Consider the following 53,737-nt stretch of genomic DNA (forward strand, 5'->3'; position numbering starts at 1 on the left):
TTTGTCCGTACATGTTGTATCAAAAATACAAAGCCAAAATCCTTGTAAATAAAGGGTTTAGCTTTGCATTTTTTAATATTTGCTCACATTTTGACCACATTGAGTCTAATTTGTTTTTCGAAATGCTTTTTCGAATCGATCAGATGATTCCTTTTGCATGTCTAAAGTAACGTGCGAGTATGTATTCATTGTCATCTCAATCGAAGAATGCCCCAATCGTTCAGAAACAATCTTTGGATGTTCTCCAAGATGTAACATAAGTGTTGCATGAGTATGTCGTAGATCATGGAAGCGAATCTTTTTCAAGCCAACCTTTTTAATTGCTTTTGTAAAATGATCATATATACCATTTGGATTTAAAGGTTGGCCAGTTTCTTTTGTTACAACATAACTATCATCCGAAAAAATTATGCCAAGTTGTAGTCCAAATTCTTTTTGAGAAATGCGATATTTTTTAAGTTCTTCAATTACAAAATTTGAAATAGAAATAGCTCGGGAAGATTGCTCATTTTTTGTTGATTGCACATAGATACCTTCATTTGGAGTGTAATACAATGTTCGTTTAATATTAATCTTTTCTGTCTCGAAGTTAATATCTCCCCAACGAAGACCTAAAATTTCACCACGGCGCATACCAGTATATATAGCTAGCATGTACAAAATATAATAATATTGTTTATCTTTCTTCATGTAATCAAGAAACTTTCGTGCTTCCTCAAATGACCATGTTTGCATTTCCTTCTTTTGTTTTCTAGGCTTGGTGACTTTTGTAAGTATATTAGAGTGCACATATTCCCATTTAACCGCAGTATTTAGAGATGTTTTCAAAATTGAATGAAGAAGTCCTACATAGTCTTCTGTCACACCTTCATTAAGGAACTTATTATACATCGCTGTTATCATTGGAGCCTTTAGCTCATGTATATTTCTATGTCCTATTACTGTGACAATTTTTTTAACAGCTGTTTTGTATGCAGCGAAAGTAGAGGATTTTACATTATGCTTTGCCACAGTTTCAAGCCAAAGTGTCATAAATTCTTGTACGGTAACTTTTTTCTCTTCAAAATAGTCACCATGCTCTACTTGTGTAATAAGTACCGCGGCAGCTTTTTGTGCTTCTTTTTTTGTTTTGAAACCAGATTTACTTTTTTGTTTTCGTTTCCCTGTTTCTGGATCGATACCAATATCAACTGTAAAAGACCATTTGTCACCGCGTTTTCTAAAATATCCTTTCATTGGACTAAGACCTCCTAATAATTATTTAAACAGCGTAATATACCCGTAAAACGTCTTGTATGCGACTTGCAAACATTTGCTCTTCATAATGTATTAAACGCCTGTTAGCAAGCTCTACGGTGACGTTAAATGTATTAGAAAGTAAGTAAATTGCTTCTGAACGTATAGATGGGAGAGGTAACTTTTGCAACATAAAAGTAGGAATACAAAAGTGCATAGCAAAATTCTGTGCCTTTGCTTCTTGATAGTCTAAGAACATCTTTGGCATACTCAATTGATTCCCAGTATGAAAGAGTAGGTGTGCCATTTCATGACCAAAATCTTCGAATTGTTCCTGTGGAGACTTTCGGTCATCTAATACGATGCTTGCTAGACCGTTACGCTCCATTGCACAACTTCCTATCGGAACGAAATAAAGCCAAATGTTTAGCTTTTTTGCAATCTTCATCATATCCATTTGTTCTGGAACAAAGATAGACAGCGATTGGTACAAGTTTTGGATGTAGTCTTCGAGTTGTGTAGTGTAGTAGGGCTGTGATTTGTACATGTCATTTCACTCCATATTTGTATAATAAGAACATACGTTCTTATTATAGAGCAAAAAGAAAAGCCCGTATAGGGGCTTTTTGGAAGTTAAATCGTATTTTCTATTTTTTAGGCTCTGTTAAACCTTAATGTTGATATTTGCATAATAATCAAGGGAAACCTTATTTATCAGGATTTCCCACTTTCTTGTTAAATGATAAATCTTGAAATCTATACCATAATGATCTTGTAGAATTAACTAAGTATTAGGTTTAAATCCCATAATGTATCATATATTTCTTTTCTTCTGTTGCCTTTATAATTTTTGAAGCCAGTTCATTTAGTTCAGCAGATTTTTTAAAATAACTTGAAGATGTGACTATATCATAAAATAATGATAATGATTCAGGTGGAATAATTGTTATTCCCCAATAGGCTAAACCATATTCTGGGCGATTAAATGAATGAAAGTAGGTTTTCATTATAGATAAAAGTTTATTTAAACTATTGATAATATCATCATCAACAGAAATGCAATTGTATTTTTGAGGGTTATAATCATTGTAATTTCTCTGACTTTCGAAATTATCAATTATTCCAAATTCATGTACGCAAGGCATTGTCATCAACCTCTCAATAAAAAATAACTAATTGGGAAAGTATTAAATATAAACACTCTACTTTAACAGAGCCACTTTTTAAGAAATCTGATATTTTTGTTTTTTATAACCAATCTAATTTTTCGTGATCTGAAAAAATATGTAAATGTGTAATTTTTATACAGTTACAGAATAAATAAAAACACGCAATAAGAGCGTGTATTATTTTTGTTCATCCCCAGGCTTACGGTTCTTTTCTTTCATCTTGATAAACTCCCAAAACTGACGCAGTTCTTCTTGCTTCTCTGGAGAAGCATCTTTAATGTCTTTGAACCATAAACCGAGTTCTGGATCGTTAAGGGCTTTGTCAATTTCTGTATCATTTTCATGTGTATATGTTTCAATTATCCCTAGAAGGTAATCAGTAGAAACTTCATAAAAATCAGCAGCATTTTTAATAAAATCTGGATCAGGTTTTCGTTCACCTGCTTCATAACGGGATAATTGCACATTTGAAACATTTAAAGCTTGTGCAGCTCTAGTTTGAGAATATCCTCTTATTTCGCGCACGTGACGCATTCGCTTAGCTAATGTGCTCATATTTCTCCCCTTTATTCTTTTTTATATTAAATATTTTACCATATCGGTAAATAAGCTAAAATAAACTTACCGAAAAGGATATAAATCGATTGACTTTGCCGAAATGGTAATATAATATAAAGGCATAAGTTACCAATTCGGCAAAATGAGGAGGTGCAAAATGTTACAAACAGTTAAAAAGGTTGATTTAGAAAAAATTAAATACCTTAGAAAAGAGTTAGATTTTTCAGTTGAAGAGATGTCTAAGAGGCTTGGTTATAAAACAATTAATGGTTATTACTACTTAGAAACAGGTCGTAATAAATTTTCTGCTGAAACTTTAGCGATGGTTGCTGATATATTTGATGTACCCATAGCTGACCTTTTTTTTGAAGAGAATATTGCCAAAATGGCAAGAGGTATTAAAAAACTAGCCTAAGGTGGTGATCCACATGTTCAGCTTCGATGTAGATAGTTTTCGCCAAATCATTCGTGAAGAAGTGGAGAGGGCAACGGTACATTTACAAAAACAAAATGAATTGCCGCCATTTCTTACTGTAACGGAATTAATGGAGCTCCTTCACATCAAACGTACAAAAGCTTCTGAGTTGTTAAATCGCTCTGATTTTCCCGTATTCCGTGAAGCAGGAGTATTGATCCCGACACATCTTCTCTTCCAATGGATTGAAAAGCATACTTTTTGGATAGAAGAGAATACCGAGTTTTATAGCAAACAAGTTATCTAAAGAAAAAATTATCATATTTACTTGTCACAAATAAATAATCGTTTAGGTACGAATGGGGGATATAGAAATGGCCATAGGAAAAGAAATTGCCATGGCTCGTAAACGACAAGGTCACACTCAAGAAAAACTCTCCTTAGATATTCCTGCAAGTCGTGAGTCATTGGCAAAGTACGAAACAAATAGTCGTCATTTGCCAAAGGATTTACACAAACATATTTCAGAAGCACTGGATGATCCACAATTTTTCTTTCACATTTGGCAAGAAGCAGCTGGAGCGGTTAGTATTCCCTTTTTCAACGGGGAATTTGTTGATCATCATCCTACAAGCATGAAATATATGGTCCAAAAAGAAACAGCGGAAGCACTTGAACAACTAGAAACAGTTTGTTGGTTTAAGCCACCGCAAGCATTATCAGAAAATGAAAAACAAGAAATGAAAAAGGTTATGCATGAAATTTTAGATGCGGCAGCATCAATGACAAACTTGGTAGCTGTTTTATGTGACCAATATGATTTTTCAATGAAGGATGTCTTTAAATACTGGAAGATGTCCTTAAGGGCGAGACGGTATACAGACAGTTGATTAAGTAATCTGTATAGAAAAATCAAATGTAAAGGAGAAATAGTAAATGACAGTAAATTATGAAAACCCTAGATTAGATGATTACAAGAAGTTAATTCGTTTTGAAGCAGAATTAAGCGGAGACATAAAGCTAGCTACAATTTTTGGAGAGTCAAGTAAAGTTAGAGAGTTAAAGCTTAATAAGAAGTTAATAGCAATTCGAATCAGAATTATTGAGGCTTCGTTTATCTTGAAGCATAAAAATACAAAATCTACCGCTTTGCAGAGCGATAGATCAATGATTTTCAAATATTAAGTTAAGCCAATTATATCAAATTAAAAGCTATATAACAATGGGGGTGCTGCATGATTTTAGACAAAACATTACATAGAGTATTACTGAATCCTAAGATATTTCAGCAATCGACATCAAAGCAGCATCTTATTCACTTAGTGCAGCAGTATCTTGCAAAAGGATATAAGAATTATCGCTTATTACGTATAGAAGGCGGATTTGCGATATGTAAACGGGAGGATGAATAACATGGCAGTTTATAGACAAGTACAAGTTTCATTTTGGCAGGATGCAAAAGTTATTGAGGAAATGACTCCAGAAGATAAGTTGTTTAATCTGTATCTTCTTACAAATCCACGTACTACACAAATTGGCGTATACCAAATTACGAAAAAGCAAATGGCTTTTGATTTAGGATACTCCATGGAAAGTATTAATTCACTCTTAGATCGTTTTGAAAAGCACCATAAATTAGTTAAGTATAATCCAGAAACACGAGAATTAGCGATTACCAACTGGGGAAAATACAACCTTAATAGAGGTGGTAAACCGATTGAGGATTGTATCCGTAAAGAATTAGATGGAGTATCAGATGTTAGTCTGGTCGGTTTAGTTGCACAAAAAGTTAAAAACGATAAAATTCGTTCCATTTTCGAAGAATTTCTTGTTGCTAACGATACCTTCGACGATACGTCAACGACAGGTGGGCAAGAAGAAAAAGAAGAAGAAAAAGAAGAACAACAACAAGAAGAACGCGCGAGCGCGGAAGAAGTTGTTGAAGTTAATCCGATTTCTTTTTACGAACAAAATTTTGGATTCATTACACCTTTTATCGCAGAAGGTATTCATGCTTGGGTAGATGACCTAAATGCAGAGCTTGTTGTTAAAGCCATGGAAATTGCTTTAGAGAAAAATACTAGAAATATGTCTTACGTAAATACAATTTTACGAGATTGGCACCTTAAAGGTCTTAAAACAGTAGCGGATGTCGAGGTGGCTGATAAAGCATTTCGCGCTAAGAAAATAGCACAGGTGAAGCAACAACCAACTTACCCACAAAAAGGTTTATCTGAATCAACAAAGCAAGTATTGCAGCAACAAGAGTCCTGGAAACAAAATGTGCCTACTGATGAAGAACTTGCAGCACTTAACCAGCAGAACGGATGGATGATGCAATGAATAACGAAATCATTCGCAATATAGAAGCTGAACAAAGTGTTTTAGGTAGTATCCTTCTTGAAGGTGATTTAATTAAAGATTGTCAGTTAAGAGAAAAACAATTTTCACATCCAGCACATCAAATTGTTTTTAAGGCTATGAAGGAATTAGATGATGCTGAGAGCCCAGTAGATCTTGTATCAGTAATTGCTAAATTTGATGAAAACTTTATCCAGCAAATTGGCGGTGTAGAGTTTTTTGTTAATTTAACCGAGGTAGTTTCAACAACAAAGAATTTTTCTTATCACGAAGGTCTAGTTATCGAATCTTGGAAGATGAGGCACGCTCAAGAAGTAGTTGTCAATTTATATAACAGTCTTAAAAATGACAAGGATATTAGTGCGATTAGCAACACAATTGATGAGCTGAATGCCATTGAAGAGACAGGATATGCAGGTGAATTTGATTTAAGAGGAACTCTTGTAGAGCTATATCAAAAAATACAGGTTGATGTTGGTGATTTAACAGGTATAAATACTGGATATAACGATTTAAATCGAATGACTTCTGGATTACAGGCAGGAGATTTAATCATTGTTGGTGCACGTCCAGCAATGGGGAAAACGGCGTTTGTACTAAACGTTGCTTACCATGCAGCAGATTCGAATACAGCAGTTGGAATCTTTTCACTAGAGATGGGAGAAGAACAATTGCTCAAGCGAATGATTTCTAGCGCTGGTAATGTTGATGCAACCAAAATGAAAAATCCTAAGAAACTTTGCAATATCAAAGACTGGGAAAACATCAGCCAAGCAATGGGATTGATTAACAATCTCTCACTGGAAATATACGATAAGGTAAATGTAACAATGCAAGAAATTTATGCGAAAACCAGAAAACTGAAACGTAAACATCCAGATAAAAAGGTATTAATAGCGATTGATTATTTACAGCTTATTGTTGGTGATCCAAAGCATAGAGGGAATCGTATGCAAGAGATTGGCGAGATTAGCCGGAAACTGAAACTGATGGCTAGGGAATTGGATGTATGTGTAATTGCTTTATCACAGTTAAGTCGTGCTGTTGAGAACAGACAAGATAAACGTCCTTTATTATCTGATTTACGTGAGACAGGGCAAATTGAGCAAGATGCAGATTTGATTGCATTTTTATATCGTGAAGATTATTACGATCCAGAAACAGCGAATAAAAACATAACTGAAATTATTCTAGCCAAGCAGAGAAATGGCCCTGTAGGTACAGTTGAACTTGCATTTATTAAAGAGTTTAGCAAATTCATTAATTTAGAGAGAAGATACGATAACCAACAGGAGGCATGATGATGTTATTAAGGCAGGAGGTTGAAAGACGGAAATTGCTCACTATTCGTAAATTACTTAGTTTAGGGCTATCTGAGGTAAATGGGAAAACATTAGATCAATTAACATTAACGCAACTTGAAGGGATTTTAAAAACGGGTTTGCGGGTATTGGAGGGAAAGAGCAATGCCAAAGCAGTTAACAATATTTGATGTTGAACCAGTAGTAGCATTTGATCCTAAGAAAGCACATATTCATCTGGTGAATTCACAATTGCGATTTACTGATGTAGTTGTTCAAATTCCACGACAGGTAAGAGCAATTGAAGAATTAAAACCAACAACAGCGCCTGATGATCGGTATGAACTATTTGAAGATTATACGATGGGTATTTGGAGGTACAAACGTGTAACAGATAAACAGTTTGATTGGGAAGAAGCTGAGGAACTTTGTAAACAAGCAAGGGAAAATAAAGAACCCATTCCGATAAGACTCTATCTATCCCTTGAGCAAGCATTTGTTCCAGATAACGTTGTGCAATATCTGTAGACAAATAAAAAAGTTGAGATTACTCCCAACTTAAACCTTTATAAATTATAACATATTGGAGTGATCTATGTGAGAATCAAAGATATAGATGTGAATCTGAACGGCTTAAAAATCGAGCACAATATAGAGCCAGGTAAAGTACTAGTATTAATTTTAGATGGGAATCAAGGAAAAGCAAAAATTTGTGAAGCGGTAGAACATGGGTTTACCATAGTTGAAACTGTGAAGGGACAAGCGAAAAGGGTTAAATTTGAAGAAAGCGAATTATTATTATAGTAGCGTTATTCTTGAAAATATTATTTGAATCTTTATTATATAAATAGGTGATGATAATGAAATTAAGAGATATACATTTAAGGGAAATGTTATTAGCAGAGCTTTATGATGAGCACAAGAATGACTCAAACACAAGAATAATTAATGAATTAGGAATAGATTTTGGAGCTTCAAGAATAGACGTTGCCGTAGTCAATGGTATAATACATGGATTTGAAATTAAAAGTGAATGTGACACACTTATACGCTTACCTCGACAAATGGAGTATTATAATCAATTATTTGAAAGAATGACTATCGTTGTAGCGCCAAAATATTACAATGAAGTGAAAGAGATTATTCCAAATTGGTGGGGAATAAAGGTGGTAAGTAGTAAAGGGGATAGGTTAATTACAAAAAGGAAGGGACGAAAAAAATCGTCCCAAGAATTAGAACTTCTTTTAAAGCTGCTATGGAAAAAAGAATTAGAAGCTTTAGTAGATGTTCTTGGATATTCTAAAAAGCTAAAGAAGTTAAAAAAGCACGAACTATTAGATTTGTTTAAGAATGAGCAGGATATTACTTCTATTAAAGAATTTGTATACTATTCTTTAAAGACTCGTCAAAATTGGCGTGATTGAGTTGAAACTGCAACTTGCTGTTGAAGTTGATCTGCTACTAATTCAATATGGTGATTGATGCCAAACTCTATTGGTTTTTGGTGGTTTGTAATTTTTAAAACTTCGTCTGCACATTGTTTGATAGCATGGTCACCATTTGAAAACTCTTGGCTTTTATACACATCACTATCCACAATTTCTTGACAAATAGAGATGAAGGTTTCTATTCCATCATTTTTTAGAAGTGCAGATTTTCCTATCATATAGTTATCTTCAGTTGTGTAGAATATTTTTAAATAAGTATTATAGTAATCTATATTGGCGTTTTGATCGGGTTCACCTTTTATTCTGACGGTATAATCCCCAAAGTGGAGTGTCGGAAAAGTTTCTTTTAAATGCATATAAGTTTGGAAATCAATGCGGGCATCTGCTATATCGAAAGTTGAAGGAGATATCTTTGCAGCATCTCCCGGACAATTTGTTAGTGCAAGAATTATATGTGAATGCTGTAATCGAGAAAAATTTGTAATAGAATTTGAGATTCTACTTTGATTTATAGCAACATTGGAGAAATCTAAAATTATATAAAAATCTTTAGAGGGAGCTGCTCCAATAATCTTTTCGTTAACTCGTTCAATAATGAAGTCTTCCATAGGGCTATTGAAGTCATGACAGCGAATTCTAATAGCTATTTCGTTACTATTTGTGTTCTGTATCACGGAGTTTATAATCCAATCTGGAGAGTCAAAATGGACACAAGGAATATAATTTAAAGTTGATTCTTCCATTTTATCGATACAATAGGTAATAAGGTTTTTGGTATTAGGACAAACCATTGATTCAGACGCTTCACCAATTTCATTAAAAGCAGGCATAAAGTCATATATGAATTTTATACCGTTTACTTTTCGAGAAAGATAGGAGCCTAATGTTCCAAAAGTTTGCCACCATTCTGCCTGGTTAGCAGGTTTTATTACTTTCGATTCAATTATTGGAACGATAGATTCTTTAGTCACTGATTTAAGCTGTTGCAGTGCATTCATTTCAGCTGTAGAGTTCTTAAGTATAGGGAAATAAGTTGACATTAAAAAAACACCCTTTCTTTATTTCTAAAATTTCATAATGCAATTATATAATTCTATAAAACCCATAAAATTCCTTTGAAGAATTGTCCAAGAACGAAAGCGTGAGGACACTAAATTGAATCCAATTTAGTGTCCTTTTTATTTTTAAAAAGTAATGTTATAAGGATTTTTATAAACTTTTCTAATTTAAAAATAGAATTTTAATTGTCTGTTTAATCATTGTTTGCAAAGTATCATAGGTATCTAGTCGTATTATCAAGGCGTAAAGAGTGTTAGTGATGTTTGATTTGATGAATGTTTTTTATTAATAAAAAAGATAAGGAGTGTATTATAGATGGGGCAATTAACTTTTTTACCTAAAATTGATCGTAAAGCAACACAAGCGCGTTTAGAAGAGGTTCTTGAGAATATTCGTATTTATAGACAATTTGGGATGATTAGAAATGAAATGAAGGTCACAACTTCTTGTGAGCCAAGATATCACGGTCCGACAAATTTAGTAGGTAAACCTGCTGAAGAAGTTGCTTTGGCAAATGTTGAATTGAGTGAACGAGAATTGAAGTTAAATCGCTTATCTTTTCAAGTTGATAAAGTTTTAAGTCGTTTTAGTAAGAGCCAAAGGGACATAATTGTAAAGCGATATCTAGAGGATGAGGATGTATTTGATTATATGGTTTATAACGAAATTGGTATGAGTGAGCGGACGTATAGACGTAATAAAGCCAATGCTTTTTATAAACTTGCATTTGCTCTTAGATTAGAAGTTTACGAACAACAGGGCGGTGAACAAGAATGAATTTTGTTCAACCTATTCGCGATCTAGAGCAGATACAGCAAATTAAAGAGTATTTAAAAGAAAAGAGCGAACGTAATTATATCTTGTTTGTAATGGGAATTAATACAGGCTTACGTATTAGTGATATCTTGAAGCTAAAGGTCGGTGACTTAAAAGGGAGCCATATTTCAATGCGTGAAATGAAAACAGGTAAGCAGAAGCGTATTCAAATTACTGCAGCATTAAGAAGAGAGTTGAAATGGTTCATTGATGAAAAGGAAGACCATGAATATCTAATTAAAAGCAGACAAGACAGTAACAGGCCAATAGGTAGGAGCATGGCATATAAGATACTTCGAGCAGCGGCAGCAGAGTTTGGTTTAGATGAGATTGGTACACATACATTACGTAAGACATTCGGATACCATATGTACATGCAGACAAAGAATATAGCATTGCTAATGGAGATATTCAATCACTCATCAGAACGGGTAACGCTTAGATATATAGGAGTAAACCAAGACGCAATGGATAAGGCTATGAAGAAGTTCAAAATATAGCAAACATTCTTTTTTCTTTTTTGTTTTTTACAGTTAACCATTTTTTATGTGTTGTGTAACTCAAAATAAAAGGATTGATAAAGTTAAGTGTGACAAGCGATTCAGCGTTTGAGGCAGTTACACAAAATATAAGATATGAGTAACTTGTAATGTTATAATAATTCGTATAGGAATAATTGGAGGATTGTTAATGTGGATAAATTTATAAATTTCTTTTCGAATATTAATTGGCAGACATACTTTAGTTCTATCTTAACAACAGGAGTACTTTATTTCCTTTTTCAAACATGGGCAAAAGAGGGGTTATCTTTTGTTTACAAGAAGAAATTTGAAGAATTTAAAAAAGAGTTAGAACAACATGCTGAAAAACAAAAGTTAGATTTTCAAAGGAAGATACATGATTTTGGTCTGTATTCTTCAAAAAGGCATGAGATATATCCAGAATTATATAAACAAATATTAATAGCACAGTCTTATATATTGTCATTAAGAGGTCTAAAATCTGTTCCTACGTTTGTGGAATATGATTCAGATGATATAAAAGAATATTTGGGACAAAGAAAAGTTTTAAATGGCAAAATAAACGAAATAGTTGAAATGTGGGAGAGGGATAAGGAAAGAGCTATTAAAGAAGTGAATGATTATATGAAGATTATAGAAATACAAGAAGCTAAATATGAATTAAGTAAAGCACGTGAACAATTATGGAAAAATGAACTATATTTGTCGCAGTCTGTTTGTGATGCAGCACAGCAGTTGGTAAAGAATTTAAGTAGTTTATTGATAAACTACGAGTTTTATGAACCTTCATTAAGGCAAGAGAATCAAAGATTAACAGAGGCTATTCAACAGAATATTGTCGACTTGAAAGATAAAATGCAAGAAGAACTAGCGATTGGACATTATGAATAATTAAATACGAGGGAATAACTATGAATTTTTTTGGATTAATTGGCAGAGTCGTGACCGTTTTTTGACCGCAAATGTGCCGGTTGATTTGGAATTACTGTGATATATTTGTATTGTGATGAGTGACGGGAATAACACGACTCGCAAGGATAATTTTATAATTAAACGGCCCTTTTGATTTAGACCTTGATTTCCGACAGCTTCGATGTTGCAGATTGAATGAACATTGAAGTAATGAAGAGCTTTTGCTCTTCTTTGAGCTAGCAACATCCTAGGTAGATAGAAATGAGGGTGGACTGATAATCCAGCCAAGACGTTCATCGTGGTTGTTAGCTGAAAGAGGCGCAAGAGTACCTTAACCAAAATTAAAAGAAATATGAAGTACACAGCACGACTTGTCTATTTTGAAGACCGTTATCCGATTGGATAGCGGTTTTTACTTTCTTTGATTGAAAGTAAAACTTCATTTACCGTATTTAAAGTAATAGCATAAAGATTTGACGAAAGGGCAACTGGTGCACGGTTGCTCTTTTATTATGCAAAAAGTGTATAAGTCGTGTGAGAGTTGAAAAAATAGTATATTATCTTTCTCAATGTACATATTAAGTAAAGTGTTTAATATCATACATAAAAGGCGGGGTAATATGAGTGAAAATAAGAAAAATGAAGAATTGAATAAGGTGAAGAAGTATTATTTTAATGAGGATAATCAACCAGTAGCTGGTATAGAGTTAACTTTGCCGCCTGATATAGGAAGCTTGTTAGACCCGAAATCAGATAATGATGAAAGTAGAGAGGGTAATAATGAATAAGTTTAATCTAAGCATCCATTCGGGTGCTTTTTATTGTACAAAGAAAAAAGCCCTGAATAGGACTATATGCTTTTCTTCATACCGCATTGACGACATTCTCTTATGAAGATGAAATCTTTAACGGAACTCTTGAATAAAGTGTTGCCGCAATTATCACAGCGACCGCTAATTTTATCAGGGTATTCTTTGTAGTCGTATATTTTACTTAGATCGTATTCTTGTTTAGGTTCTTTATTTTCCATTTGTTTCACCTACATATCAATCTGAATTAATATAACTTAATCATAATAAAACGAAGTATTCACATAGTGGATGCTTTTTATTTTGGAAGGAATGATACAAATGACATGGTTAAGTTTCTTCATTGGTTACAGTACAGGCATGATAATAACTGTATTAATTATGAAAAGCATCATTGAAGCGAAAGAAGTAGACAGACGGGATGTAAGCTTTTAAATAGTTGATTTAAATTAAAGTATCCATTCGGGTGCTTTTTCACATTTCGGGAAGGATGAGCATATACTGCTTGTACACCATTTAACTTTTGTTAAAAGGACTCTCGTAATCCAAATCCCAAAGAGGAGCGCTTGCGGAAACAGGTGCTCTTCTTTTTATTATGTAAAATTACATAGGTGGTGTTTTGAGAGGTTTTATAAATATATATAAAAATATATTTATAAAATTTCCATATTATTGCATAATGTGTTTTGGAGGCGATAGTTTATGGAAAATAAGAAGTGGGAAAATAGAGATTGGGTTTGGCTAGTAGGAATATTAATTACGATAATAATTTTACTAATAGCTGGATTTTATAACAATGATAAAATAGAGTTGAATTTCACTATCATATCTAGTGCAGTATCTATAGCTTTAGCACTTGTGGCGATTTTCATTGCACTTAAACAAGATAGTGATAATCAACGAGTAAATGATCGAATATCTTATTTGTTAAATGAAATATCAGTTAATGTAAGGAATGTAGATGCTAAGGTTGATAAAATAGATCCAAGGTTGTTGCATAGTGTTACTGAAGAAGTTGTAGACGAATACACTCAAGAAAGTAAAGAGAAAGAGACCTTTACCAAAGAAGAAGTTGATGAAATTGTTAATAAAATTAGTAAAGATATAACATCAAATATTAACGATCTTATAAATCTAGAAAATAATAAAAGAAAATATAGTTCGTCATATCAAAATAGAATGACGAAATCCACAGCTATTAAGGAGTTAAAAGTTAAAAATATAATTTTAGATAATATGGACAAAAGTCTTGTAGAGTTACAGGACATCCTAGCAGAACAAGTAGGAACTTCTTACTCAACAAGGTATATTGCTGATCTAAGGGAAGAAGCTCTTAATTCTAAGTCCAAAACCGTATTAATATAGCTATTTATTAAAACTAAGCACTCAACTATTTGGGTGCTTTTTATTATAAAAAAGGAGAGTGAACAGGAATGATTGTAGAAATTAGAAAGACTGTATCGGGAACTGAGTATTGGGATGCAAAAGAAAAGCGAAGTTTATTTGTACCAGCTGGTGAAGAGCCAGGATTCGAAGTAACTGAAAATCCTGAGAGTATGATCATGGGTGTGGACTTAGCAAGTGGTCCAGATACAACGGTATTAAATACAGTATCCTTGGAAGATATGAAGGTAAATGAGTTGCGTGCTTATGCTGCCGAACAAGGTATTGAGATTCCATCAAATGTTACAAAGAAAGATGACATCATTGCTTTACTGTCATGAAGTACTGTGACTTTAACGGCTGCCATAACAAGATAAGTAAGGGTAGATATTGTGAGGAACATAAGCGCAATAAGCCACGGAAGAAGAAGGACAAGAAGAACATCTATCATCATGAGAATAAACCATTCTACAATTCGGATGAATGGAAGTTCGTTCGTTCTCAAGTATACGAACGAGAGAAAGGATACTGTCAGCGATGTGGAAGATTCGTCTTTGGTAGGAGTGCTCATGTGCATCACATCATACCTATTAGGCAAGACGAAACACTTAAATTAGAAATAAATAATTTAATGTTACTTTGTCCAAAATGTCACATCAAAGAAGAAAATGAAGAAAAACAAAAAACAGTTTTTCCAAGTTATTTTGGATAGCCCCCCTATCAAATTTTAAAAATTGTCCTGTGGGAAAGATAGGTAGCAATGGGGGCACGTAAAGAGTTGCGCCACTTTTGAAAAATAAAGGGGGGTGTGAATGTGGCTCGAATGTCAAAAAAGAAAAGATTAGAAATGCTAGATATAGCAAGGGATGAAGAGCGAAAAAGAATCACAAAATTATTGACGGATGAGGATCTCTTCACACCTTCTTTGGAACCATTAATTGAAAATTATTTAGATGCTTTTATTATTTATAAAAACATGTTTGATGCTTGGAAAGATGAGGGGTTTGCTCCTACAAAAACGCATGAGAACAAGGCTGGAGCTATAAATGAAATGAAGCATCCCCTTGCTCAACAAGTTGAAACTTGGAATGATAAGAAGAATAAAATGTTAGAATCTCTTGGAATGACGAATAAGGGAAAAAGTGTGCAAAAAACGACTAAAAACACAGAAAATATTCCATCTAATGAGCCTAAAGATGAATTAGCGGCACATCGAGCGAAATGGCGGGGAATCAAATGATTATTACACCAGGCGTTAACTTTGCTGATAAGTATGCGAATAACGTCATGCGTAATAAAAAGAAATACCCGAAATCAATTATCCTTGCGGTAGAACGATATAAGAAATGGAAAAAACGTAAGGACATTTGGTTTGAAGTAGATCGAGCAAATGAAATGATTGATTTTGTACAATCATTTGTACGACATGTAAAAGGTCCGCTTGCGGGTCAATTGATGGAATTAGAACTGTGGGAAATATTTATTTTTGCGAATATGTATGGTTGGTACCATAAGAATGAAAAAGGAAAAACTGTTCGTGTTATTCGTGAATCATATGTTCAGGTACCGAAGAAAAATGGGAAGACAATCATTGCAGCTGGTGCACTTCTTTATGCAATGTATGGTGAAGGTGAACTTGGTGCGGATTGTTATTGCTCAGCTTCTGACTATGAACAAGCACAAAATGCAGCTGAACCAATTGCACAAGCGATAGAAAATTCTGAACCGCTGGCACGTCCTACACAAATTTATAAAGGTGTGAATGGTACAGTTAGTGGTGCTATGTATCGTTATAACACCAATGGTATTGCCTACCAAAATAAATTCAAAGTATTAACTAAAAACACTAAGGGTCTTGAGGGAAAGAACCCTTATTTTGTTTTAAATGATGAGCTTCATGCCCAAGAGAATATGGACATGTACGACAACTTGAAGTCAGCACAGATATCTCGTGAGCAACCGATGATGCTCAATATTTCAACGGCTGGTAAGGGTTCTTCTTCGGTTGGTATGCGAGTGTACAAGTATGCAAAGCATGTTCTCGAAAATGATGATGATGATTCCTTATTTGTTGCAATTTGGGAGCCGAACAAGAATTATGATTGGGAAGATCGTAAAGTTTGGGCAATGGTTAACCCAAATATCGGTGTTTCCGTCACTATGGAACAGCTCGAGATTGAATTCAAGAAAGCAAAGCAATCAGCACATTCAAAAGCTGAATTCTTATCCAAACATTTAAACGTATTCGTAAATGGTGCAGAGAATTACTTTGAACAAGACCAGGTGCAGCATGTACTTGTGGACGATCTTGGCGATTTAACAGGAGAAACTTGTTACCTTGGACTGGATTTGTCGAAAACAACAGACTTAACTTGTGTGAGTTTGAACTTTCCAACTTATGATGAAGAAGGGAAAGCTATTCTGAAGGTCAAGCAGATGTACTTCATACCGAATGCAGACATTGAGTTTCGTGAAAAAGAGGACAACGTTCCTTATACTGACTTGGTTGAGCGCGGTTACGTGCAGTTTTGTGATGGTAAAATGATTGACCAGGAACAAGTGCTGGATTACATCAAAGAATGTATGGATTTATACGATGTGCAGCAACTAAACTATGACCCGGCCATGTCTCAGAAGTTAATTGAGAAATGTGAAAACCTTGGTCTTGAATGTGTTGTAGTAAATCAATATCCAAACGTTATGAACGCTATGATTGATGATGCAGAACGTTTAATTTATGAAGAACGATTATTCACTGATAACCCACTATTTATATACTGTGCATTAAATTTAGTTGTAGTAACAAACATAAATGGAATGAAGGGGCCTTCAAAACGTCAGTCAAAGAAAAAGATTGATGGATTTGTGGCCTTTTTAGTTGCACATAAAGAAACCATGATGCAAATGGATGATATAGATGGTGACGGTATGGATGATTTAATTAGTGAAATTTATAGATAGATATGAAAGGCGGTGAGATATTGGGTTTACGAGATCGGTTTTCAAATTTTGTGTACAGACAGATGGAGAAGCGCGGCTGGTTCGAAGATATTTTTAGTAACACCATTCGCTATGGTGGCCGATACGTCACAGATGAAAATATTTTAGAATCTAGTGACGTGTATGAATTACTCCAGGACATTAGTAATCAAATGATGTTGGCAGAAATAGTTGTGGAAGACAAAGATGGAAAGGAAATTAAAAACCATCCATCTCTTAAGGTTTTAAAGAATCCAAATAACTATTTAACACAATCTGAATTTATAAAACTTATGACGAATACTTACTTGTTACAAGGTGAAGTGTTCCCAGTTCTTGATGTGGACCAATTGCATCTAGCGCAAAATGTTTATACTGAGTTGGATGACAGGTTGATTGAACATTTTAAAATCAATGGAAATGAAATACCGTCTTTTATGATTCGGCATGTGAAAAATGTCGGTGCTGATCACTTGCGTGGCGTTGGATTAATGCAGCTGGGTAAAGATACGCTTGAAGGTGTTATGAGTGCTGAGAAAGTTTTAACTGATAAGTATAAAAAAGGTGGTTTACTAGCATTCCTATTACAATTAGACGCACACATTAACCCGCAAAACGGTGCACAATCTAAACTTATCAAAGCTATCTTAGACCAATTGGAAGCCATAGACGAAAGTCGAAGTGTCAAAATGATTCCTTTAGGTAAAGGATACAGTATTGAAACACTTGAGAGTCCAATTGACGATCAAAAGACGCTGGACTACTTGAATGTTTATAAAAAAGACTTAGGTAAGTTCTTGGGCATAAATGTGGACACATACACAAAGTTAATTCAATCCGATTTAGAAAAAGCGATGATGTATTTGCATAACAAAGCCGTTCGTCCAATAATGAAAAACTTTGAAGACCATTTGAGTCTTCTTTTTTTCGGCCGAGATTCTGATAAGAGAATTAAATTTAAGATTAATATTCTTGATTTTGTTACTTACAGTACAAAAACAAATATCGGTTACAACATTGTGCGTACAGGAATTACAAGTCCAGACAACGTTGCGGATATGCTTGGGTTCCCTAAACAAAATACGCCTGAATCGCAAGCAATCTATATTTCTAATGATTTATCAAAAATTGGAGAGAAAAACGCTACTGATGATAGCTTGAAGGGAGGTGATGGAAATGGCAAAGAAAAAGGAAACACGGACATTTGACATCACCAAATTAAACACTAGGGATGTTACAGAAGAACAACCTTCTATGATAACTGGTTATGCAGCTGTTTTTAATTCAAAAACATCTATTGGTGGTTGGTTTGAGGAGATTATTGAACCTGGTGCTTTTGCTCGTTCTCTTTCTGAAAATGGCGATATTAGAGCGTTATTTAATCACAATTGGGATAACGTTCTTGGTAGAACAAAAAGTGGTACATTGCGACTAGAAGAGGATGAGAGAGGACTAAAATTCGAAATTGAATTACCTAATACATCTGTTGGTCGTGATTTAGCTGAAAGTATGTCCAGGGGAGACATTAACCAATGTTCATTTGGATTTTGGATAACTGAAGAAACTTGGGATTACAATGTTGAACCATCATTAAGGACCATTCACGAAGTAGAACTATACGAAATATCAGTTGTCTCTATACCAGCTTATGACGATACTGAAGCATCGTTAGTTCGTAGCAAAGAGATTGGTAAAGAAGTGGAACAACGAATGAAAATGATTAAACAAATAAATCAATTATTGGAGGAAAAATAAATGAATCGTCAATTATTATTAGCTTTACAAAAACGAAACAAAGAAAGACTTACAGAATTACGTGCTCAGGTAGAAAGTCCAAAATTACGCGCTGAAGACTTAGCGTCTATTCAAGAACAAATTGAGACAATTAATAAGGAATTGCAAGAAGTTGCTGATGCTTTAGCAAATCTTGATGATGAAGGAGATGGTGACGAAGGATCCGGGGAAGGTTCTTCAGAAGGTGACGAAGGCGGTTCTGGTGATGAAGGAGAAGGTCGCGATGGTGATCCAGAAGGAGAGGATGAAGGCGGTCAACGTGGAGCTGGTCTTTCAGCAGAACAACGAAATGCAGCAATGGTAGCTATTAAAGCTGGTCTTTCTACTCGAGGCAATAAAACTACTAAAACAAAAGAAAAAGAAATTCGTTCCGCATTTGCTAATTTCGTAGTTGGTAACATTAGTGAAGTAGAAGCGCGCTCACTTGGTATTGAAGCTGGAAATGGTTCAGTAACTATTCCAGAAGTCATTGCAAGTGAAATCATCACTTATGCTCAGGAAGAGAACTTATTGCGTAAGTATGGCTCTCGTCATAAAACAAACGGAAATGTTAAATATCCTGTTCTTGTTAAGAAGGCAGCTGCAAATGTTAACAAAAAAGAACGTGGTGCAGGAAACGAAATCCCTGAAACTGATATTGAATTTGATGAAATCCTTCTGGATCCAGCAGAATTTGATGCGCTGGCAACCGTTACGAAGAAGCTTATCAAAATGTCCGGTGTCAATGTGGAAGATATCGTAATCGAGGAATTGAAAAAGGCATATGTCCGTAAAGAAACAAATTACATGTTTAACGGTAATGATGTTGGTAATGAAAACCCTGGTGCATTGGCTAAGAAGGCAGTTCCATATTACGAATCAGAACCAATTGATATTACTGCTGCTGGATATTCTCAAAAGCTTTATCAGCAATTAGTAAAATTAAAAGGTCAACCGGTGACCGAAGTGCTTAAGAAATCCATGTGGATTATCAACCGTGCTGCATTAACAGTGCTGGAAGGTATGACTGATACTACCGGAAAGCCATTATTATATGAAGCTCCAAATGGTGTAGGGTACAAATTACTTGGTCATACTGTTGATTTCACAGATGCGGCAGATGGTGCAGATCCTACTAAGCCAGTGTTTTACTTTGGTGATTTCAAAGCATTCCATATTCAAGACGTTATTGGTGCAATGGAATTACAAAAGCTTATTGAGAAATATTCAAGTACAAATAAGGTTGGTTTCCAAATTTACAATTTACTAGATGGTCAATTAGTTTACTCTCCATTTGAACCGGCCATTTACCGCTATGAAGTTGGTAAAGTAAAGCCTGCTTAATGGTGAAGGATTATGGATGATTTAATTGAAAAATTAAAAGATCATATACATTGGGAAGAGGGTATGGATGATTCCATGCTCTCTTTTTATTTAACTACTGCGCAAAAATACGTACAAAATGCGACAGGCTCACAGACCGAATACTTAGTGATTATGGTTGCCGGCATTATGTATGAATATCGCGTGTCCGAAAAGGAATTAGAACAGGCACTTGATGCTTTAACTCCTTTCTTTGTACAGGAGGTTTATTCAGATGTCGAAACGACTTAATAACAATTTGAAATGGGCAGCTGATTTATTAAAACTTGGTGAAACCATTGACCCAGATACAGACCGTGTGGTTATGGGATATCTATTCGAACGAAAGATTAGATATAACAATATTGGCGTGACTTCAATGGACAAGTTTACAACGAAAGATACAAACGAAGTTGTGAAGAAAATTGAAGTTCGTTTAGATCGAGCGATTGAAGAAAATCAAAAAGAGTATCGTATCAAAATTAAAGATACGATTTATAACATTGAACGGATTTATGTGCGTGAGCATGATCGTGTGATGGAGGTGTCATTGTCACATGCAATTTAATTTTCAACAGTTGCGAACAATCATGAAACAATCGGGTTTACAAGTTTACCGTGACGAAGCACCAACAACAGCGATATATCCATACATTGTGTATGAATTTGTGAATGAAACTCAAAAGCGTGCATCGTCAAAAGTACTTAAATCAATGCCACTCTATCAGATTGCGGTTATCACAAGTGGTACTGAGCAGGATATTGAGCCATTGAAAGCCGTTTTAAACGCAGCTAGTATCGAATACTCTCAATTTGATGCAATACCATACGATGAGAACGACAACACCATAACGCAGTTTATAACGCTTGTGAGGTGTGTTAATTAATGGCTAATAATAATGGCTTTGCAGATGCGCTTGAGGATATTAATACGTTATTGCGTGTTGATAAGGAAGTTGAAATGAAAGTACTGATAGAAGCCGCTGAGTACTTTGTAGACAAGCTTAGACCACGAATTAAGATGTCTAATAAAAACAAGCAAACGCATTTAAGAGATAGTTTAAAAGTGGTTATAAAAGATGACGTTGTTAGAGTTGAATTTGAAGACGAAGCTTGGTATTGGTATCTTGCTGAAAATGGGCATAAAAAATCGAATGGTAAAGGCCGTGTGAAAGGCCGGCACTTTGTTCAAAACACATTTGACGCGGAAGGCGACAAAATAGCAGACATTTTGGCTCAAGAAATAATAGATAAAATGGAAGGATGATTTAAATGACAAAAGCACAAGAGTTATTGTATCCAGTTGGTATCGAATCGCTATATATCGCCATGATGACGAGTGGTAAAGATTCACGAGACGCTATTCCAACTTATGAAAGCCAAATTTATGTGATGGATAACATTGTTGAAATCGGCATTGCTGGTGAAAGTAAAACTGTACAAAAATGGGCATCTAATAAACTATTTGTTAATGCCAGCAAAAACTCTAAAAACAAATTATCTTTGAAGCATGTAGCACTTCCACAAGAGGTAAAAGATAAAATTTATGGTTATTTAGCACAAAAAGGTGTTGTGTTTAATAAAGCAACAGTAAAGGAATATCCAATGTTTGCTTTAGGTTTTGTCGCGCCTTTATCTGATGGTTCTAGTATGGGTCGTTGGTATCCTCGTGTACAAGTTACACCTCCTGAAGAGACGTTTGGAACACAAACAGATGAAGCAGAAGTTAAGGATCAATCGCTGAATATGGAAGCTACACCGTTATTGTTTAATGACGTGACAGAAGTAGATTTTTCAGAAGTCCGCGATAGTGCGACTGGCATTAAAGTTGCTGACTTTATGAAACAAGTAATTTGTGACGAGTCTCAACTGGCGTCTCTTGGAACAGTAACACAAGGATAGGAGTGATAACATGGCACGATTAAGTGACTTAGTAAATGTTGAAATTAATATAAATAAAATTAAAATACAGGGTGTTGAAATCCCTGTTATTTTTACGTTCGAATCATTCCCTTATGTGGAAGAAGCATATGGGAAATCATATCATGAGTTTGAAAAAGAAATGAATGAAATGCTGGGAAAAGGTAGTTTCTCTTTGGGAGAAAAAGAAGCTAAATTGATGCGTTCTTTAATTTATGCAATGGTGCGAAGCGGAGGTACTGAATGTACACCAACTGAAATTAAACATGCAATACCACTCTATGATGTTCCTGATATTTTTGCAGTAGTATACGAAATCTTTAGTGGTCAAAACTTCCAACGCTCTGATATGGAGAAGCTGAAGCAAGAAAAAAAGTAAAAAACATACTGACTAAAAATGAAGAGTCTCAGTCCGAATTGGACTGGGATTTTTATTTTTATGTTGGTAATACGTTGTTGGGATTAAGTATGGTCGATTTTTGGAAAATCACACCTAATCATTTTTTGAAACAGTACATTATGCATCTTAAATACAATCATCCAGATGCATTAGTTGAAGAGAAGCCACAACGGGTTTATTTAGATCAGACGCCATTCTATTAAAAAAGCGAGGTGAGAAAATGGCAGACAAGCAAAGAAATGTTGTACTCAATTTTAAGATGAATGGACAGGTTCAATATGCTCAAACGTTAAAGGAAATCAATATGGTTATGAATAACGCAGCCAAAGAGTATAAAAATCATATTGCAGCAATGGGGCAAGATGCTTCTGCGACGGATAAACTTATTGCTGAGAAGAAAAAGCTTGAAATACAAATGGAAGCCGCTAAAAAGAGAACTGAAATGTTGCGCGCTGAGTATACAGCAATGGCAAAGGACACGAACACGACAGCTGAACAATTGAACAGAATGTATGGTAAATTGCTAGATGCTGAGAGAGCAGAAACATCACTTGCTAATTCGATGAAACGCGTAACAGAAGGATTATCAGAAGAAGCACAGGAAGCTAGGAAAGCACAAGAGGATTTGGAAAAATTGAAACAAGGCACAAAACTACTTGAAGCGGAACAAAAGAGCTTAGCTAGTGCTTTTAAACTTCAAAATGCTGAACTCGGTGCCAATGCGGATGAATTCGACAGGCTAGATCTGGCGTATGAGCAACTGCAACAACAGATGAAGTTGACAGATAGGGTAGTTCAGAATTTAGAACAACAGTTGGAAGTGGCAAAACATGCATATGGTGAGAATTCTGTGGAAGTCAAGCAACTCGAAACAAAGCTAAATGAAGCTAGAACTACATTGAAAAACTTCGAAAACGCACTTGAAAACGCAGGGAGAAGTGCTGACAAAGCCGCTGATGATTTAGAGCAGCTAGGTCACAAGATGGACTTGAATAACATGCTTGAAGCAACGGAAATACTACAAGGCATGTCTGAACAGTTGATTGGATTTGGTAAATCAACTATGGATACTGCAATCGAGTTTGATAATTCTCAAAGAAAAATCCAAGCAAGTTTGGGTTTAACAGGAAAAGGTGCAGAAAATCTAGAGAAGATAGCAGAAAATACCTGGAAGAAGGGTTTTGGTGAAAATATCGAAGAAGTTGACCAGGCATTAATAAAAGTCTTTCAAAATATGAAAGATGTTCCGCATGAAGAGTTGCAAATGGCATCAGAGGACGTATTAACATTAGCAAAAATTTATGATGTAGATCTGAACGAAGCGACTCGAGGTGCAGGACAGTTAATGTCTCAATTCGGTTTGTCTACACAAGAAACATTTGATTTATTGTCAGCTGGTGCTCAAAGTGGACTCAATTATTCAGACGAACTTTTTGACAATCTATCAGAATATGCTCCGCTGTTCAAACAAGCAGGATTCAGTGCTGATGAGATGTTCACTATACTTGCCAACGGAACTCAAAGTGGATCGTATAATCTCGACTACATCAATGACCTTGTAAAAGAGTTCGGAATCCGTGTTCAAGATGGCTCTAAAGGCGTATCTGAGGGATTTGGTGATTTATCAGAATCTACACAAGAAGTTTGGAAGTCATTTAATGAAGGTAAAGCCACGGCAGCGGATGTATTTAATGCCGTTTTAGGTGATTTACGAAACATGGATGACAAAGTGAAAGCGAATCAGATTGGCGTTGCATTATTCGGTACAAAATGGGAAGACATGGGCGCGCAAGCCGTTCTTAGTCTCAATGATGTGAATGGTGGTCTTGGAGATACAAAAGGTAGCATGGAAGAAATGAAAAAAATCCAAGAAGAGTCCTTCGGACAGCAGTTTCAGAGTATGTTGCGTGAAACGAAAGCAGCTTTAGAACCGCTTGGTAAAGTGTTGATTGACATAGCAAAAGACATTTTACCAGCAATTTCAAAATCAATTAAAACTGTATCTGATTTGTTTTCGAAATTACCAGCACCTGTCCAAACTTTTACTGTTGTCCTTGGTGCATTATCTGCAGCGTTTATTATTTTAACACCTATCGTTGCAGCTCTAGCAATATCGTTTATGACCCTTGATGTTGCAATATTACCTATAATCGCTATTATCGCAGCCGTCGCGCTTGCAATAACCGGAATTATATTAGTCATTCAAAACTGGGGTGAGATAGTCGATTGGCTTTCTGAAAAATGGTCTCAATTTTCTACATGGCTCGGCGAATTATGGCAAGGAATTGTTCAAGTGTGCAGTGATGCTTGGAATTCCACGGTTGAATTTTTTTCTCAAGCTTGGTCTTCATTTTTGGAAATGGCACATAGTTTTTTTGAGCCACTGGCTGAATTTTTTAGTCAATTGTGGTCTAGCATTGTCGAAACAGCGTCTAATTTTTTGGGGCAACTGACACAAGCCTGGTCTAATACGTGGAATACAATTCTAACAATCTTAGACCCTATTATTTCACTTTTGAAAACTTTGCTAGAAGGAGCTTGGCTAGCTATTACAGCAGCCGCACAAGTTGCCTGGGCCTTATTTAGTAAATATATCATTGACCCGGTTACGGCCGCGTACAACTGGTGTAAAGAAAAATTTGGTGATTTAGTTAGTTGGCTGAGTCAAAAATGGGAGTCACTGAAATCTATGACATTATCAGCTTGGAATTCAGTGAAACAGCATATTATTGAACCAATTTCTTCTGCATATAACGGTGTAGTAGAAAAAGTAATATCAATGTATAACGCAGCAGTAGATAAGTTCAATTTTATTAAAAATGCAGCGACTGAAAATTTTAATGCCGCTAAAAATGCCATTGTGAATCCGATAAAAGAAGCCGCCGACATGGTGAAAGGTTGGTTAGATAAAATTTCAGAATTCTTTAGCAATCTTAAATTAAAAATCCCAAAACCTGAATTACCACCATTACCACATTTCAGCTTGAAAACAAGCAAAAAAGAAGTAGCTGGTAAAACAATATCTTATCCGTCTGGCATCGATGTGGATTGGCGTGCAAAAGGTGGTATCTTTACACAACCAACTATTTTTGGAATGAGCAATGGACGTTTACAAGGTGCTGGTGAAGCCGGACCGGAAGCGGTTTTACCTCTCAACAAAGAAACGCTTGGTACAATTGGAGACGCTATTTCAGCAAACATGGGCGGAGATGTTGTTGTTCATGTTTATTTAGATGTGGATGAAGTGAATACGAAGTTAGCTCCTGGCATGAGTCAAAAAATAAATCAAAATAACAAAATTACAGCTCGTAGTCGAGGAGTGATAACGTGATTACACTTGATGATAAATATAGATTTGAGGATTTTGGTTTCGAATATGAACCTGGTAATAAGGACCCTCTCACACCTGTTTTTGACCGAAAAACAATGTTTATTCCAGGAAGAGTTGGGTCCTATAAATTTGGTGCTGAAATAAAAGAAAAACATTTTACGTTCCCTTTGAAAATTATGGAACGGTTTTATGATGTGATGCAGCAGAAGTTTAATGAACTTACTGCTTTTTTATTTGATCCGTACGGTAATCCTAGGAAATTTAAAATGGTATTAGATTATGAACCGGACAAGTTTTATTATGTTGAATTAGCGCAGCAAATCATTCCAGATAGAATAACAGATGAAGCTGACGTGGTGCTAGTTTTAGTTGCTGATGATCCGCGTAAATATAGTCTAGTAACAAATGATGAAGTTACATGGGGAAGTGAAACCATTACATTTGAAAACACGATATATACTTTTGGTCACACTGGCGGAGGACAAGTTGAAAAAATAACTTCTCCAAGGTTATATAGCGTGTTTGTTAGTGGAATGGTGCAAACTCCTATCATAAAAATCAATGGAACTGGAACGAATGTAATTGTATCTGCGAATGGAAAGTCATTCTCTCTAGGTACATTTAATAATACAGATTGGATTATTGACGGAAATACATGGACTGTGTTAAAGAACGGAGCGAATGGATTATCTGATTATAATAAAGGTTATCCGAACGGAAGTTGGCTAGAGTTTATGCCTGGTGATAATCAAATTTCAATAAATGGAACAAGTTTGGATCTAACGATACAAATCGAGTTTAGGGACAAATTTATATAATAGGCAGGTGATGACATGGTAGTGCAACATATAAACTATAAAGATAAGATGTTTCAGGGTACTGATAAGTTAAATGAGTCCATAGACCAATCAAATGAAGCAATAGAAAAAGCAAAGACAGCAGAAATAAATTCAACAAGCGCTGTTGACACCGCTAATAGTGTACAAACACAATTAAATACAATTGTGATAAATAATGGTCAATCTGATGCGGAAGTATTACAAGGTAGAGTAGATGCTAATGGTAACGAATTTGGAACGATAAAATTACGTATTGATGCAGAACAAAATAAAATTGAGATTTTGCAACAAAATATAGGATCTATTGAACAATTCGGTGGTAAAGTTGACTGGGATGGTATAAGCGGAACCGAAAATTCCGTAGCTTTTTCAAATGCGTTTAATAGTGGTGATACAGTATATATCTATTTACAAAAAGGTAAATTGAAGACATCGCCACTCATTTTACCGACAGACAAAAATATAGTTATACAAGGTATGGGTAAAGACTTAACTGAAATATATTGTACAGGTCGCTTTTTCACTTGTTCAAATACAGCTAAATTTACCACGACTGTTTCTGTAGCATTAACAGAAGGAGATAGATTTGTAACATTATCAAGTATAACAGGCGCAGAAGTCGGACAATTAATCACCTTATCTAGTACACAAAACATGGAAGAAATAGATAGAACGGTAATAAAATCACATTCAGCAATTATCACAGCGATAAATGGGAATGTTGTTACTCTTGATAGACACGTTCCTTGTGATTTTAGTATTACCGGATTCACGGTGACTGCAAAAGGATATAAAGTCGGAAAAGTGAAATTATCGAATATGACCATATCAGGCGAATATGATGGTTATTTCGGAGATATTTCATTTGCTTCTGGATTTGAAGTGGAAAATTTAAAAGTAGTAAATCGCAATAAAAAGTACCAGGGAGAAACAACTACTGAAGGATTTGATCCAAGTCAAACAGGCGGTACGATGCATGGTTTTAGAGTTCAAAATGCTATTGACGCAAAGTTTATCAATCCCGAGTTTGAATATTTAAGTTATGGAGTTATGCCAACAACTGGAGCGGTAGGAACTACGGTCGAAAGGTCTGTCGCAAGAAGATGCAGACATACAGCAGCGCCCACTGGCGGTAGTCAAGGTTTTACTTGTAGAGATGGTAGAGCTTACGAATGCTACGCTGGATATGACAGTCATGAAGGTGCATATGATTCAAGACATTTTAACTGTCATTCATTTGGGGATGAAGTTGAAGTTAAACTGAGAGGGCGACATGACATTGTAGATGGATGCTCGTTTTCAGGAGGCGTTTTGACTCGCCATGATACAGGGTTAAGATCATTATCTGTAAGAGACAAATTTAAAAAATCAATCGTAAGAACTAGAACGGATAAACATGCTATATTCGATCAATCATGTACGGTGAAAATAAGTGATTGTTTGTTTAAAGAATATGTATCTAATTATCAGATAATTGATTCGTTCTCCATTGAGGATACAACAATTCATATGTTAGACGGAACAATCGTAAATAATTGGGCTTTATGGTTAGCCACCGCTCGTGTTAACACATACAGAAACTTAAGGGTTTTCGGACCTTATCGCGGTAAAGATAAGACTGGAGCAACGGTATCAGCAAACATCCATAAAGCTTTCCGAATTGACCGGAATGAACAAAGTGGTACTGTTAAGTTAGAAAACATTGAAATTGACGGATTTGACCACGGTCTATCATTTACCGTGGCAATGGATTTATCAAAATTTATCTTTGAAAACATTCAGATGAAAAATTGTGTTTATGGTATCTGGAATGAAGCTAATTATAAAGACAATCCAACATTTAGAAATCTATCATATTCTGGATGCGCAACAAACGTTCAACAGCCTTATCGTTTCAGATACAACACTCGACCATCAAACCCTATACATGGGCAGTCATATTGGGATGAAACAATAAAAAAAGCTATATGGTATGATGCTTTGGCATCAGCATGGAAAGATGCATCAGGGGTATCTGTTTAATAATGAAAACTAAGAAAATAATTGATATAAATTTTGTTTTTTAGATATAATCAATTTTTTTATTTGATTAACAAATAAATGTAATATAACATAGAAATTGTAAAAAAAATCCGAAGGGATGGCGACCGTGCAAATATTTACAATTTCATTCATTTTATTAATCTTATTCTCTCTCCCTATATTTTATTTTAGAAAACGAGGAGCAGACACATTTTCACCAGTAATGATTTCAATGTTTTTAATAATCATTACAAATATTCCTTATTTGATATCTATTTCTAGAAACTATGATATCCTTAACCCATTAGTTCGATGGCGCATTCCGGAAACAGAAATAGATTATGCAATTGCTAAATATGCAGTTGTGCTTGTGATAGGTGTTATAGGATTACTTCTTGGAGTTAACTCACGATTTTCGGCTAAAATTGTAAAACCTATACCAGTCTTTATAGGGAACGAAAGCAAAGTAAGGTATTTTTGGGCATTTCTATTTTCTTTATTTTTAGGGTTATTAGGTTATAAGATTTTTATGAATTCCGCAGGGGGATTTAGTAATTTTATTAATAATCTTGAACAGAGGGCTTCTTATACAAACGGTAGCGGATATGTTATGACTTTAATGAGTTTATTAGAAATTTCTGTTTATATTTTTATATGTACTTTTAAATATAAGAAGACCTTATTTAAATACTTGGTTTTGATGATATTAATAGTAGGTACTTCATTTTTACTGTCCTCAATGGGCGGAAGAAAATCAACATTGCAGTTTATAATATTTTCTATGATCGTTTGGCACTTTGCAGTAGGTAAAATAAAACGCTTATCATTTAAAATGTGTGCGCTAGTTCCTGTGGCGTTGTTTTATATTGTTGTAATGCCTATTATTCGTACACCAGATGGTGTAGAAGTTTATACAAATAATCCTGAAAAACTTGTGACTGATGTTGTAGAAAGTACAGATTCTCTCACACAACAATTTAGCTACATAGACCATTATTTATTTATTATGGATTATTTTACAATTGATAAATTGTGGTTAGGAAGTAGTTTTATGGATCTATTATATGCTCCTTTACCGAGTTCTATATATCCGGATAAACCTCCTGTTGATGATGGTGTTTATATAAGAACACTGGCAGAAGGATGGGAAGTATCTCCTTCTACACCTTTCAAAGAGATGTATCCATCTTCATGGCCACCAGAAACATTTGGGGCAATGTATATGAACTTTTGGATACCAGGTGTATTTATAGGATTTTATATATTAGGGATGTTATACAGAGCTTCGTATCTTTATATGATAAAATCAGAATATAGTTTGTATTCTATATTAATCTATGGGAATATTTTGTTGAACTTCCATATAAGTAATTTAAGAATTGTACAAACTCTAACAGACATTATATTAATAACGGTGTTTTTAGGGTTATTCTTCTTCGGATTTAAAAAGAAATACAGATTAGTTTGGTAAATTAATCTAACAGATTAATCTTAAAAAACAATAAGTAATTCTTTATAAAATACAGATTTAAAACAAAAGAGTGGCTACGGCTGCTCTTTTTATTTTGAAAGAAGGTGATACATTGCTAAAACTATACAACAAACAACTACAGTTAAAAGCGTATTTAGAAAATGCTTTTAAGATATCATATACGCAGCAGTTCAATGCAATTTGGACGGCTGCTTTTTCATTACCTTTTGATGATCCGAAAAACAATGAAATCAAAGCACTTGATTTTCTTGAGTTGTTTGACAATGGCAAACGAATAGGAATGTTTCGTATTATTCCTATCGAAACCGTAAAAAATGAAAACGAAAAAACAATAACATATAAATGTGAGCACGTCCTGGCTACTTTGCTAAGTGACGTGCTTTTTCGTTATCATCAAATGTCGAATTACACAACAAGGGAAGTGCTTGAATATTTACTAAGTCAGCAAGAAATTAAACATTGGCGCTTAGGTAAATGTGATTTCGTTAGATACTTTCATTACAGCTGGGAGAATGAAAATACATTATTAGGACCAATATTTAGTGTTCCAAAACCGTTTGATGAGCAATACGCCTGGACTTGGGATGATTCAATAGAAAATTATCCTTGGACACTAAACTTAGAAAAAGCAAGTACCGAAATAACTGGTGAAATACGTCACAGAAAGAACCTAAAAGGTATTAAAAGAACAAACGATCCAACCGATATTATTACGCGTCTGTACTTGCTCGGATATGGTGAAGGAGTTAACCAGTTAGACATTACTAAGGTTAATTTAACTGGATTGCCTTATATTGAAGCACCAGCGCACATTATCGAAGAATATGGAATTCAAAAATACATCTGGGTAGATAAACGGTTTGAAAATGCTGATATGTTATTTAGTTCTGGACAGGCTTTTTTAAATAAAAAAAGCACTCCAAAAGTTATGTATGCTGTGGAATCTAGCGATTATGAATTAATAGATCCATATAAAGTTGAAAAATATGAGGTTGGTAAGTTAGTACGCATCGATGATGATGATTTAGGCATAATAGATGTTAGGTTAATGAAAAAAGGGAAATCTGATGTTACGGGTAGACCCTTAGATATGAGTTTGGGAATTGGAGACATACTTGAAGACTTGGGAACAACACAGGCGGATATTGAGAAGCGGCAACAAATTAACGAACTGTATTCGCAAGGTGCGACTAATATTGATAGTCGCGATTTCCAAGATAATTGTGACCCTGATCACCCTGCAGTTATTCGCTTTAAAATACCGGATGATGTCGTTAACATTAATGAAATGATTCTTACATTTGAGACACAAAAGTTTAGGGCGTATGAGAGGGCGATAAAAGGTGGTGGTGCTGTTGTTTCATCTACTGCAGCTGGTGGCGGATTAACACAAACATCAAGTAGCGGAGGTGGAAGTACTCAAACATCATCAAGTGGTGGTGGAAGTATACAAACTAGTTCGACTGGTGGACAATCTACTGTAACAAGCGCAGGCGGTGGTGGTGCTACTGTTACATCATCATCTTATGTTGAACAGCATTTAATGTCGGGTGTTCCTCAAAATAGTGTTGGTACAGAAAACTGGGGATATCATATGCACGAAGTAGTTATACCAGGGCATAACCATTCTGTCGATATACCAAGTCATACACATTCTGTGAGTGTTCCAGCCCATACACATAATCTTAATATACCAAGTCACACTCATGATGTTACCATTCCGAATCATACACATGACATTACTATTCCGCCGCATAAGCACGATATTACGTTACCCGATCACACTCATGCGATTGAATTTGGGATTTTTGAATTAAATGATACACCCTCGAAAGTCACTATTACAGTGGATGGAACAACTATTCCATTTGATAGTACAAGTGGTGACAATATCAACTTAGTTCCATATCTTACAAAAGACTCAAGTGGAAACATTCAACGTGGCCGTTATGCTGAAATAAAAATCACACCAGATAACCTGGCTAGGATTAACGCTACTGTTACGAGTAGATTATTCATCCAATCACGCAAAGGAGGAAAATTCTAATGAGAGAATGGTTAATTAAGAAATTAGTAGGAAACAAGCCGGTTATTATGAACGTTACACTTACATTAGATGAACCAATTAAAGCATCAGAACCAAATGTAATATTAGATAAATGTAGTATCAATTATTCAGAGAAACTACAAAAGGAGATGAATTAACATGAGATTACAGGTTGATACACATAGTGGAAAGCAATTTGAATTGGAAGTAGAAACGTATAATGCAGTAGAAATGAACACACTATTGAATGACAGTACTATATATACAGTTGTGATTGGTAATACGGTTTTTTCACGAATTGATGTAAAGCTAGTAACACCTGTGAAAGAACCAGTAGAACCTATATTGCATAAATAATATTTAAAACAAAATACGATTTAAAAACACAAGCATGCAGCAGCAGATTTCGTGAAAGTTTGGGAATGGACAGGACAAGTTTGGAAAGAAAAACAAAATCAACCGTCAGTTATCTATATACTACAGCAGCAAAATGCTCAACTGGCACAAGAAATAGCTAAAAATAAACTAAAACATCATGAATCGATGCAACAACTTCAAGAGCAAATAGCACAACTAGCACTTCAAATCGCTGCCAAAGGAGGACGATGAAATGTGGTATGAATGGATTAAAGATTGGTATTCTAAAGGTTTTTACACAAAAGAAGAAGTAAAAGTGTTTGTAAAGGCTGGATGGATTACTGCAGAAGAGTATAAGGATATTACTGGCGATGATTATGTAGCATGAAATTGATAAAATATATCTTTAATACGTATGCAAATAAAGAATTTGCTTAAATTTTTCAGTAGTATATATTTAAAGAAATAATGTATGGGAGGCAATTGTATGAGAATAAAAGTAATTGCCACGAGCCAGCAGTTATTTACGTATGAATCAGTTTTAAAAGAATATGGCTACGAAGCTATTTCTAACAACGGCGAAACAGACTATACGTATATTAACATCCATACAATAGACGAACTGCTAAAATTCAAAGATGCAGTCAAGCGGGAATACGAACTGTATGGTGAATTAATTATTACGAATGATCAAGACACAAGAGAGCCACTTATAGAGATCTATGACTATTATCCAGATAAATAACAAATTGCTTAATATTGAATGTATAATATAGTTATCAATTTTAAGATAGGGGACTAGTTATGCTTTTCAAAGAATTTATTAAAATAAATGAAGAGATATGGCACAGTTATTTTAGAAGTTTTTTTAAGCAAATGCTACTTGGTAGAATATCTTTGGATAAAGGATCCATTCTATTTCCAAACATAATGCTCTTTACTGAAACTAAAGAACATTACATCATGGAGTTATTAGGTGCAAACAAATTTTATAATGAATTAAAAACAAAAAAGCATAAGGAAACTTCTACCGCAAAATATCTTTATCAGTTTGAATCCGACCACACTAATTCTGAAGAGTATATGTTTTATTGTGATAGTCTTGGAACGGTATTAAAAAATCTCACTCTTTCACGACCTTTTGATTTGGAGATGTTAAATAAACGTTTTAAAGTTTCTGGCCAATGGCCAGGATCTCATCTTATAATAGATGGAACAGGAAATGGTTCTCTCTTAGGATTTGGGGAAAAATTCAAGTCTCTTTATATAGATAATTGTGTATTAGTTAATCGGTTAGAAGAAATATATCGTGTAAAACAGGTAACTCATATGGTTATTGTTAATAAGAATTATTCTAGAATTGCATATGAGGACGAATTGAAAAACAAACTTAACCATCCTATTTCGTCAACTAATGATTTATTTGGTATACAATATTGTATTGGAACAAAAACCGAGGCTCTAATATTATCTGGTCAATTTGCTAGCACATTCTTAATTCCAGGTTTAAGAGAAACTACTATTGGAGAATTTCTAAACCAGAATCCATCTTTCATTAAAAAAGCATTAAGCTGTAAATCTTTTTTATATGAACAAGACTTCAAATGGATAGAAGGTAATCCCGATTTAGAGGAAAAAACTATTAATCCAGATTTAATGTTACAAAGGGAAGATGGTTTTTATGATATTTGTGATTTAAAGACCCCAAAGCTACATGAAAAAAAGCTTGTAAAAGGAAGGCATAAGAGAAGGGCCTTCGTAAGTTATGTAGATGAAGGTATTTCACAGTTAGCGAATTATGAAGAGTATTTTACTTTTCAAGCAAATAAAGAGTTATCTAAAGCTAAATATGGTGTAGAAGTTGTAGATCCAACTTTATACCTTATAGTAGGAAACTATGAAAATTTAACATTAGAAGAAACTCGAGAAGCTGCAAGGAAACTTAAATCAAATTATAGAATTATCGATTACGATACACTAAATGCTTTATTCCTAAATAATACACTTAATTAATATAGAATACGACTTTGAGCAAATTCAATTCATAGATCAAGAGGAGCAGAAATGCTTCTCTTTTTATTTTGAAAGGAGATGAAGGAATGACAATTGAAATTGGAGTGCTTATCGCGATATTATCACTAGCTATTAGTTACTTGGGGTATTCATTAAATAAAACAAAATCAGTAAGAACAGATGGACAGCAAAGTGCTGAGATGAAAGCAGAGTTAGGCTATATCCGTAAAGGTGTAGATGATATTCGTATTGATCAAAAAGCAAGTGAAAAGCAAATGATTTTGTTTGGTGAAAGAATCACACGGGTTGAAGAGAGTTCCAAGCAAGCACATAAACGCCTTGATAATTTAGAAAAGGAGACGAATTAAATATGAAAAATGAAATCTTAAATAAGTATGTAAATCCAGAAATCGCTATTCTACTTTTTGGTTTCTTGGGATCTATCAAACTACTTCTTGACTCACTTGGGTATCACATTATTACTGACGATATCATTAGTGGGGTTGTTAGCTTCATTTGCTGGGGCATTGCTATCGGAACAATGTTAACGAATACGTATTTGTCTAAACACCGTCAGAAGCAAAAAGAGACACTTCAAAATAAAGGTTTACTCTGAGCATTGTCATTCGGCAGTGCTCTTTTATTTCTAAAAATTAATAAGGAGATGTTGAATAATGAAGTACCATAATCGAAATGTAAATAATTTAAATCAATTAGCAGATTACACAAAAGCGGCAGCTTTTAAATGGTACCAATATTGCTTAGATAATGGAATTGAAGTATTAATCTATGAAACTATTCGTACTAAGGAAAAACAACGTGAGAATGTGAATAAAGGGGTTTCCAAAACAATGAAGTCTTACCACATTGTAGGACAAGCTTTAGACTTTGTGCCGATTAAACCTGACGGTACAGAAGATTGGAACGGTTATAAAAAACAACCGTGGTATGGTGCTATTAAGTACGCAAAACAAATCGGTTTTGAATGGGGAGGTGACTGGAAAGGATTTGTTGATTCACCGCATCTACAGTTTAATTATTGTGGGTATGGTACAGATACATTTAATGGTGGAGATATTCAAGATGTACCAAATTATTCTCCTTCTTCAGATTGTGGAGAAGGCATTACTTACATTGAAGGCAATAATGTAAATTTGCGTAAGGGACCAGGCACAGGATATGGTGTCATTCGTCAATTAAACAAAGGAGAATCCTACAAAGTATGGGGACAATCAAATGGTTGGCTAAACCTTGGCGGCGATCAATGGGTGTATAACGATTGTTCTTACATTCGTTTTACTGGAAACGGCGCACCAGCACAATCTGCTAATGACGGTGTAGGTGTTGGTACCATTACAGCAGATGTATTACGAGTTCGTACTGGCCCTGGAACAAATTATGATGTTGTAAAAAATGTGTACCAAGGTGAAAAATATCAGTCATGGGGATGTCAAAACGGGTGGTACAATGTTGGTGGTAACCACTGGGTATCCGGTGAATATGTAAGGTTTGAGAAGTAATGCCAAAGCCGGCTCATTTGAGTTGGCTCTTTTTTTCGTTTATATTCCTAATAATTGTTTCTTTTTAGCTTGAAATTCTTCTTCAGATAGAATTCCTTGTTCTTTCAATTCTGCAAATTTTTTAATTTCATCTACTACGCTATCATTGGTAGGTGTAGTATTTACTTGTTCAGCTGTGGATTTTTTACCGATTGAACTTTTAACGTGTTCTATAAATTTTTGAACATCACCTTGTTGTATGTATTTCATCTTAACTTTATTGCCAGATGCAAAAAATGAAATTTTATGACCCATAAATCCTTTACCCATTTCAAGAGAACTTATATTTTCATAAGGGAACATTTCTGAATCGTAACCAAATGTACGTTTACCATAAAAGAAAATTCGTTTATCGGTTGCAAGAAATACACCGTTACGTAATGTTTCATGACCCATTGTCTTTGTTTCATATGCTCCCATAACCGTTGCGAATACGGTTTCATTAGGATCTAAATGAGCAATCGCTTGTTCTTTTAATTTATCAATTTTAGCCATATTAATCCTCCTTGTATGTATGAAAATTACAGTACAAGTATAACAGGAATAAATGGTTAAATTATATAATTATTGTTAAATCCATTATTCCTCGTATCTCATATTCATCAATCTCCTTCTAAAAATGAAATTTTACTTATAGAAAAATGAGTTTTTATCGATTTGCACTAATCTAGCCCACATCTTATACTCAAGTTGTATTTTTCACTAGCTATTCATTTTGATAGGAGGGGGGGTATTGGACCCTCCTATATTTTTATGCATACATAAACGCACTTTTAATAGTAGTAGAATTAGAAAGATGTCACTTACATATAGGTGGAAACTTAACGTATACAGCATAGAGAATTAAACCAGTTTAATTTTTAATACTGAACACATCAAAGGGCTATATTATAAAAGATAACAGAAACTAAACAGGATAAAGTCTAGTGGAGAATGAGATTTTATCTACAATTTGTAAGTTACAGTTTGCGACGCGAAGGCACTTAATGGCTGTACATGATATGGGTGGCATTAGAAATGCAAATCGAACACTATATGATTTGTTTGTTAGGTTTTTTGTTATGCAGGACATATTTTAAGTGGACCACATTGACCACATTTTTGACCACATTCTTTTTAAAAAAGTGTGAAAATCTAAAAAAAGTATAGTGGATTGAAACCCTATACACTGTGAATTTTAGTACGTTTTTTGAACAAATCCGAAAAAACATCAACATATTTGTCCGTACATGTTGTATAATCTTGCAAGGAAAGATATCATATAGATGTGTAAAACGAAAACGTTTTCTACTATAAACGAAGGGAAGAATAGCATGTCACATTCAATCGAACAACTTTCTATCAACACGATTCGCACATTATCCATTGATGCGATTGAAAAAGCAAACTCTGGTCACCCAGGAATGCCAATGGGTGCAGCACCAATGGCTTATACAGTATGGACGCAATTTATGAAACATAATCCAAATAACCCAACGTGGTTTAACCGTGATCGTTTCGTATTATCTGCAGGTCATGGTTCAATGTTATTATACAGCTTACTTCATCTATCTGGTTATGATGTAACAATGGATGATTTAAAGAATTTCCGCCAATGGGGAAGTAAAACACCAGGTCATCCTGAGTTCGGTCACACACCAGGTGTAGATGCAACAACAGGTCCACTTGGACAAGGTATTGCAACAGCTGTTGGTATGGCAATGGCTGAAAGACATTTAGCAGCGAAGTACAATCGTGATGAGTATAACGTTGTTGACCATTATACATACGCAATTTGCGGTGATGGAGATTTAATGGAAGGCGTTTCTGCTGAAGCATCTTCATTAGCGGCTCATTTAGGATTAGGTCGTCTTGTTGTGTTATATGATTCTAACGATATTTCATTAGACGGCGATTTAAATCGTTCTTTCTCTGAAAGCGTAGAAGATCGTTATAAAGCATATGGTTGGCAAGTAATCCGCGTTGAAGATGGAAACGATATCGGAGCGATTGCGAAAGCACTTGAAGAAGCAAGGTCTGACGAAAAACGTCCAACATTAATCGAAGTAAGAACAACAATTGGATTCGGTTCACCAAACAAATCTGGAAAATCAGCTTCACATGGTTCTCCGCTAGGCGTAGAAGAAACGAAATTAACAAAAGAAGCATATACTTGGGCATTTGAACAAGATTTCCATGTACCAGAAGAAGTGTATGAAAACTTCCGTAAAACAGTACAAGATGCTGGACAAACAGCTGAAGCTGAGTGGAACGCAATGCTTGATGGGTATGCAAAAGCACATCCAGAATTAGCAACTGAACTGCAGACAGCAATGAAAGGTCTTCTTCCAGAAGGTTGGGATAAGAACTTACCAACATACGAAATCGGTTCAAAAACAGCAACTCGTTCATCTTCAGGACAAATTATTAATGCAATTGCTGAATCAGTACCATCATTCTTTGGTGGATCTGCAGACCTTGCTGGTTCTAACAAAACATACATGAACAAAGAAAAAGACTTCACAAGAGAAGACTACAGTGGTAAAAATATTTGGTACGGTGTACGTGAGTTTGCAATGGGTGCAGCAATGAACGGTATTGCACTTCATGGCGGTTTAAAAACTTATGGTGGTACGTTCTTCGTATTCTCTGACTACTTACGTCCAGCAATTCGTCTTGCTGCGTTAATGCAACTGCCAGTAACATATGTGTTCACACATGATAGTATCGCAGTTGGAGAAGATGGACCAACGCATGAGCCAGTTGAACAGCTTGCAGCTCTTCGTGCAATGCCAAACGTATCTGTTATTCGTCCTGCTGATGGTAACGAATCTGTTGCAGCTTGGAAGTTAGCGTTAGAATCTACAAAAACACCAACAGCATTAATCTTAACTCGTCAAGATCTTCCAACATTAGAAGGTGCTAAAGACGATACGTATGAAAAAGTTGCGAAAGGTGCATACGTAGTTTCTGCAAGCAAGAAAGAAATTGCTGATGTAATCTTACTTGCAACTGGATCTGAAGTAAGCTTAGCAATTGAGGCGCAAACAGCATTAGCACAAGACGGTGTTGACGCAGCTGTTGTCAGCATGCCGTCTATGGACCGCTTTGATGCACAATCTGCTGAATATAAAGAATCTGTATTACCAAAAGCAGTAACAAAACGTTTCGCAATTGAAATGGGTGCTACATTCGGATGGCATCGTTACGTTGGTCTTGAAGGAGATGTGCTTGGTATCGATACATTCGGTGCTTCTGCTCCTGGTGAAAAGATTATGGAAGAATACGGATTCACTGTAGAAAACGTTGTTCGCAAAGTAAAAGAAATGCTTTAATGATTTTGGAAAAATCTCTCCGGCATGGAGAGATTTTTCTATATAAAAGGGTTTATCCCGCACTAACGGGCAGTAAGGCTGGGGAAGAACGGGAAGGAAAACTGCCCGTAAGAGCCCGATTGGTTCAACTAACCATCGGAGAAAAGGCACTCCGATGGAAGTTTCACTTTATCCCGCTGCTCAGGAGCAGTAGGACTCTAATTGGTGAGAATTTTCTATCAGTAGGGGGGAGAAAATCCCGGTTGATGGAAGTGTCACTTTATTCGACAGAAAAAGTTTTTTCTTTCTCCGCAGTCAGACAATCATTGCATATTTGTTTCTATATAATGAAAAGAAATAAAGTTGTCCAATGCGGGAGGGAAAATATGAGAACGTATGAACTGTACTTAATTCAAGAAGATGTTACGAAGTCGTATTTCGGTCGTGAGTTTTTATTGTTTGATTTGTTTGCTCGCTTTGCACAGTCTCGTTCCCTTTCAGAAAAGAAAGTGTTGTATAAACAAATGAAGTATATTACATTGCCCTTACAAGTAATGAAATTACATCATAAAATGGAACAGGCACTGCGAACATACGGGAAATATGAAAGAAATGAGCATACGCATATTATATCTAATGGAAATGTGTACGGGGAAGTGAGTATTAAGCCGCAGTATATTCGAATGCATACTCCTGAAAATGTTGAAATGGAAACAGCTATTTTTGAAGTGCTTAGAAAATGTGAATTAACATTTCTTGCGATGGATTATGAGAGTAAACAATACGGATGGTTAAATCCTCTCAAACAAGTGCGTACTTATATATAAAAAATGTCGAATACAATCTTGTCTTATTGAAAAGGTTTTAGTACACTGTAAGGTAGACAACATGAAGGAGGAAAATATATGTCAATTTGGGTAGTTGTTCTAGTGGGCGTATTAGCACTAGTAGCAGGCGTTGCGTTAGGATTTTTCATCGCACGCAAATATATGATGAACTATTTACAAAAAAATCCACCAATTAATGAACAAATGTTAAAAATGATGATGATGCAAATGGGACAAAAACCATCCCAAAAGAAAATCAATCAAATGATGAGCGCAATGAATAAACAACAACTGAAATAAGCGCTATAAAAGGCACTCGAATAGGAGTGCCTTTTTATTTTGTTTTCTAAAGTTATTTTAAACTTTAAAAAATTCAGTAATTTTGATAAACTGAAAACATCGCTCATTTGGGATAGGAGGTATATAATGAAAGTTTTTTTTGACTTGGCATGGTTTTTTAAACAAGAGAAGCAAGCGTACATAACTGGTATTTTTTTATTGTTTGGCGTTGCTCTTCTTGAGCTTGTGCCACCAAAAGTGATCGGCATCGTTGTTGATGAAATTAGCAATCATTCATTAACAGCTGAGAAGCTATTACAATGGGCAGGAATTTTAATTGGTGCTGGGGTGACGATGTATATTTTGCGTTATGTGTGGCGCATAATGATTTTCGGTTCTTCTTTAAAGTTAGCCCGTCAATTACGTCAAAAACTGTATAAGCACTTTACTAATATGAGCCCATCATTCTACCAAAAGCATCGTACCGGTGATTTAATGGCACACGCAACAAATGATATTCAAGCAGTTCAGCAAACAGCTGGCGCTGGGGTGTTAACGTTTGTAGACTCATTAGCGGTGGGCGGGTGTGTTCTTGTTGCGATGGGATTTACGATTAGTTGGAAGTTAACATTACTCAGTTTAATTCCGATGCCAATCGTAGCGATTGCGACAAACTATTATGGAACGTTGTTACATCGTCGTTTTCATAAAGCGCAGCAGGCTTTTTCAGAAATCAATGATAAAGTTCAGGAAAGTATGAGTGGAATGAAGGTAATTCGTTCACTTGGTCAAGAAAAAGAAGATTTACAAGCATTTCGCGATAAATCGGAAGATGTAGTACAGAAAAATATTCTTGTTGCTCGCATTGATTCATTATTTGACCCAACAATTTCTTTAATTGTAGGCTTTTCTTTCTTAATTGCAGTGTGTTATGGCTCTGTATTGGTTGTTCGTGGTGAGCTTACGATAGGAGAACTTATTACGTTTACTTCTTATTTAGGAACGCTCGTATGGCCAATGTTAGCGTTTGGTTGGCTATTTAATATCATGGAGCGTGGGCGTGCTTCTTATGATCGTATTCAAAAATTATTCATGCAAGTATCAGATGTTGTGAATAGAGAAGAGGCAAGCGAAGAAGTAGCAAGTGGTAATATCGAGTTTGATATTGATGCATTCTCGTACAAGAAAAATGAAGTGATAAATCTACAAGGGATTCATTTTTCTTTACAAAAAGGGGAAACTTTAGGGATTGTAGGACGTACTGGAGCAGGAAAAACAACATTATTAAAGTGTTTAATTCGAGAATATGATCATTTTGATGGAGCGCTACGAGTTGGAGAAACCGATATTCGAGATATGACGTTACATGCTATTCGTTCCGCTATTTCGTATGTACCACAAGATCATTTCTTATTTTCTGCAAATATAGGAGAAAATATCGCATTTGGAAAACCGGATGCTACCTATAAGGATATTGCACATGCAGCTACTATTGCATGTATTCATGAGGATATTACGAAATTTCCAGAAGGATATGAAACAGTGGTTGGTGAACGCGGCGTTTCTTTATCAGGTGGCCAAAAACAGCGTATTTCGATTGCGCGTGCATTATTAACAAATGCTGAAATTTTAATTTTAGATGACTGTTTATCAGCAGTAGATGCAAAAACAGAAGAAACGATTTTAGCGGCGTTAAAGCGTGAACGTGAAAATAAAACGACTATTATTACAGCGCACCGCCTAAGTGCTATTCAGCATGCAAATTTAATTCTCGTTATTGACGATGGGAAGATTGTACAGCGTGGAACGCACGAAAGTTTGATGCAACAAGACGGCTGGTATAAAGACATGTATGAAAGTCAACAATTAGAAGCACTAGTTGAGAAAGGAGGGGTATAATGAACGAGAAAAAACGAAGCGATCTATGGCGTCTATTATCCTATATGAAGCCATATAAAAAACTGCTGACACTAGCGTTTTTATTTTTAGTTGGTGCAACTGTAGCGGAAATGATGGGCCCTTTTTTAATTAAGGAATTTATTGATGAACATTTAGTTCCGAGAAATTTTGAGCAAAATGTATTAGTGACGTTATTTGTTGTGTATATAGTTTTTCATTTATTAAAAGTACTCTTTACGTATTTGAATTTATTATATTTCCAAAACATTGCCTTCAAAATTGTGCAAGATATGCGTGTAGAAGTATATGAACATGTTCAAAGTTTATCGCTTAGCTTCTTTGATCGTACACCAATTGGAACGCTCGTTTCTCGAATAACGAACGACACAGAAGCGATTAAAGATTTCTTTGTAAGTGTATTATCTACTTTTGTAAAAAATATTGTATTTTTAATCGGTATTTTAATATCTATGTTTCTACTTAACGTGAAGCTTGCCTTATTTTCATTACTTCTTATTCCAACTATGATTACGATTATGGCTTTTTATCGTCGCAAGAGTTCAGTCTTTTATTTAGAACTTCGCAATCAATTAAGTGTATTAAATGCAAAATTGAATGAATCTATTCAAGGTATGAACATTATTCAAGTCTTTCGCCAAGAAAAACGGATGCGTAAAGAATTTGAAGAAGTAAATGAAAAACACTACGGAGCAGGCCGTCGCAATTTGAAATTAGATGCACTGCTTTTACGTCCGGCGACCGATCTTGTTCATATTTTGGCAATTGTATTGGTGTTGACGTTGTTTGGAATTGATGCAATGCATAGTCCTGTTGAAGTTGGTGTATTATATGCTTTTGTTAACTATATTCATCGCTTCTTTGATCCAATAAACGAAATGATGATGAAATTGTCTTTCTTCCAGCAAGCAGTTGTGTCATCATCGCGTGTGTTTCATTTAATGGATGAAAAAGATTTAGCACCAGTACAACAAGGTAATGGAACTCCCTTCATGACGGAAGGGGAAATTGAGTTTAAAAATGTTACTTTCTCTTATGATGGAAAACGTGACGTGCTGAAAAATGTATCTTTTCATGTAAAACCTGGGCAAACTGTTGCTTTTGTTGGGCATACAGGTAGTGGGAAAAGCACAATTATGAACTTATTGATGCGTTTTTATCATGTTAATCAAGGGGAAATTGTAATTGATGGGGTTCGGTTAGAGAACTTTCAAGAGATAGAAATACGAAAACGTATCGGTCTTGTATTACAAGATGCTTTCTTGTTTGCTGGAACAGTTAAACAAAACATTCGTATGTACGATGAAAATATTACAGATGAAGAAGTGGAAGAAGCTGCAAAATTTGTGCAAGCAAATACATTTATTGAACAGCTATCAGATCAATATGATACAGAGGTAGTTGAAAGAGGAGCGGCGTTTTCAAGCGGTCAAAGACAGCTTGTAGCATTTGCGAGAACTGTTGCTACAAATCCGAAAGTATTAGTGCTAGATGAGGCAACAGCAAACATCGATACAGAAACAGAAGAAGCAATTCAAACAGCATTGCAGCGTATGCGAAAAGGGAGAACAACCATTGCGATTGCACATCGTTTATCGACAATTCAAGATGCTGACCAAATCTTTGTGATGCATGATGGTCAAATTGTTGAGAGAGGAACACATCAAGAATTGTTGACGCAACAAGGGTTATATTACAATATGTATTTGTTGCAGAATAAAGGAAGCCTTCAGAAAGCCTTGTAAGAACAAGGTTTTGAAGGCTTTATTTTTTGTTAAAATGAGCATATTGAATTTAATACTGGATCTCTAGAGAGTTTTCATATTATGTTTAATAGAATTTAAATATTTGTTTTTTGTTCATTCATTACTTAACAATAAGGATTGCATGAAATGGGGTAATTTGTATTTTAATCGAACGCATATTCTTTGGATGGGTTGAAATATGGTATAAGTAACTTAATTATAGGAGGAGGAGAACTTGACGATACATCGTTCACATATGCTATTATTTATTAGTTTTTGGATCACTTTATTTATCTCAGGAATACAGCCAAAAGATTTGTTTACATGGCGGCTAGAAGTATTACCAGCTATTATTCTTGTATTGATTTTAGCAGCAACATATCATCGTTTTCAATTTACGACGTTTACATATGTTTGGATTTGGTTCCATATGCTTATATTACTTATTGGCGGACATTATACATACGCCGAAGTACCTCTCTTTAATTGGCTACGCGATACGTTTCATTTAGAAAGAAATTATTATGACCGCGTAGGCCATTTTGCGCAAGGTTTCGTTCCTGCTCTTTTAACACGTGAAGTTCTCATTAGAGTAGTAGAAATTCAAAAAAGGGGATGGTTATCAATCCTTGTAATTGCTGTGTGCTTAGCATTTAGTGCGCTCTATGAATTACTTGAATTTTTAGTTGCCAAATTGACAGGAACAGCAGCAAATGCTTTTTTAGGTATGCAAGGAGATTCGTGGGATACACAGTGGGATATGACCTTCGCGCTAATAGGTGCAATTTTAGCTTTATTGTTGTTTAGGAATGTACAAGATAGAAAGATGGAATAAGAGATATTAATATGTATTACATATTAATTATATATGTAATACATATTTCCCATATAAAGAAGATTACTATACTATATTAGATGTAACATTCGAATGTTTGATGTATTACCGGTAATATCCCTATCCCTTTTCTAAAAATGCGAACTAGATTTACCCTTTTTCCGCATAATTTTTCATAGATTGTACGGAAATATTGTTCGATAACCATTATGGAACGTACATAATGGAAAAATCCCGATTTCTTAGAAGATGCCCCTAATCTTCATGTGATAATATGTACGGAAAAAACATGAATGTTTTCTCCGTTTACGATCGGAAAAAGGAAAGCTGGCCATTTTGGTCAGCTTTCTTTTTTTCCTGCAATGATGTCCTCTTTTATAATCTCTGTTTTCAATAATAATGCTTTTCCAAAACGACGCTGACATTCTTCAGTTATTTTTTGAACTGCCAATGTGTTAGAAGAAGCAGCAACAGTTACTAATGTTTGTCGTGTTCCTCGATTTTCCTCACAAAACACACAATCCACAACATACTTAGAAACTTTCACAGAACCCTTCCTTCCTTTCTGTTTTTTAGGAATGCGCTGTCTTTGAAGTTGCTGAAAGTATTCGATAGATTACAAGTTTTTTCCTCTTTTTTCGAGGAGAAATTAGGTAAAAGACAGAATAATATGTATGGGAGGAATAGAGGATGAAGCGTTGGATTGGAGCGGCAGCAATTTGTATCAATGACAATAAAGAAGTATTAATGGTATTACAAGGAAAACGAAAAGAAGAAAAACGTTGGTCTTTACCCTCAGGTGGATTAGAAAAAGGAGAAACATTAGAAGAGTGTTGTATAGGTGAAGTATGGGAGGAAACAGGGTATCATATTGAAGTTATTGAGAAAGTACATGAAAAAACAGGTGTTACATTCGATATTCCTGTACACGTACATTATTATGTTGTGAAAGTAGTAGGGGGAGAAAGAAAAATTCAAGATCCGGATGGATTGATTTATAAGATTGAGTGGAAAGCATTTCAAGAACTTAAAAATATTCCCCTTTCATTTCCGGAAGATTATGAGTTACTACAGAAGTATGTGAATATTTAGTGTATATGCTAGGAAATGATTGAGGCGAGAAGTACGAAAATGTATATGGAGAGATAATTGAATATTGAAGGGAATAAAAGAAAACGTATATTAGAATTCTCTTGTATGCGTTTTCTTTTATTTTTACGCATTTCGAAATGCGATAAGAGAGCTGAGCTTGTTTCTAATGTTAATAGCATTGATAAACTTACGATTTATTGGTAAAAGGTTTGGAGATTTTACCGTGGGATTTTTTAAAAATATTTGTCTAATATATAATTCTTATGTTATTAATTTATTATATATATTAATAAAGAAGGGTGTTCTATATGGAATTACGGCATTTACAATACTTTGTTGTTGTAGCAGAAGAGCTTCATTTTGGAAGAGCGGCAGCTCGCTTACAGATGACGCAGCCACCGCTTAGTCAACAAATTCAACAATTAGAACAAGAAATGGGAGTTACACTATTTTCAAGAACGAAACGAAGAGTAGAGTTAACAGAAGCAGGGGAATTGTTTTTAAAAGAAGTGAAAAAAGTTTTTATACAAATTGATAAGGCAGTCGAAGTTGCCCAACGAGCACAAAGAGGAGAAATTGGATCGCTGTCTATTGGGTTTGTTGGGTCGGCAATGTATGATATTTTGCCGCCAATCGTTCGAGAATATCGAAAAAAATTTCCGAATGTATCTGTTGTCTTGCATGAATTATCTACACCGGAACAAGTAGATGCACTTCATGATAATCGAATTGATGTCGGACTATTACGGCCACCTATTACAAGTCAGTTATTACAATTGGAGACAATTCAGCATCTTCCTTGTACACTTTGTTTACCGAAGGTGCATCCGCTTGCGAATAAACAAGCAATATATATTGAAGATTTGCAAAAAGAACCTTTTGTTTTTATTACACGAAATGTTTGGCCAACATTATATGATAATATTCTCTCTTTATGCCGTGATGCAGGGTTTAGTCCGCAAATTGTACAAGAGGCGACAGAGTATCAAACAGTGGTCGGACTTGTTGCTGCTGGAATTGGGATAACGGTAATACCAGTGTCTGCAAATAATTTATATCAATCAGAAGTTGTATACAAAGAAATATGTGATTCTAATTTTGTTGCGGAACTAGCAGTCGCGTATCGAAAAGCAAATATAAATCCAGAATTACAAGAGTTTTTGAAAATAGCGAACGCAAGAGAAACGAACGAATTTACAAAATGACGAGAAAAATGACAAAACTGTAAGACTGTACTAAAGCATGTAAGGAAGTTCGATGTTTTCCTCATTCTTTTTTTATTATAGTAAAAGAGAAGAAAGAATAAGGAGATGTCATAATCATGATAATACATATGTTTATAGAAATAAAAAAACGTGGGAGGGAATGTAGATGACGTTTTCTCAACTCGCGTTTAAAAACGTTAGTCGAAATATGCGCGCGTATGCTGCTTATTTTTTAAGTAGTGCATTTTCAGTTATGATTTTCTTTTTATATGCTTTATTTATTTTTCATCCTGATATTGATGGAATTCCAGGAGCGATTCGCCAAGGAATGCTTGTTGCAGAGTACATCATTTATTTCTTTTCTTTTTTCTTTATTTTTTACTCTGTTAGTTCATTTTTAAAGATGAGGAATAAAGAGTTTGGTATTTTTGTTATTCATGGTATTACAAATCGGCAATTAATACGGATGATTTTCTTTGAAAATATGATTGTTGGTATAAGTGCTCTCATCAGCGGTATTGTTTTAGGTCTTTTATTTGGGAAGTTATTTTTTCTGTTAGCAAGTACTATGATGGGATTAAAAAGTTTGCCGTTTTATATGCCGTGGAAAGCAATGAAATTAACAGCTGTTGTATTTTTGGCATTGTTTTTCATTGTTGCTTTTACGACAAGTTTATTTGTGAAAAGTAAAAAAGTAATCGCATTATTAAAAGGGAATAAAAAACCAAAGCCTGAACCGAAAGCTTCTATTCTATTATCGATCGCAGCAGCAGGGTTGATCGCGATTGGATATATGTTATCTATAACAGCAAAGCCCATGACTGTCGCGATTTTATTACTTCCTGTCGCAACAATTGTAATCATTGGTACGTATTTTTTATATACACAGCTTAGTGTATTTGTGATAAGGCTTTTAAAGCGATGGAACCATATCTATTGGAAGAAAACGAATTTATTATCTTTTTCTATGTTAGCATACCGTATGAAGGATAATGCACGTATGTTTTTTATGGTGACGATTGTCTCGACAGTTGCTTTTTGTGCCATCGGAACTTTCGCGGCTTTTATAGAAACGCAAAAGGGCGAAGCGATGAAGAACGTTCCATTTGCTTTTAGTTTGATTACATATAATGAACATCAAGGACAGAAAGCGCAATATGAAAAAGAAATTGAAGATACTTTTCAAAAGGAAAAGATTATATATAAAAAAGTAAGCACACAGTTGAAATTTCAATCTATTTCTAACGATTCGCAGCCAGCTGTGATCATGAATCAGAATGAGTATAATAAGTTTGCAAAGCAGCCTGGATACGAAACTGTTTCATTAACAGGAAATGAAGCTGTTCGCGTTCCTTCTTTTGCAATGGAAAGTCATGTTGTAGATTATTCTAAAGAACCAGATGTAACGTTGCAAGAAAGTGGAAAACAAATTCACATTTCTTCTATGTTGAAACAGAATATTTTTTCAGGCGGTGTATTTCCTGGCAAGATTTTTGTTGTTTCGAATGAAATGGGACAGCAAATTACAGCGGGACAGCAAACAGCGAGTTATACAGCGTATACAGTAAAGAATTGGGAAGAAACGACGCAAGTAGCAGCGCAATTAGAGAAACAAATAAACCAAAAAGGGCAATATGAATTTTCATCACGCATTACAACTTATAATGATATTAAACAATTGACAAGTGTCATTTTATTTATCGGGTTGTTTGTCGGAGTTATTTTTTATTTATGTGCCGTTAGCTTTTTATATTTCCGTTTATTTACCGATTTAGAAACAGATAAACAATATTATCAATCACTTTTGAAACTCGGTATGAGCGGAGATGAAATGAAACGAATTATAACCGTACAAATGGGAGCATTATTCTTTATTCCGATTCTCATAGCGGTTTTGCATACGAGTGTTGCTTTAATGACGTTGCAAAAATTATTCGTAACAGAGATTCTTTGTTCCTCACTTATTGTTATTGGGTTATTTTTATTTGTGCACACATGTTACTTTTTACTATTAAGAAGACGATACTTTATACAGTTGAAAAAGCAAATTATGCAATGAAAACAGCGATGTTACTTTGTAACATCGCTGTTTTTAACTTCAATACAATATGTATATACGTGTTCATTTTCTTTGATAAGACGTTGTATAGAACGATCATCTTCAAGAGAAGTTGCAGATCCTTCTATTTTATTTGTGTTAAAAATCCATGCCCCAAGAATAATCTTTTCGTTGTACTTTATTGTTTTTCCTTCACGAATCGATGTGTAAGTAGATACATTCCCTTCAGGGAATATGTCCTCAAAGAATTTATACGAGCCTCCAGAAATATTCATAAACCACTGCTGAACTTCACGTGTTCCGTTCTCATATTGAAATATTTGCTGCCCGAAAGAAAGTTTTATTTTTTCTTTTTCAAAATGGGATGAAGAAAGTCCGCCGATTTCTTTTACTTTTGCTCCGTCTTTATAATACTCAATGGTTGTGCGAATTTCGTCTTGTTTGTTTGGAAGGGTGGCTTCATAGATATATATGTTTCCTTGTTGAATGGGAGTTAAGTTTAATATTTGCGCTTCTTGTTTTGTTAATTTGTACGGCTTAACAAATGGATGCGTATGATTTGTACAACCGCCAAGGAGTATCAGCAGTATGGAAAGAAGAAAGAACCCTTTTTTCATGTCATCACCTCAGCTTAATATATTATACGTACTGTGAGATATTTCCTTTAAATAGATAATAGAGGTGTTGCAATTATTAATACATATATCGAATAAATGTATGTATTTTTCAATTTAAGTCTTAAGGCTTAGATATAATTCCTATTGGAGTTCGATGCGAAGGCATATATCATTTTATATACTAATTTGTGGTATAGGAAGTTGTACGGAGGAGTTGTTATGTCGTTATTTCAATTAGCAAAGAAAAATATACAGGCACATGCGGCAGAGCGATTACAACATTTTGTTTTTATAGCTTGTAGTGTGATTGTATATTTTCTTTTAGTATCCATTCAATATAATGAAGCAGTTGTAGGGGCAATAAAGCATAAATCATTTTTATATTATGGATCAACAATAGCATTCAGTTTTTCATGTCTTTTCATACTGTATGTACATGCTCGTTTTATGAAAAATCGTCAAAAAGAATTACAATCGTATCGATTCACTGGTATGAAGCGAAGGCAATTAAGTCTTATATTGTGCTATGAACAACTTATGATAGGGGGAGGAGCACTTGGTTTTGGGCTTCTTCACGGTATGTTATTTTTAAAGTTATTTACTGTTATTATTATGAGATTAACGGGTAGTCATGGAATAAGTAGTGCGCCGATTACAATATATGGCCTTTTGTATACAGCTATTTCATTTATTATTATGATTTTACTGACGGTGGGGCAATGTTATCGATGTGTGTATCAGTTGACTGTTATAGATTCATATAACGTGAATGAGAAAGTATGAATGCTTTGTGTATAAAGTGAAACTTCCATCAGTGGGGGGCTTACTGTCCGTTAATGCGGGATAAAATGAAAACCGGGCTTCCTAGAGAAGTCCGGTTTTTTATGCTGCCACTTTTTTATGTGTATGCTGCCTTGTGGATCGTCCACGTATTTTATATGCAATTTGAGGAATTGTAATTCCTACAAGGATAAGTGCAACACCAAGCCATTGTGAAGTCATTACAGCTTCTTTTAAGAAAAGCACCGACATAATTGTTGTAACTGGTAGTTCAGCGGCGCCTAAAATTGTCGCTAAACCAGAGCCGATTTTTGGAATTCCAATTGTAAATGTAATGGTGGGAATCACGATGCTAAATGTCCCTAATGCTAACCCGTATTTCCATAATCCGTTTGTAAGTGCACCATTATATATAAACGTTGGTGGGAAAGCAATCATTACTAATGTTAATGCGCCGGCCATAAGCAATACGCCGCGAGGTAATGATGGAACTTCTACTGCCACTCTTCCGCTCACGAAAATATAAAAAGCAAATGCAATTGCTGATAATAATCCAAAGAAGATACCTTTCATATTAAAGCTTCCTGCTGATTGCTCGAGTAATCCGCTTGAAAGAAACGTTCCGGTTAGTAAGAAAAGTACAGACATCAATTTCTCTCTAGAAGGAAATGTTTTTGTTGCAACTGCTTCAATGATAATCCCGATCCAAACGAATTGAAATAGTAAAACAATAGCGATAGAAGCTGGTACAGTTTGTAATGAACCGTAATAAAAAATACCTGTTAAGCTAGCTGATGTGCCTGCGATAAATAAAATAATCATTTGCTTTAATGGTACACGATGCCTAGAGATTAATAATGTAATCGCAAGTAAAATGAGCCATCCGAACAAATATTGACTTCCGATTACTTCTCCTAGTGTAAATCCTTCACTGTACGCAAATTTAACAAAGATTGCTAAAATACCGTAACTGCATGCTCCTAATAAAACGAGTAATGAATAACGAAGCACCCTATATTCCTCCAATCTATTTTATTAGTAACTATGTTCCAGAACGAACAAATATAGCTAGATGGAAGTATACAAAATTAAAAATGTAGGGTCAACTGAAAGAAAAGTGTGACATTTTATAGAATAATAATAAAAGTATGATATTTATGCATAATGATGAAAAAAGAGGGATATATTGCTTGAGAATATAAGAGGAATATGAATATAACTTTCATTACAAAAAAATATTTTATAATAATAAATGAAGTGAAATATATAAATCAAAATTAAAAAACGACATAAAAACCTCTTTCTTTTTAGGTGGGTAAGAGCATCTAATGCATAGCAGCGACTTATATGTTGAAAAATCAAAATGGATTTATCCCGCATTAACGCCCCTACTGATGGAAGTTTCACTTTATATAAACAAAGTAAATATCAATATTACGAATAGAATTTTATGATATTCATAGTGATAATAGTAAGTTCATGAATTTTTCATGGTATTCGCTGTGAATTTTGCTACAATAAATGAGAAGAGAGGAGGCGGAATATGCAAGACATTAATATCTTTTTAGCGTTTGGGGCAGGTTTTTTATCATTTATTTCTCCATGTTGTTTACCGCTCTATCCAGCATTTTTATCGTACATAACAGGGATGTCTATTTCTGATTTAAAAGAGGAGAATGCCATGCTTCGTAAACGGAGTATGTTGCATACAGCATTTTTCTTAATTGGGTTTTCGATTATTTTTATTGCAATTGGTTTTGGAACAAGCTTTTTAGGGACATTTTTTGTAGATTATCAAAATCTAATTCGCCAATTAGGAGCTATTTTTATTGTTGTTTTCGGTCTTATTATAACAGGAGTGTTTAAACCAACATTCTTAATGCAAGATAAAAAAATTACATTTAAAAGTAGACCGAGTGGTTACTTTGGCTCTACTTTAATTGGAATCGCATTTGCTGCGGGATGGACACCTTGTACAGGACCGATTTTAGTGTCAGTTATTGCACTTGCTGCGACAAATCCACAATCAGCGATGTTATATATGATTGCTTACATACTTGGTTTTGCGATTCCATTCTTTATTTTGTCGTTCTTTATTACAAAAATGACTTGGATTAAAAAACATAGTGCATCGTTCGTTAAAATTGGCGGTTATATTATGATTGTAATGGGTGTATTACTTTATTTTAATGGTCTTACAAAAATCACTATATTCTTTTCGAATTTATTTGGTGGATTTAAAGGATTTTAGTTTTTTTTATAGAAATGTTGGAAATACTAAAAGTAGAGCATATACTGAGACTATATTTTCGATATTTCCAAAACAAAGGGTGAGTACGAATGAATTTAGCTCTTTTATCAAGTATTATGGCGATTTGTATGGCTGTCGGAGTCATGTTTATTCGCATAAAAGCAGCAAAAAAACCAGCAACATTGAAAAAAATTGTACTTCCACCAATCTTTATGAGCACGGGAGCAATTATGTATCTTCTCCCTGAATTTCGTCTAACAGCGCAAGAAATATTAGAAGCAATTACTGTAGGATTAATTTTTTCTATTTTTCTTATTAAAACGTCAAAATTTGAAATACGTGGACAAGAGATTTATATGAAACGCTCTAAAGCGTTTATCTTTATTTTAATCGGTTTACTTGTTGTTCGCATTGCGTTTAAATCGTATTTAAGTGCGACGATTGATGTAGGACAATTAAGTGGAATGTTTTTCTTACTTGCGTTTGCGATGATTGTATCATGGCGCATTGCAATGTATCGTTCGTTTACGAAATTACAAAAGGAAATGGAAAAACAATCCGATCTTTATAATGAAAAAGATATAAAGTTAACGTAAAAACCTCAAGAATTCTTGAGGTTTTTTATCATATCTGGCGATTCATCCCCCCACCTCAAATGCGAAGCGGTAGGTGGGGGATGAATCGCTTTTTCTGTTTTTTTTTAGTATATAAATAGAAACATATGTTCCTTTTTGATATACTTTGTGTATACAAAA

General features: G+C 34.8%; 65 protein-coding genes and 1 pseudogene. 56 read left to right on the top strand and 10 right to left on the bottom strand.

Annotation, left to right across the window (positions count from 1 at the left end):
- Positions 1–105: 105 nt before the first annotated feature.
- From CN326_RS13795 to CN326_RS13810, 4 genes are all read right to left on the bottom strand, one after another.
- Positions 106–1,236 carry a site-specific integrase gene (locus CN326_RS13795; protein WP_098309590.1) on the bottom strand — a complete coding sequence of 377 codons (1,131 nt, stop codon included), beginning with the start codon at positions 1,234–1,236 and terminating at the stop codon, positions 106–108.
- Between the two features lie 25 nt (positions 1,237–1,261).
- Positions 1,262–1,783: an ImmA/IrrE family metallo-endopeptidase gene (locus CN326_RS13800; protein ID WP_098309591.1), complete on the bottom strand. Its 522-nt coding sequence runs from the start codon at positions 1,781–1,783 to the stop codon at positions 1,262–1,264.
- Between the two features lie 250 nt (positions 1,784–2,033).
- Positions 2,034–2,381 carry a short-chain dehydrogenase gene (locus tag CN326_RS13805; protein WP_098309592.1) on the bottom strand — a complete coding sequence of 116 codons (348 nt, stop codon included), beginning with the start codon at positions 2,379–2,381 and terminating at the stop codon, positions 2,034–2,036.
- Positions 2,382–2,582: 201 nt separating this feature from the next.
- Complete coding sequence (locus CN326_RS13810) at positions 2,583–2,960, bottom strand: helix-turn-helix domain-containing protein (protein ID WP_098309593.1); 378 nt, start codon at positions 2,958–2,960, stop codon at positions 2,583–2,585.
- Positions 2,961–3,120: 160 nt separating this feature from the next.
- On the opposite strand from CN326_RS13810, the gene CN326_RS13815 reads away from it, so the two are divergent.
- The 11 genes from CN326_RS13815 to CN326_RS13860 all read left to right on the top strand — a co-directional run bounded on the left by CN326_RS13815 (position 3,121) and on the right by CN326_RS13860 (position 8,464).
- Positions 3,121–3,378 carry a helix-turn-helix domain-containing protein gene (locus CN326_RS13815; RefSeq protein ID WP_098309594.1) on the top strand — a complete coding sequence of 86 codons (258 nt, stop codon included), beginning with the start codon at positions 3,121–3,123 and terminating at the stop codon, positions 3,376–3,378.
- A gap of 13 nt (positions 3,379–3,391) precedes the next feature.
- On the top strand, positions 3,392–3,685 hold the full coding sequence (locus CN326_RS13820; protein WP_098309595.1) for a helix-turn-helix domain-containing protein: 294 nt from the start codon (positions 3,392–3,394) through the stop codon (positions 3,683–3,685).
- Positions 3,686–3,752: 67 nt separating this feature from the next.
- Entirely contained in the window at positions 3,753–4,268 is a 516-nt protein-coding gene (locus CN326_RS13825; RefSeq protein ID WP_035434653.1) for a helix-turn-helix domain-containing protein, read from the top strand.
- 46 nt (positions 4,269–4,314) lie between these two features.
- On the top strand, positions 4,315–4,563 hold the full coding sequence (locus CN326_RS13830; protein ID WP_098309596.1) for an RNA polymerase subunit sigma: 249 nt from the start codon (positions 4,315–4,317) through the stop codon (positions 4,561–4,563).
- 50 nt (positions 4,564–4,613) lie between these two features.
- The gene (locus CN326_RS24660; protein ID WP_176524621.1) at positions 4,614–4,790 is read left to right on the top strand and encodes a hypothetical protein; all 177 of its coding nucleotides are present in this window, start codon (positions 4,614–4,616) and stop codon (positions 4,788–4,790) included.
- A gap of 1 nt (position 4,791) precedes the next feature.
- Positions 4,792–5,721 carry a DnaD domain-containing protein gene (locus CN326_RS13835; RefSeq protein ID WP_098309597.1) on the top strand — a complete coding sequence of 310 codons (930 nt, stop codon included), beginning with the start codon at positions 4,792–4,794 and terminating at the stop codon, positions 5,719–5,721.
- On the top strand, positions 5,718–7,040 hold the full coding sequence (dnaB, locus tag CN326_RS13840) for a replicative DNA helicase (protein ID WP_098309598.1): 1,323 nt from the start codon (positions 5,718–5,720) through the stop codon (positions 7,038–7,040). Before CN326_RS13835 ends, dnaB begins: the two co-directional genes overlap by 4 nt.
- Positions 7,041–7,042: 2 nt before the next feature.
- On the top strand, positions 7,043–7,231 hold the full coding sequence (locus tag CN326_RS13845) for a hypothetical protein (protein ID WP_098309599.1): 189 nt from the start codon (positions 7,043–7,045) through the stop codon (positions 7,229–7,231).
- Positions 7,206–7,568 carry a cell division protein SepF gene (locus CN326_RS13850; RefSeq protein ID WP_098309600.1) on the top strand — a complete coding sequence of 121 codons (363 nt, stop codon included), beginning with the start codon at positions 7,206–7,208 and terminating at the stop codon, positions 7,566–7,568. Before CN326_RS13845 ends, CN326_RS13850 begins: the two co-directional genes overlap by 26 nt.
- Before the next feature lie 69 nt (positions 7,569–7,637).
- Complete coding sequence (locus CN326_RS13855; RefSeq protein WP_176524623.1) at positions 7,638–7,844, top strand: XtrA/YqaO family protein; 207 nt, start codon at positions 7,638–7,640, stop codon at positions 7,842–7,844.
- Between the two features lie 56 nt (positions 7,845–7,900).
- Positions 7,901–8,464, top strand: a complete 564-nt coding sequence (locus CN326_RS13860) for a sce7726 family protein (RefSeq protein ID WP_098309601.1) — start codon at positions 7,901–7,903, stop codon at positions 8,462–8,464.
- Here the strand turns inward: CN326_RS13860 and CN326_RS13865 are convergent.
- Positions 8,446–9,528 (bottom strand): beta family protein, encoded by a 1,083-nt coding sequence (locus CN326_RS13865; protein WP_098309602.1) that lies wholly within the window; start codon positions 9,526–9,528, stop codon positions 8,446–8,448. The two genes, CN326_RS13860 and CN326_RS13865, sit on opposite strands and share 19 nt — an antisense overlap.
- A gap of 334 nt (positions 9,529–9,862) precedes the next feature.
- On the opposite strand from CN326_RS13865, the gene CN326_RS13870 reads away from it, so the two are divergent.
- The 4 genes from CN326_RS13870 to CN326_RS24665 all read left to right on the top strand — a co-directional run bounded on the left by CN326_RS13870 (position 9,863) and on the right by CN326_RS24665 (position 12,584).
- Positions 9,863–10,324, top strand: a complete 462-nt coding sequence (locus CN326_RS13870) for an ArpU family phage packaging/lysis transcriptional regulator (protein WP_098309603.1) — start codon at positions 9,863–9,865, stop codon at positions 10,322–10,324.
- A complete protein-coding gene (locus tag CN326_RS13875; protein ID WP_098309604.1) occupies positions 10,321–10,863 on the top strand; it encodes a site-specific integrase in 543 nt (180 codons plus the stop codon). Before CN326_RS13870 ends, CN326_RS13875 begins: the two co-directional genes overlap by 4 nt.
- 192 nt (positions 10,864–11,055) lie before the next feature.
- Entirely contained in the window at positions 11,056–11,775 is a 720-nt protein-coding gene (locus CN326_RS13880; protein ID WP_098309605.1) for a hypothetical protein, read from the top strand.
- A gap of 641 nt (positions 11,776–12,416) precedes the next feature.
- Positions 12,417–12,584 (top strand): hypothetical protein, encoded by a 168-nt coding sequence (locus CN326_RS24665; protein ID WP_098309606.1) that lies wholly within the window; start codon positions 12,417–12,419, stop codon positions 12,582–12,584.
- Between the two features lie 62 nt (positions 12,585–12,646).
- Here the strand turns inward: CN326_RS24665 and CN326_RS25100 are convergent, their stop codons facing one another.
- On the bottom strand, positions 12,647–12,826 hold the full coding sequence (locus tag CN326_RS25100) for a DUF8096 family protein (RefSeq protein WP_098309607.1): 180 nt from the start codon (positions 12,824–12,826) through the stop codon (positions 12,647–12,649).
- Positions 12,827–13,307: 481 nt separating this feature from the next.
- On the opposite strand from CN326_RS25100, the gene CN326_RS13895 reads away from it, so the two are divergent.
- The 28 genes from CN326_RS13895 to CN326_RS14030 all read left to right on the top strand — a co-directional run bounded on the left by CN326_RS13895 (position 13,308) and on the right by CN326_RS14030 (position 36,043).
- On the top strand, positions 13,308–13,970 hold the full coding sequence (locus tag CN326_RS13895; protein ID WP_098309608.1) for a hypothetical protein: 663 nt from the start codon (positions 13,308–13,310) through the stop codon (positions 13,968–13,970).
- Between the two features lie 68 nt (positions 13,971–14,038).
- Positions 14,039–14,329, top strand: a complete 291-nt coding sequence (locus tag CN326_RS13900; RefSeq protein ID WP_098309609.1) for a Rho termination factor N-terminal domain-containing protein — start codon at positions 14,039–14,041, stop codon at positions 14,327–14,329.
- Positions 14,326–14,700 (top strand): HNH endonuclease, encoded by a 375-nt coding sequence (locus CN326_RS13905; protein ID WP_098309610.1) that lies wholly within the window; start codon positions 14,326–14,328, stop codon positions 14,698–14,700. Before CN326_RS13900 ends, CN326_RS13905 begins: the two co-directional genes overlap by 4 nt.
- Before the next feature lie 111 nt (positions 14,701–14,811).
- On the top strand, positions 14,812–15,228 hold the full coding sequence (locus CN326_RS13910) for a P27 family phage terminase small subunit (RefSeq protein ID WP_255258130.1): 417 nt from the start codon (positions 14,812–14,814) through the stop codon (positions 15,226–15,228).
- Positions 15,225–16,949: a terminase large subunit gene (locus CN326_RS13915; RefSeq protein ID WP_098309612.1), complete on the top strand. Its 1,725-nt coding sequence runs from the start codon at positions 15,225–15,227 to the stop codon at positions 16,947–16,949. Before CN326_RS13910 ends, CN326_RS13915 begins: the two co-directional genes overlap by 4 nt.
- Positions 16,950–16,969: 20 nt before the next feature.
- On the top strand, positions 16,970–18,175 hold the full coding sequence (locus CN326_RS13920; protein ID WP_098309649.1) for a phage portal protein: 1,206 nt from the start codon (positions 16,970–16,972) through the stop codon (positions 18,173–18,175).
- The gene (locus CN326_RS13925; RefSeq protein WP_098309613.1) at positions 18,144–18,722 is read left to right on the top strand and encodes an HK97 family phage prohead protease; all 579 of its coding nucleotides are present in this window, start codon (positions 18,144–18,146) and stop codon (positions 18,720–18,722) included. The genes CN326_RS13920 and CN326_RS13925 overlap by 32 nt, the downstream gene beginning before the upstream one ends.
- Positions 18,723–20,084, top strand: a complete 1,362-nt coding sequence (locus tag CN326_RS13930) for a phage major capsid protein (RefSeq protein WP_098309614.1) — start codon at positions 18,723–18,725, stop codon at positions 20,082–20,084.
- Positions 20,085–20,096: 12 nt separating this feature from the next.
- Complete coding sequence (locus CN326_RS13935; RefSeq protein WP_098309615.1) at positions 20,097–20,354, top strand: head-tail connector protein; 258 nt, start codon at positions 20,097–20,099, stop codon at positions 20,352–20,354.
- Positions 20,338–20,670 (top strand): hypothetical protein, encoded by a 333-nt coding sequence (locus CN326_RS13940; protein WP_098309616.1) that lies wholly within the window; start codon positions 20,338–20,340, stop codon positions 20,668–20,670. Before CN326_RS13935 ends, CN326_RS13940 begins: the two co-directional genes overlap by 17 nt.
- Positions 20,660–20,989: a hypothetical protein gene (locus tag CN326_RS13945; RefSeq protein ID WP_098309617.1), complete on the top strand. Its 330-nt coding sequence runs from the start codon at positions 20,660–20,662 to the stop codon at positions 20,987–20,989. The genes CN326_RS13940 and CN326_RS13945 overlap by 11 nt, the downstream gene beginning before the upstream one ends.
- Positions 20,989–21,369, top strand: coding sequence for an HK97-gp10 family putative phage morphogenesis protein (locus tag CN326_RS13950; RefSeq protein WP_098309618.1), 381 nt, complete (start codon positions 20,989–20,991; stop codon positions 21,367–21,369). The genes CN326_RS13945 and CN326_RS13950 overlap by 1 nt, the downstream gene beginning before the upstream one ends.
- Positions 21,370–21,374: 5 nt before the next feature.
- The gene (locus tag CN326_RS13955; protein ID WP_255258131.1) at positions 21,375–22,004 is read left to right on the top strand and encodes a major tail protein; all 630 of its coding nucleotides are present in this window, start codon (positions 21,375–21,377) and stop codon (positions 22,002–22,004) included.
- Between the two features lie 10 nt (positions 22,005–22,014).
- Positions 22,015–22,401: a hypothetical protein gene (locus CN326_RS13960; protein ID WP_098309619.1), complete on the top strand. Its 387-nt coding sequence runs from the start codon at positions 22,015–22,017 to the stop codon at positions 22,399–22,401.
- Between the two features lie 241 nt (positions 22,402–22,642).
- Positions 22,643–25,753, top strand: coding sequence for a phage tail tape measure protein (locus CN326_RS13970; RefSeq protein ID WP_255258132.1), 3,111 nt, complete (start codon positions 22,643–22,645; stop codon positions 25,751–25,753).
- Positions 25,750–26,571 (top strand): phage tail domain-containing protein, encoded by an 822-nt coding sequence (locus tag CN326_RS13975; RefSeq protein WP_098309621.1) that lies wholly within the window; start codon positions 25,750–25,752, stop codon positions 26,569–26,571. Before CN326_RS13970 ends, CN326_RS13975 begins: the two co-directional genes overlap by 4 nt.
- A 15-nt stretch (positions 26,572–26,586) precedes the next feature.
- Positions 26,587–28,614 (top strand): hypothetical protein, encoded by a 2,028-nt coding sequence (locus CN326_RS13980; protein WP_098309622.1) that lies wholly within the window; start codon positions 26,587–26,589, stop codon positions 28,612–28,614.
- Positions 28,615–28,741: 127 nt separating this feature from the next.
- The gene (locus tag CN326_RS13985; protein WP_176524625.1) at positions 28,742–30,085 is read left to right on the top strand and encodes an O-antigen polymerase; all 1,344 of its coding nucleotides are present in this window, start codon (positions 28,742–28,744) and stop codon (positions 30,083–30,085) included.
- 112 nt (positions 30,086–30,197) lie between these two features.
- On the top strand, positions 30,198–32,153 hold the full coding sequence (locus CN326_RS13990; RefSeq protein ID WP_098309624.1) for a phage tail spike protein: 1,956 nt from the start codon (positions 30,198–30,200) through the stop codon (positions 32,151–32,153).
- A complete protein-coding gene (locus CN326_RS24670; protein ID WP_176524627.1) occupies positions 32,153–32,311 on the top strand; it encodes a hypothetical protein in 159 nt (52 codons plus the stop codon). Before CN326_RS13990 ends, CN326_RS24670 begins: the two co-directional genes overlap by 1 nt.
- A 1-nt stretch (position 32,312) precedes the next feature.
- Positions 32,313–32,510: a hypothetical protein gene (locus CN326_RS13995; protein ID WP_098309625.1), complete on the top strand. Its 198-nt coding sequence runs from the start codon at positions 32,313–32,315 to the stop codon at positions 32,508–32,510.
- Positions 32,511–32,561: 51 nt separating this feature from the next.
- Positions 32,562–32,762, top strand: a complete 201-nt coding sequence (locus CN326_RS14000; protein WP_098309626.1) for a hypothetical protein — start codon at positions 32,562–32,564, stop codon at positions 32,760–32,762.
- 1 nt (position 32,763) lies between these two features.
- Positions 32,764–32,898: an XkdX family protein gene (locus CN326_RS14005; RefSeq protein WP_098309627.1), complete on the top strand. Its 135-nt coding sequence runs from the start codon at positions 32,764–32,766 to the stop codon at positions 32,896–32,898.
- Positions 32,899–32,997: 99 nt separating this feature from the next.
- Positions 32,998–33,255: a hypothetical protein gene (locus CN326_RS14010; RefSeq protein ID WP_098309628.1), complete on the top strand. Its 258-nt coding sequence runs from the start codon at positions 32,998–33,000 to the stop codon at positions 33,253–33,255.
- Positions 33,256–33,314: 59 nt separating this feature from the next.
- Positions 33,315–34,523: a Shedu anti-phage system protein SduA domain-containing protein gene (locus tag CN326_RS14015; RefSeq protein WP_098309629.1), complete on the top strand. Its 1,209-nt coding sequence runs from the start codon at positions 33,315–33,317 to the stop codon at positions 34,521–34,523.
- An 86-nt stretch (positions 34,524–34,609) separates the two neighbouring features.
- The gene (locus CN326_RS14020) at positions 34,610–34,891 is read left to right on the top strand and encodes a hypothetical protein (RefSeq protein WP_098309630.1); all 282 of its coding nucleotides are present in this window, start codon (positions 34,610–34,612) and stop codon (positions 34,889–34,891) included.
- A 2-nt stretch (positions 34,892–34,893) separates the two neighbouring features.
- Positions 34,894–35,139: a hypothetical protein gene (locus tag CN326_RS14025; RefSeq protein WP_098309631.1), complete on the top strand. Its 246-nt coding sequence runs from the start codon at positions 34,894–34,896 to the stop codon at positions 35,137–35,139.
- 58 nt (positions 35,140–35,197) lie between these two features.
- Positions 35,198–36,043 carry an SH3 domain-containing protein gene (locus CN326_RS14030; protein ID WP_098309632.1) on the top strand — a complete coding sequence of 282 codons (846 nt, stop codon included), beginning with the start codon at positions 35,198–35,200 and terminating at the stop codon, positions 36,041–36,043.
- A 39-nt stretch (positions 36,044–36,082) separates the two neighbouring features.
- Here the strand turns inward: CN326_RS14030 and CN326_RS14035 are convergent, their stop codons facing one another.
- Positions 36,083–36,577: a PH domain-containing protein gene (locus tag CN326_RS14035; RefSeq protein WP_098309633.1), complete on the bottom strand. Its 495-nt coding sequence runs from the start codon at positions 36,575–36,577 to the stop codon at positions 36,083–36,085.
- A gap of 431 nt (positions 36,578–37,008) precedes the next feature.
- Here CN326_RS14035 and CN326_RS25570 point away from each other — a divergent pair.
- The 7 genes and pseudogenes from CN326_RS25570 to CN326_RS14070 form a co-directional block, all read left to right on the top strand.
- Positions 37,009–37,125: pseudogene (locus CN326_RS25570) on the top strand (replication-relaxation family protein); the annotation flags it as partial.
- 270 nt (positions 37,126–37,395) lie between these two features.
- Complete coding sequence (gene tkt / locus CN326_RS14045) at positions 37,396–39,396, top strand: transketolase (protein ID WP_098309634.1); 2,001 nt, start codon at positions 37,396–37,398, stop codon at positions 39,394–39,396.
- A 365-nt stretch (positions 39,397–39,761) separates the two neighbouring features.
- Positions 39,762–40,202, top strand: a complete 441-nt coding sequence (sirA, locus tag CN326_RS14050; RefSeq protein WP_098309635.1) for a sporulation inhibitor of replication protein SirA — start codon at positions 39,762–39,764, stop codon at positions 40,200–40,202.
- A 78-nt stretch (positions 40,203–40,280) separates the two neighbouring features.
- Positions 40,281–40,502, top strand: a complete 222-nt coding sequence (locus tag CN326_RS14055) for a YneF family protein (protein WP_098309636.1) — start codon at positions 40,281–40,283, stop codon at positions 40,500–40,502.
- Between the two features lie 126 nt (positions 40,503–40,628).
- Positions 40,629–42,380 carry an ABC transporter transmembrane domain-containing protein gene (locus CN326_RS14060; RefSeq protein WP_098309637.1) on the top strand — a complete coding sequence of 584 codons (1,752 nt, stop codon included), beginning with the start codon at positions 40,629–40,631 and terminating at the stop codon, positions 42,378–42,380.
- On the top strand, positions 42,380–44,143 hold the full coding sequence (locus CN326_RS14065; RefSeq protein ID WP_098309638.1) for an ABC transporter ATP-binding protein: 1,764 nt from the start codon (positions 42,380–42,382) through the stop codon (positions 44,141–44,143). Before CN326_RS14060 ends, CN326_RS14065 begins: the two co-directional genes overlap by 1 nt.
- Positions 44,144–44,399: 256 nt before the next feature.
- Positions 44,400–44,978 carry a DUF2238 domain-containing protein gene (locus tag CN326_RS14070; protein WP_098309651.1) on the top strand — a complete coding sequence of 193 codons (579 nt, stop codon included), beginning with the start codon at positions 44,400–44,402 and terminating at the stop codon, positions 44,976–44,978.
- A 340-nt stretch (positions 44,979–45,318) separates the two neighbouring features.
- On the opposite strand, the gene CN326_RS14075 is transcribed toward CN326_RS14070, so the two are convergent.
- Positions 45,319–45,525 (bottom strand): DUF3903 domain-containing protein, encoded by a 207-nt coding sequence (locus CN326_RS14075; protein ID WP_098309639.1) that lies wholly within the window; start codon positions 45,523–45,525, stop codon positions 45,319–45,321.
- A 143-nt stretch (positions 45,526–45,668) separates the two neighbouring features.
- On the opposite strand from CN326_RS14075, the gene CN326_RS14080 reads away from it, so the two are divergent.
- The 3 genes from CN326_RS14080 (at position 45,669) to CN326_RS14090 (ending at position 49,334) form a co-directional block, all read left to right on the top strand.
- The gene (locus tag CN326_RS14080; protein ID WP_098309640.1) at positions 45,669–46,070 is read left to right on the top strand and encodes an NUDIX hydrolase; all 402 of its coding nucleotides are present in this window, start codon (positions 45,669–45,671) and stop codon (positions 46,068–46,070) included.
- A gap of 308 nt (positions 46,071–46,378) precedes the next feature.
- The gene (alsR, locus tag CN326_RS14085) at positions 46,379–47,275 is read left to right on the top strand and encodes an acetoin biosynthesis transcriptional regulator AlsR (protein WP_098309641.1); all 897 of its coding nucleotides are present in this window, start codon (positions 46,379–46,381) and stop codon (positions 47,273–47,275) included.
- A 166-nt stretch (positions 47,276–47,441) separates the two neighbouring features.
- Complete coding sequence (locus CN326_RS14090; protein WP_098309642.1) at positions 47,442–49,334, top strand: FtsX-like permease family protein; 1,893 nt, start codon at positions 47,442–47,444, stop codon at positions 49,332–49,334.
- Positions 49,335–49,345: 11 nt separating this feature from the next.
- Here CN326_RS14090 and CN326_RS14095 read toward each other — a convergent pair whose 3' ends face one another.
- Entirely contained in the window at positions 49,346–49,951 is a 606-nt protein-coding gene (locus CN326_RS14095; protein ID WP_098309643.1) for a hypothetical protein, read from the bottom strand.
- Between the two features lie 219 nt (positions 49,952–50,170).
- On the opposite strand from CN326_RS14095, the gene CN326_RS14100 reads away from it, so the two are divergent.
- Positions 50,171–50,734 carry an FtsX-like permease family protein gene (locus CN326_RS14100; RefSeq protein ID WP_098309644.1) on the top strand — a complete coding sequence of 188 codons (564 nt, stop codon included), beginning with the start codon at positions 50,171–50,173 and terminating at the stop codon, positions 50,732–50,734.
- A gap of 99 nt (positions 50,735–50,833) precedes the next feature.
- Here the strand turns inward: CN326_RS14100 and CN326_RS14105 are convergent, their stop codons facing one another.
- Entirely contained in the window at positions 50,834–51,742 is a 909-nt protein-coding gene (locus CN326_RS14105) for an EamA family transporter (RefSeq protein WP_098309645.1), read from the bottom strand.
- Between the two features lie 532 nt (positions 51,743–52,274).
- Between CN326_RS14105 and CN326_RS14110 the strand changes: the two genes are divergently transcribed.
- Together CN326_RS14110 and CN326_RS14115 are read left to right on the top strand one after the other, a co-directional pair.
- Entirely contained in the window at positions 52,275–52,982 is a 708-nt protein-coding gene (locus tag CN326_RS14110; protein WP_098309646.1) for a cytochrome c biogenesis CcdA family protein, read from the top strand.
- Between the two features lie 89 nt (positions 52,983–53,071).
- Positions 53,072–53,578 (top strand): CcdC family protein, encoded by a 507-nt coding sequence (locus tag CN326_RS14115; protein WP_098309647.1) that lies wholly within the window; start codon positions 53,072–53,074, stop codon positions 53,576–53,578.
- Positions 53,579–53,737 lie beyond the last annotated feature (159 nt).

It is taken from the genome of Bacillus sp. AFS018417 (assembly GCF_002560985.1).
Taxonomy (GTDB): domain Bacteria; phylum Bacillota; class Bacilli; order Bacillales; family Bacillaceae_G; genus Bacillus_A; species Bacillus_A rhizoplanae.

Bases quoted from the DNA above. Each gene is read 5' to 3' on its own strand.
- CN326_RS24670 (WP_176524627.1), top strand. From the start codon at position 32,153: ATGAGAGAATGGTTAATTAAGAAATTAGTAGGAAACAAGCCGGTTATT.
- CN326_RS13945 (WP_098309617.1), top strand. From the start codon at position 20,660: ATGCAATTTAATTTTCAACAGTTGCGAACAATCATGAAACAATCGGGT.
- CN326_RS14055 (WP_098309636.1), top strand. From the start codon at position 40,281: ATGTCAATTTGGGTAGTTGTTCTAGTGGGCGTATTAGCACTAGTAGCA.
- CN326_RS14070 (WP_098309651.1), top strand. From the start codon at position 44,400: ATGCTATTATTTATTAGTTTTTGGATCACTTTATTTATCTCAGGAATA.
- CN326_RS13805 (WP_098309592.1), bottom strand. From the start codon at position 2,381: ATGCCTTGCGTACATGAATTTGGAATAATTGATAATTTCGAAAGTCAG.
- CN326_RS13940 (WP_098309616.1), top strand. From the start codon at position 20,338: ATGTCGAAACGACTTAATAACAATTTGAAATGGGCAGCTGATTTATTA.
- CN326_RS13870 (WP_098309603.1), top strand. From the start codon at position 9,863: ATGGGGCAATTAACTTTTTTACCTAAAATTGATCGTAAAGCAACACAA.
- CN326_RS24660 (WP_176524621.1), top strand. From the start codon at position 4,614: ATGATTTTAGACAAAACATTACATAGAGTATTACTGAATCCTAAGATA.
- CN326_RS14065 (WP_098309638.1), top strand. From the start codon at position 42,380: ATGAACGAGAAAAAACGAAGCGATCTATGGCGTCTATTATCCTATATG.
- CN326_RS14025 (WP_098309631.1), top strand. From the start codon at position 34,894: ATGAAAAATGAAATCTTAAATAAGTATGTAAATCCAGAAATCGCTATT.
- CN326_RS13950 (WP_098309618.1), top strand. From the start codon at position 20,989: ATGGCTAATAATAATGGCTTTGCAGATGCGCTTGAGGATATTAATACG.
- CN326_RS13795 (WP_098309590.1), bottom strand. From the start codon at position 1,236: ATGAAAGGATATTTTAGAAAACGCGGTGACAAATGGTCTTTTACAGTT.
- CN326_RS13850 (WP_098309600.1), top strand. From the start codon at position 7,206: ATGCCAAAGCAGTTAACAATATTTGATGTTGAACCAGTAGTAGCATTT.
- CN326_RS14020 (WP_098309630.1), top strand. From the start codon at position 34,610: ATGACAATTGAAATTGGAGTGCTTATCGCGATATTATCACTAGCTATT.
- CN326_RS13910 (WP_255258130.1), top strand. From the start codon at position 14,812: ATGTCAAAAAAGAAAAGATTAGAAATGCTAGATATAGCAAGGGATGAA.
- CN326_RS13860 (WP_098309601.1), top strand. From the start codon at position 7,901: ATGAAATTAAGAGATATACATTTAAGGGAAATGTTATTAGCAGAGCTT.
- sirA (WP_098309635.1), top strand. From the start codon at position 39,762: ATGAGAACGTATGAACTGTACTTAATTCAAGAAGATGTTACGAAGTCG.
- dnaB (WP_098309598.1), top strand. From the start codon at position 5,718: ATGAATAACGAAATCATTCGCAATATAGAAGCTGAACAAAGTGTTTTA.
- CN326_RS13875 (WP_098309604.1), top strand. From the start codon at position 10,321: ATGAATTTTGTTCAACCTATTCGCGATCTAGAGCAGATACAGCAAATT.
- CN326_RS13935 (WP_098309615.1), top strand. From the start codon at position 20,097: ATGGATGATTTAATTGAAAAATTAAAAGATCATATACATTGGGAAGAG.
- CN326_RS14100 (WP_098309644.1), top strand. From the start codon at position 50,171: ATGTCGTTATTTCAATTAGCAAAGAAAAATATACAGGCACATGCGGCA.
- CN326_RS14010 (WP_098309628.1), top strand. From the start codon at position 32,998: ATGAGAATAAAAGTAATTGCCACGAGCCAGCAGTTATTTACGTATGAA.
- CN326_RS14005 (WP_098309627.1), top strand. From the start codon at position 32,764: ATGTGGTATGAATGGATTAAAGATTGGTATTCTAAAGGTTTTTACACA.
- CN326_RS13835 (WP_098309597.1), top strand. From the start codon at position 4,792: ATGGCAGTTTATAGACAAGTACAAGTTTCATTTTGGCAGGATGCAAAA.
- CN326_RS13800 (WP_098309591.1), bottom strand. From the start codon at position 1,783: ATGTACAAATCACAGCCCTACTACACTACACAACTCGAAGACTACATC.
- CN326_RS14035 (WP_098309633.1), bottom strand. From the start codon at position 36,577: ATGGCTAAAATTGATAAATTAAAAGAACAAGCGATTGCTCATTTAGAT.
- CN326_RS13970 (WP_255258132.1), top strand. From the start codon at position 22,643: ATGGCAGACAAGCAAAGAAATGTTGTACTCAATTTTAAGATGAATGGA.
- CN326_RS14060 (WP_098309637.1), top strand. From the start codon at position 40,629: ATGAAAGTTTTTTTTGACTTGGCATGGTTTTTTAAACAAGAGAAGCAA.
- CN326_RS13905 (WP_098309610.1), top strand. From the start codon at position 14,326: ATGAAGTACTGTGACTTTAACGGCTGCCATAACAAGATAAGTAAGGGT.
- CN326_RS13825 (WP_035434653.1), top strand. From the start codon at position 3,753: ATGGCCATAGGAAAAGAAATTGCCATGGCTCGTAAACGACAAGGTCAC.
- CN326_RS13895 (WP_098309608.1), top strand. From the start codon at position 13,308: ATGGAAAATAAGAAGTGGGAAAATAGAGATTGGGTTTGGCTAGTAGGA.
- CN326_RS14015 (WP_098309629.1), top strand. From the start codon at position 33,315: ATGCTTTTCAAAGAATTTATTAAAATAAATGAAGAGATATGGCACAGT.
- CN326_RS14115 (WP_098309647.1), top strand. From the start codon at position 53,072: ATGAATTTAGCTCTTTTATCAAGTATTATGGCGATTTGTATGGCTGTC.
- CN326_RS14090 (WP_098309642.1), top strand. From the start codon at position 47,442: ATGACGTTTTCTCAACTCGCGTTTAAAAACGTTAGTCGAAATATGCGC.
- CN326_RS13865 (WP_098309602.1), bottom strand. From the start codon at position 9,528: ATGTCAACTTATTTCCCTATACTTAAGAACTCTACAGCTGAAATGAAT.
- CN326_RS13955 (WP_255258131.1), top strand. From the start codon at position 21,375: ATGACAAAAGCACAAGAGTTATTGTATCCAGTTGGTATCGAATCGCTA.
- CN326_RS13820 (WP_098309595.1), top strand. From the start codon at position 3,392: ATGTTCAGCTTCGATGTAGATAGTTTTCGCCAAATCATTCGTGAAGAA.
- tkt (WP_098309634.1), top strand. From the start codon at position 37,396: ATGTCACATTCAATCGAACAACTTTCTATCAACACGATTCGCACATTA.
- CN326_RS13980 (WP_098309622.1), top strand. From the start codon at position 26,587: ATGGTAGTGCAACATATAAACTATAAAGATAAGATGTTTCAGGGTACT.
- CN326_RS14080 (WP_098309640.1), top strand. From the start codon at position 45,669: ATGAAGCGTTGGATTGGAGCGGCAGCAATTTGTATCAATGACAATAAA.
- CN326_RS13925 (WP_098309613.1), top strand. From the start codon at position 18,144: ATGGCAAAGAAAAAGGAAACACGGACATTTGACATCACCAAATTAAAC.
- CN326_RS13930 (WP_098309614.1), top strand. From the start codon at position 18,723: ATGAATCGTCAATTATTATTAGCTTTACAAAAACGAAACAAAGAAAGA.
- CN326_RS13915 (WP_098309612.1), top strand. From the start codon at position 15,225: ATGATTATTACACCAGGCGTTAACTTTGCTGATAAGTATGCGAATAAC.
- CN326_RS13830 (WP_098309596.1), top strand. From the start codon at position 4,315: ATGACAGTAAATTATGAAAACCCTAGATTAGATGATTACAAGAAGTTA.
- CN326_RS13960 (WP_098309619.1), top strand. From the start codon at position 22,015: ATGGCACGATTAAGTGACTTAGTAAATGTTGAAATTAATATAAATAAA.
- CN326_RS13815 (WP_098309594.1), top strand. From the start codon at position 3,121: ATGTTACAAACAGTTAAAAAGGTTGATTTAGAAAAAATTAAATACCTT.
- CN326_RS13845 (WP_098309599.1), top strand. From the start codon at position 7,043: ATGTTATTAAGGCAGGAGGTTGAAAGACGGAAATTGCTCACTATTCGT.
- CN326_RS24665 (WP_098309606.1), top strand. From the start codon at position 12,417: ATGAGTGAAAATAAGAAAAATGAAGAATTGAATAAGGTGAAGAAGTAT.
- CN326_RS14030 (WP_098309632.1), top strand. From the start codon at position 35,198: ATGAAGTACCATAATCGAAATGTAAATAATTTAAATCAATTAGCAGAT.
- alsR (WP_098309641.1), top strand. From the start codon at position 46,379: ATGGAATTACGGCATTTACAATACTTTGTTGTTGTAGCAGAAGAGCTT.
- CN326_RS13810 (WP_098309593.1), bottom strand. From the start codon at position 2,960: ATGAGCACATTAGCTAAGCGAATGCGTCACGTGCGCGAAATAAGAGGA.
- CN326_RS14110 (WP_098309646.1), top strand. From the start codon at position 52,275: ATGCAAGACATTAATATCTTTTTAGCGTTTGGGGCAGGTTTTTTATCA.
- CN326_RS25100 (WP_098309607.1), bottom strand. From the start codon at position 12,826: ATGGAAAATAAAGAACCTAAACAAGAATACGATCTAAGTAAAATATAC.
- CN326_RS13900 (WP_098309609.1), top strand. From the start codon at position 14,039: ATGATTGTAGAAATTAGAAAGACTGTATCGGGAACTGAGTATTGGGAT.
- CN326_RS14095 (WP_098309643.1), bottom strand. From the start codon at position 49,951: ATGAAAAAAGGGTTCTTTCTTCTTTCCATACTGCTGATACTCCTTGGC.
- CN326_RS13995 (WP_098309625.1), top strand. From the start codon at position 32,313: ATGAGATTACAGGTTGATACACATAGTGGAAAGCAATTTGAATTGGAA.